The 54,852-nt window shown below is 68.2% G+C and carries 55 protein-coding genes and 14 pseudogenes (1 of these 69 only partly in view); 35 read left to right on the top strand and 34 right to left on the bottom strand.

What is annotated here, in order from left to right; genetic code table 11:
* Positions 1–399: 399 nt before the first annotated feature.
* A complete protein-coding gene (locus ACIPSA_RS46725; protein WP_402647218.1) occupies positions 400–1,068 on the top strand; it encodes a hypothetical protein in 669 nt (222 codons plus the stop codon).
* A 390-nt stretch (positions 1,069–1,458) separates the two neighbouring features.
* Here ACIPSA_RS46725 and ACIPSA_RS46730 read toward each other — a convergent pair whose 3' ends face one another.
* Positions 1,459–1,962 (bottom strand): sensor histidine kinase, encoded by a 504-nt coding sequence (locus ACIPSA_RS46730; RefSeq protein WP_402647220.1) that lies wholly within the window; start codon positions 1,960–1,962, stop codon positions 1,459–1,461.
* 64 nt (positions 1,963–2,026) lie between these two features.
* Here ACIPSA_RS46730 and ACIPSA_RS46735 point away from each other — a divergent pair.
* Positions 2,027–2,299, top strand: a pseudogene (locus ACIPSA_RS46735) (DUF6233 domain-containing protein); the annotation flags it as partial.
* Between the two features lie 119 nt (positions 2,300–2,418).
* Entirely contained in the window at positions 2,419–2,619 is a 201-nt protein-coding gene (locus ACIPSA_RS46740; protein WP_402647428.1) for a hypothetical protein, read from the top strand.
* Between the two features lie 333 nt (positions 2,620–2,952).
* Here the strand turns inward: ACIPSA_RS46740 and ACIPSA_RS46745 are convergent, their stop codons facing one another.
* From ACIPSA_RS46745 to ACIPSA_RS46770, 6 genes and pseudogenes are all read right to left on the bottom strand, one after another.
* Positions 2,953–3,687, bottom strand: coding sequence for a calcium-binding protein (locus ACIPSA_RS46745; RefSeq protein ID WP_402647222.1), 735 nt, complete (start codon positions 3,685–3,687; stop codon positions 2,953–2,955).
* Positions 3,688–3,958: 271 nt separating this feature from the next.
* A complete protein-coding gene (locus tag ACIPSA_RS46750; RefSeq protein WP_402647225.1) occupies positions 3,959–4,156 on the bottom strand; it encodes a hypothetical protein in 198 nt (65 codons plus the stop codon).
* Positions 4,157–4,464: 308 nt separating this feature from the next.
* Positions 4,465–4,704 (bottom strand): annotated as a pseudogene (locus ACIPSA_RS46755) (recombinase family protein); the annotation flags it as partial.
* A 258-nt stretch (positions 4,705–4,962) separates the two neighbouring features.
* Positions 4,963–5,325 carry a hypothetical protein gene (locus tag ACIPSA_RS46760; RefSeq protein WP_402647430.1) on the bottom strand — a complete coding sequence of 121 codons (363 nt, stop codon included), beginning with the start codon at positions 5,323–5,325 and terminating at the stop codon, positions 4,963–4,965.
* Positions 5,326–5,453: 128 nt separating this feature from the next.
* Positions 5,454–5,639: pseudogene (locus ACIPSA_RS46765) on the bottom strand (SDR family NAD(P)-dependent oxidoreductase); the annotation flags it as partial.
* Positions 5,640–5,672: 33 nt separating this feature from the next.
* Positions 5,673–5,825, bottom strand: a complete 153-nt coding sequence (locus ACIPSA_RS46770) for a hypothetical protein (protein WP_402647433.1) — start codon at positions 5,823–5,825, stop codon at positions 5,673–5,675.
* Here ACIPSA_RS46770 and ACIPSA_RS46775 point away from each other — a divergent pair.
* The 3 genes and pseudogenes from ACIPSA_RS46775 to ACIPSA_RS46785 all read left to right on the top strand — a co-directional run.
* Positions 5,764–6,132, top strand: a pseudogene (locus ACIPSA_RS46775) (TetR/AcrR family transcriptional regulator); the annotation flags it as partial. The gene ACIPSA_RS46770 and the pseudogene ACIPSA_RS46775 sit on opposite strands and share 62 nt — an antisense overlap.
* 106 nt (positions 6,133–6,238) lie before the next feature.
* Complete coding sequence (locus ACIPSA_RS46780; protein ID WP_402647408.1) at positions 6,239–6,730, top strand: ABC transporter ATP-binding protein; 492 nt, start codon at positions 6,239–6,241, stop codon at positions 6,728–6,730.
* Positions 6,717–7,691, top strand: a complete 975-nt coding sequence (locus ACIPSA_RS46785; RefSeq protein ID WP_402647228.1) for an FtsX-like permease family protein — start codon at positions 6,717–6,719, stop codon at positions 7,689–7,691. Before ACIPSA_RS46780 ends, ACIPSA_RS46785 begins: the two co-directional genes overlap by 14 nt.
* Here ACIPSA_RS46785 and ACIPSA_RS46790 read toward each other — a convergent pair.
* Positions 7,598–8,470 (bottom strand): annotated as a pseudogene (locus ACIPSA_RS46790) (hypothetical protein); the annotation flags it as partial. The gene ACIPSA_RS46785 and the pseudogene ACIPSA_RS46790 overlap by 94 nt on opposite strands.
* 101 nt (positions 8,471–8,571) lie before the next feature.
* Between ACIPSA_RS46790 and ACIPSA_RS46795 the strand changes: the two are divergent.
* Positions 8,572–8,763, top strand: a pseudogene (locus tag ACIPSA_RS46795) (ATP-binding protein); the annotation flags it as partial.
* 4 nt (positions 8,764–8,767) lie between these two features.
* On the opposite strand, the gene ACIPSA_RS46800 reads toward ACIPSA_RS46795, so the two are convergent.
* Both ACIPSA_RS46800 and ACIPSA_RS46805 read right to left on the bottom strand, forming a co-directional pair.
* On the bottom strand, positions 8,768–9,583 hold the full coding sequence (locus tag ACIPSA_RS46800) for a hypothetical protein (RefSeq protein ID WP_402647410.1): 816 nt from the start codon (positions 9,581–9,583) through the stop codon (positions 8,768–8,770).
* Between the two features lie 199 nt (positions 9,584–9,782).
* The gene (locus tag ACIPSA_RS46805) at positions 9,783–10,619 is read right to left on the bottom strand and encodes a hypothetical protein (protein WP_402647230.1); all 837 of its coding nucleotides are present in this window, start codon (positions 10,617–10,619) and stop codon (positions 9,783–9,785) included.
* A gap of 370 nt (positions 10,620–10,989) precedes the next feature.
* On the opposite strand from ACIPSA_RS46805, the gene ACIPSA_RS46810 reads away from it, so the two are divergent.
* Positions 10,990–11,166 carry a hypothetical protein gene (locus ACIPSA_RS46810; protein ID WP_402647233.1) on the top strand — a complete coding sequence of 59 codons (177 nt, stop codon included), beginning with the start codon at positions 10,990–10,992 and terminating at the stop codon, positions 11,164–11,166.
* A pseudogene (locus ACIPSA_RS46815) lies at positions 11,166–12,174 on the top strand (beta-propeller fold lactonase family protein). Before ACIPSA_RS46810 ends, ACIPSA_RS46815 begins: the two are co-directional and overlap by 1 nt.
* 310 nt (positions 12,175–12,484) lie before the next feature.
* On the opposite strand, the gene ACIPSA_RS46820 reads toward ACIPSA_RS46815, so the two are convergent.
* The 4 genes from ACIPSA_RS46820 to ACIPSA_RS46835 form a co-directional block, all read right to left on the bottom strand.
* Positions 12,485–13,759, bottom strand: coding sequence for a hypothetical protein (locus tag ACIPSA_RS46820; protein ID WP_402647235.1), 1,275 nt, complete (start codon positions 13,757–13,759; stop codon positions 12,485–12,487).
* A 38-nt stretch (positions 13,760–13,797) separates the two neighbouring features.
* A complete protein-coding gene (locus ACIPSA_RS46825; protein WP_402647238.1) occupies positions 13,798–15,066 on the bottom strand; it encodes a sensor histidine kinase in 1,269 nt (422 codons plus the stop codon).
* A complete protein-coding gene (locus ACIPSA_RS46830; RefSeq protein WP_402647241.1) occupies positions 15,057–15,710 on the bottom strand; it encodes a response regulator transcription factor in 654 nt (217 codons plus the stop codon). The genes ACIPSA_RS46825 and ACIPSA_RS46830 overlap by 10 nt, the downstream gene beginning before the upstream one ends.
* A gap of 223 nt (positions 15,711–15,933) precedes the next feature.
* Positions 15,934–16,602, bottom strand: a complete 669-nt coding sequence (locus tag ACIPSA_RS46835) for a DedA family protein (protein ID WP_402647244.1) — start codon at positions 16,600–16,602, stop codon at positions 15,934–15,936.
* A 509-nt stretch (positions 16,603–17,111) separates the two neighbouring features.
* On the opposite strand from ACIPSA_RS46835, the gene ACIPSA_RS46840 reads away from it, so the two are divergent.
* From ACIPSA_RS46840 to ACIPSA_RS46860, 5 genes are all read left to right on the top strand, one after another.
* Entirely contained in the window at positions 17,112–17,897 is a 786-nt protein-coding gene (locus ACIPSA_RS46840) for a hypothetical protein (protein ID WP_402647247.1), read from the top strand.
* A gap of 53 nt (positions 17,898–17,950) precedes the next feature.
* Complete coding sequence (locus tag ACIPSA_RS46845; RefSeq protein ID WP_402647250.1) at positions 17,951–18,379, top strand: BlaI/MecI/CopY family transcriptional regulator; 429 nt, start codon at positions 17,951–17,953, stop codon at positions 18,377–18,379.
* A 4-nt stretch (positions 18,380–18,383) separates the two neighbouring features.
* On the top strand, positions 18,384–19,406 hold the full coding sequence (locus ACIPSA_RS46850; protein ID WP_402647252.1) for a M56 family metallopeptidase: 1,023 nt from the start codon (positions 18,384–18,386) through the stop codon (positions 19,404–19,406).
* A gap of 447 nt (positions 19,407–19,853) precedes the next feature.
* Positions 19,854–19,985, top strand: coding sequence for a hypothetical protein (locus tag ACIPSA_RS46855; protein ID WP_402647254.1), 132 nt, complete (start codon positions 19,854–19,856; stop codon positions 19,983–19,985).
* A gap of 26 nt (positions 19,986–20,011) precedes the next feature.
* Positions 20,012–20,593 (top strand): hypothetical protein, encoded by a 582-nt coding sequence (locus ACIPSA_RS46860; RefSeq protein ID WP_402647257.1) that lies wholly within the window; start codon positions 20,012–20,014, stop codon positions 20,591–20,593.
* A gap of 22 nt (positions 20,594–20,615) precedes the next feature.
* Here the strand turns inward: ACIPSA_RS46860 and ACIPSA_RS46865 are convergent, their stop codons facing one another.
* A complete protein-coding gene (locus tag ACIPSA_RS46865) occupies positions 20,616–21,293 on the bottom strand; it encodes a phosphatase PAP2 family protein (protein ID WP_402647260.1) in 678 nt (225 codons plus the stop codon).
* 974 nt (positions 21,294–22,267) lie between these two features.
* Positions 22,268–22,810, bottom strand: coding sequence for a hypothetical protein (locus tag ACIPSA_RS46870; RefSeq protein ID WP_402647413.1), 543 nt, complete (start codon positions 22,808–22,810; stop codon positions 22,268–22,270).
* 498 nt (positions 22,811–23,308) lie between these two features.
* Here ACIPSA_RS46870 and ACIPSA_RS46875 point away from each other — a divergent pair, with 498 nt between their 5' ends.
* The 3 genes and pseudogenes from ACIPSA_RS46875 to ACIPSA_RS46885 all read left to right on the top strand — a co-directional run.
* Positions 23,309–23,674 carry a hypothetical protein gene (locus ACIPSA_RS46875; RefSeq protein WP_402647262.1) on the top strand — a complete coding sequence of 122 codons (366 nt, stop codon included), beginning with the start codon at positions 23,309–23,311 and terminating at the stop codon, positions 23,672–23,674.
* A gap of 278 nt (positions 23,675–23,952) precedes the next feature.
* On the top strand, positions 23,953–25,419 hold the full coding sequence (locus ACIPSA_RS46880; protein ID WP_402647264.1) for a hypothetical protein: 1,467 nt from the start codon (positions 23,953–23,955) through the stop codon (positions 25,417–25,419).
* 334 nt (positions 25,420–25,753) lie between these two features.
* Positions 25,754–25,843: pseudogene (locus tag ACIPSA_RS46885) on the top strand (hypothetical protein); the annotation flags it as partial.
* A gap of 413 nt (positions 25,844–26,256) precedes the next feature.
* Here the strand turns inward: ACIPSA_RS46885 and ACIPSA_RS46890 are convergent.
* Positions 26,257–26,789, bottom strand: a pseudogene (locus ACIPSA_RS46890) (arsenic resistance protein); the annotation flags it as partial.
* A 159-nt stretch (positions 26,790–26,948) separates the two neighbouring features.
* On the opposite strand from ACIPSA_RS46890, the gene ACIPSA_RS46895 reads away from it, so the two are divergent.
* Genes ACIPSA_RS46895 through ACIPSA_RS46905 form a run of 3 tightly spaced genes read left to right on the top strand, consistent with a single transcriptional unit; the run spans position 26,949 to position 28,465 of the window.
* Complete coding sequence (locus ACIPSA_RS46895) at positions 26,949–27,290, top strand: ArsR/SmtB family transcription factor (protein WP_402647266.1); 342 nt, start codon at positions 26,949–26,951, stop codon at positions 27,288–27,290.
* A 3-nt stretch (positions 27,291–27,293) separates the two neighbouring features.
* Complete coding sequence (locus tag ACIPSA_RS46900; RefSeq protein ID WP_402647269.1) at positions 27,294–27,800, top strand: SRPBCC family protein; 507 nt, start codon at positions 27,294–27,296, stop codon at positions 27,798–27,800.
* Complete coding sequence (locus tag ACIPSA_RS46905) at positions 27,800–28,465, top strand: dihydrofolate reductase family protein (protein WP_402647271.1); 666 nt, start codon at positions 27,800–27,802, stop codon at positions 28,463–28,465. The genes ACIPSA_RS46900 and ACIPSA_RS46905 overlap by 1 nt, the downstream gene beginning before the upstream one ends.
* A gap of 157 nt (positions 28,466–28,622) precedes the next feature.
* Here the strand turns inward: ACIPSA_RS46905 and ACIPSA_RS46910 are convergent, their stop codons facing one another.
* From ACIPSA_RS46910 to ACIPSA_RS46935, 6 genes are all read right to left on the bottom strand, one after another.
* Entirely contained in the window at positions 28,623–28,937 is a 315-nt protein-coding gene (locus ACIPSA_RS46910) for a hypothetical protein (RefSeq protein ID WP_402647273.1), read from the bottom strand.
* The gene (locus ACIPSA_RS46915) at positions 28,934–29,710 is read right to left on the bottom strand and encodes a heavy metal-responsive transcriptional regulator (RefSeq protein WP_402647274.1); all 777 of its coding nucleotides are present in this window, start codon (positions 29,708–29,710) and stop codon (positions 28,934–28,936) included. The genes ACIPSA_RS46910 and ACIPSA_RS46915 overlap by 4 nt, the downstream gene beginning before the upstream one ends.
* A 198-nt stretch (positions 29,711–29,908) precedes the next feature.
* The gene (locus ACIPSA_RS46920; protein WP_402647277.1) at positions 29,909–30,394 is read right to left on the bottom strand and encodes a hypothetical protein; all 486 of its coding nucleotides are present in this window, start codon (positions 30,392–30,394) and stop codon (positions 29,909–29,911) included.
* A gap of 680 nt (positions 30,395–31,074) precedes the next feature.
* Positions 31,075–31,215, bottom strand: a complete 141-nt coding sequence (locus ACIPSA_RS46925) for a hypothetical protein (protein WP_402647280.1) — start codon at positions 31,213–31,215, stop codon at positions 31,075–31,077.
* 20 nt (positions 31,216–31,235) lie between these two features.
* Positions 31,236–31,412 carry a hypothetical protein gene (locus ACIPSA_RS46930; protein WP_402647282.1) on the bottom strand — a complete coding sequence of 59 codons (177 nt, stop codon included), beginning with the start codon at positions 31,410–31,412 and terminating at the stop codon, positions 31,236–31,238.
* A 40-nt stretch (positions 31,413–31,452) separates the two neighbouring features.
* Positions 31,453–31,635: a hypothetical protein gene (locus ACIPSA_RS46935; protein ID WP_402647284.1), complete on the bottom strand. Its 183-nt coding sequence runs from the start codon at positions 31,633–31,635 to the stop codon at positions 31,453–31,455.
* Positions 31,636–32,203: 568 nt separating this feature from the next.
* On the opposite strand from ACIPSA_RS46935, the gene ACIPSA_RS46940 reads away from it, so the two are divergent.
* On the top strand, positions 32,204–32,689 hold the full coding sequence (locus ACIPSA_RS46940; protein WP_402647285.1) for a DUF2975 domain-containing protein: 486 nt from the start codon (positions 32,204–32,206) through the stop codon (positions 32,687–32,689).
* Positions 32,689–32,910 carry a helix-turn-helix domain-containing protein gene (locus ACIPSA_RS46945; protein WP_402647288.1) on the top strand — a complete coding sequence of 74 codons (222 nt, stop codon included), beginning with the start codon at positions 32,689–32,691 and terminating at the stop codon, positions 32,908–32,910. The genes ACIPSA_RS46940 and ACIPSA_RS46945 overlap by 1 nt, the downstream gene beginning before the upstream one ends.
* Before the next feature lie 348 nt (positions 32,911–33,258).
* Here the strand turns inward: ACIPSA_RS46945 and ACIPSA_RS46950 are convergent, their stop codons facing one another.
* Positions 33,259–33,921, bottom strand: coding sequence for a hypothetical protein (locus ACIPSA_RS46950; RefSeq protein ID WP_402647290.1), 663 nt, complete (start codon positions 33,919–33,921; stop codon positions 33,259–33,261).
* A gap of 56 nt (positions 33,922–33,977) precedes the next feature.
* A pseudogene (locus tag ACIPSA_RS46955) lies at positions 33,978–34,157 on the bottom strand (fic family toxin-antitoxin system, toxin component); the annotation flags it as partial.
* 802 nt (positions 34,158–34,959) lie between these two features.
* Here ACIPSA_RS46955 and ACIPSA_RS46960 point away from each other — a divergent pair.
* Complete coding sequence (locus tag ACIPSA_RS46960; RefSeq protein ID WP_402647293.1) at positions 34,960–36,504, top strand: amino acid permease; 1,545 nt, start codon at positions 34,960–34,962, stop codon at positions 36,502–36,504.
* Between the two features lie 435 nt (positions 36,505–36,939).
* Here ACIPSA_RS46960 and ACIPSA_RS46965 read toward each other — a convergent pair whose 3' ends face one another.
* Positions 36,940–37,455 (bottom strand): DUF6624 domain-containing protein, encoded by a 516-nt coding sequence (locus tag ACIPSA_RS46965; protein ID WP_402647295.1) that lies wholly within the window; start codon positions 37,453–37,455, stop codon positions 36,940–36,942.
* Between the two features lie 286 nt (positions 37,456–37,741).
* Here ACIPSA_RS46965 and ACIPSA_RS46970 point away from each other — a divergent pair.
* Positions 37,742–37,887: pseudogene (locus tag ACIPSA_RS46970) on the top strand (hydrolase); the annotation flags it as partial.
* 189 nt (positions 37,888–38,076) lie between these two features.
* Here ACIPSA_RS46970 and ACIPSA_RS46975 read toward each other — a convergent pair.
* Positions 38,077–38,967, bottom strand: coding sequence for a helix-turn-helix transcriptional regulator (locus tag ACIPSA_RS46975; protein ID WP_402647296.1), 891 nt, complete (start codon positions 38,965–38,967; stop codon positions 38,077–38,079).
* A 630-nt stretch (positions 38,968–39,597) separates the two neighbouring features.
* Here ACIPSA_RS46975 and ACIPSA_RS46980 point away from each other — a divergent pair.
* The 5 genes from ACIPSA_RS46980 to ACIPSA_RS47000 all read left to right on the top strand — a co-directional run bounded on the left by ACIPSA_RS46980 (position 39,598) and on the right by ACIPSA_RS47000 (position 44,383).
* Complete coding sequence (locus tag ACIPSA_RS46980; protein ID WP_402647299.1) at positions 39,598–39,753, top strand: hypothetical protein; 156 nt, start codon at positions 39,598–39,600, stop codon at positions 39,751–39,753.
* Positions 39,754–39,785: 32 nt separating this feature from the next.
* Entirely contained in the window at positions 39,786–40,256 is a 471-nt protein-coding gene (locus tag ACIPSA_RS46985) for a VOC family protein (RefSeq protein WP_402647301.1), read from the top strand.
* A gap of 368 nt (positions 40,257–40,624) precedes the next feature.
* The gene (locus tag ACIPSA_RS46990; RefSeq protein WP_402647303.1) at positions 40,625–42,121 is read left to right on the top strand and encodes a dihydrolipoyl dehydrogenase family protein; all 1,497 of its coding nucleotides are present in this window, start codon (positions 40,625–40,627) and stop codon (positions 42,119–42,121) included.
* A 381-nt stretch (positions 42,122–42,502) separates the two neighbouring features.
* The gene (locus tag ACIPSA_RS46995; protein WP_402647306.1) at positions 42,503–43,048 is read left to right on the top strand and encodes a hypothetical protein; all 546 of its coding nucleotides are present in this window, start codon (positions 42,503–42,505) and stop codon (positions 43,046–43,048) included.
* Between the two features lie 894 nt (positions 43,049–43,942).
* The gene (locus ACIPSA_RS47000) at positions 43,943–44,383 is read left to right on the top strand and encodes a hypothetical protein (RefSeq protein WP_402647307.1); all 441 of its coding nucleotides are present in this window, start codon (positions 43,943–43,945) and stop codon (positions 44,381–44,383) included.
* Between the two features lie 37 nt (positions 44,384–44,420).
* On the opposite strand, the gene ACIPSA_RS47005 is transcribed toward ACIPSA_RS47000, so the two are convergent.
* The 3 genes from ACIPSA_RS47005 to ACIPSA_RS47015 all read right to left on the bottom strand — a co-directional run bounded on the left by ACIPSA_RS47005 (position 44,421) and on the right by ACIPSA_RS47015 (position 46,880).
* Positions 44,421–45,338 (bottom strand): hypothetical protein, encoded by a 918-nt coding sequence (locus ACIPSA_RS47005; RefSeq protein WP_402647309.1) that lies wholly within the window; start codon positions 45,336–45,338, stop codon positions 44,421–44,423.
* A 463-nt stretch (positions 45,339–45,801) separates the two neighbouring features.
* Positions 45,802–46,368, bottom strand: a complete 567-nt coding sequence (locus ACIPSA_RS47010) for a transposase (protein WP_402647416.1) — start codon at positions 46,366–46,368, stop codon at positions 45,802–45,804.
* Positions 46,284–46,880 carry a winged helix-turn-helix domain-containing protein gene (locus ACIPSA_RS47015; RefSeq protein WP_402647312.1) on the bottom strand — a complete coding sequence of 199 codons (597 nt, stop codon included), beginning with the start codon at positions 46,878–46,880 and terminating at the stop codon, positions 46,284–46,286. Before ACIPSA_RS47015 ends, ACIPSA_RS47010 begins: the two co-directional genes overlap by 85 nt.
* 1,083 nt (positions 46,881–47,963) lie before the next feature.
* On the opposite strand from ACIPSA_RS47015, the pseudogene ACIPSA_RS47020 reads away from it, so the two are divergent.
* The 4 genes and pseudogenes from ACIPSA_RS47020 to ACIPSA_RS47035 form a co-directional block, all read left to right on the top strand.
* Positions 47,964–48,149: pseudogene (locus ACIPSA_RS47020) on the top strand (ATP-binding protein); the annotation flags it as partial.
* A gap of 38 nt (positions 48,150–48,187) precedes the next feature.
* Positions 48,188–48,396 (top strand): annotated as a pseudogene (locus ACIPSA_RS47025) (transposase); the annotation flags it as partial.
* Positions 48,397–48,489: 93 nt separating this feature from the next.
* Entirely contained in the window at positions 48,490–48,945 is a 456-nt protein-coding gene (locus tag ACIPSA_RS47030) for a VOC family protein (RefSeq protein WP_402647314.1), read from the top strand.
* Between the two features lie 181 nt (positions 48,946–49,126).
* Positions 49,127–49,495 carry a transposase gene (locus ACIPSA_RS47035; protein ID WP_402647419.1) on the top strand — a complete coding sequence of 123 codons (369 nt, stop codon included), beginning with the start codon at positions 49,127–49,129 and terminating at the stop codon, positions 49,493–49,495.
* 275 nt (positions 49,496–49,770) lie between these two features.
* Here the strand turns inward: ACIPSA_RS47035 and ACIPSA_RS47040 are convergent.
* Positions 49,771–49,947: pseudogene (locus tag ACIPSA_RS47040) on the bottom strand (transposase); the annotation flags it as partial.
* Positions 49,880–50,209: a hypothetical protein gene (locus tag ACIPSA_RS47045; protein WP_402647316.1), complete on the bottom strand. Its 330-nt coding sequence runs from the start codon at positions 50,207–50,209 to the stop codon at positions 49,880–49,882. The gene ACIPSA_RS47045 and the pseudogene ACIPSA_RS47040, both read right to left, overlap by 68 nt.
* 502 nt (positions 50,210–50,711) lie before the next feature.
* On the opposite strand from ACIPSA_RS47045, the gene ACIPSA_RS47050 reads away from it, so the two are divergent.
* Positions 50,712–52,205, top strand: coding sequence for an ISL3 family transposase (locus ACIPSA_RS47050; RefSeq protein WP_402647421.1), 1,494 nt, complete (start codon positions 50,712–50,714; stop codon positions 52,203–52,205).
* An 11-nt stretch (positions 52,206–52,216) separates the two neighbouring features.
* Here the strand turns inward: ACIPSA_RS47050 and ACIPSA_RS47055 are convergent, their stop codons facing one another.
* Positions 52,217–52,963 (bottom strand): hypothetical protein, encoded by a 747-nt coding sequence (locus ACIPSA_RS47055; protein WP_402647318.1) that lies wholly within the window; start codon positions 52,961–52,963, stop codon positions 52,217–52,219.
* A gap of 389 nt (positions 52,964–53,352) precedes the next feature.
* Here ACIPSA_RS47055 and ACIPSA_RS47060 point away from each other — a divergent pair, with 389 nt between their 5' ends.
* Complete coding sequence (locus tag ACIPSA_RS47060; protein ID WP_402647321.1) at positions 53,353–54,258, top strand: oxidoreductase; 906 nt, start codon at positions 53,353–53,355, stop codon at positions 54,256–54,258.
* Between the two features lie 538 nt (positions 54,259–54,796).
* On the opposite strand, the gene ACIPSA_RS47065 is transcribed toward ACIPSA_RS47060, so the two are convergent.
* Positions 54,797–54,852, bottom strand: the 3' end of a protein-coding gene (locus ACIPSA_RS47065) for a hypothetical protein (protein WP_402647324.1). The gene runs 400 nt beyond the window's last position; 56 of the gene's 456 nt are visible here — the last part of the coding sequence; its start codon lies off the right edge, out of view; it ends in the stop codon at positions 54,797–54,799.

The following is a 54,852-nucleotide window of genomic DNA, read 5'->3' on the forward strand; positions in this document are numbered from 1 at the left end:
GAGGCCCTACTTGTATGCGCCGAACACTCCGCGATCACCTAATCGGGACTCCCGTTCGATCGACAAGCCTCAAGATCGGTACGACAACAGCCACTCATGGTCGCCGGCCTGCTGGAGAATGGACAGCGCGATGGCGGTGACGACGGTCCAGTCGGCGAAGCTCGTGCGCGCCCTCAACTCCAGGCAGGCATACAAGGCATCGATGCCGAACTTCCGTGGGTTCAGGAAATCTGAAGGCTCAGTAGCGCGAACTCAAGGATTCGAAGGCGACCCTGCCGCGTGAGAGGCCGGTTGCCGCAGCGGAGCCGATAGTGGGCGACGAACCTGGATCCTCAGGTGGAGAGTGGCTGGGTGTCAGCCCATGACCACGATCCGGCGACATCTGCGGGAGACTGTGGGGTGCCTACTTCCACATCGCTTGCAGCCTCCGACGAGATACGTGCGTATCTCATTGATCAGTTGAATCTCGCCCTGCGACGTCCCGGAATGTTTGGGAGGGAGTCGGAGCTGGCCTTGCGCATGCTGATGGATCACTTGCTGTTCGTGGAGTGCCAGCCCGAGGCATTGGCCGAGCAGCAGGGGGTCTGGGAGGAGCGTGGCGCCTGGTCCAGCACCGGCGTCGCGGGTGTGTTCCGCGATCTGATCCCGGAGCGCTACTACGAGTACGGCATTGCCTCGGTGTATGCCGAGTTCGCGCACCGCCACGGCTGGCTCAAGCCGAACCGCGTACTGGGCCGTGACGAATACGCAGTGCTGCAGGGTGCGGTCCGCCAGTGGGCGGGAGAGGACCGCGTGTGGAGTGACGTCGTCGACGAGTTCGGTACCCCGTCCATGTTGTTCGGCAGCAACAACCCCTACTACGGCAAGACCCTGGGCTACCTGACTGGCAACTCGGAGGAACCGATGGTGTCCTTCCATCTCTGGAACGGCAGTGCTCCGGGAGCCGAGCAATCATGGCCACCTGAGCACGAAGAGGCCCTCCTGCTTGCAGTGCGCTTCGGAATGGGGCCCTTCCGTCAAACCTTCACCTTCACCCCTGAGGGCCGACGACGGCTCCCTATGGAGTAGAACTCAAGATCAGCGGGTGTTCGGCGCCTGCTCTGCTTCCGATTCGGTCACTGCGCTGGTGTAGCGGAGGCTCGCCTCGGCACCGAGGGAGAAGACGTGCGCGACGCCGACGATCGGTGACACGGCCGTGCCGCTGGCAGAAGCCGACGCTTTCAAGGCGGAGATTTCACGGCGGAGCGTCAGGGCTGGGGCCCGGCGGAGAACGTCCGCGTCCTCCTGGCCGGGCAGTTGACAATTCACCTTCGCATGCTCCCGTCATGGCGCCCTTTCACAGGATGGCGGGAATCCCCGGCGGATGCCGCAAACATCCCATCCATCAGGCTGCCTTCGACGGCGAGGTTGTCATTGCCGACGTCCTGCTCCGCGCGGCGCCTTGGCCGTTCACGGGTCCTACGGCGGCGGAGTTCCTGTAGGCAGGTACAGGAGGAAGTGGGCGCCCTGGGGGCTTGGGACGACGGCGAGTGTGCCGTGATGCGTGGTGGCGATGCGTTCTGCGATGGCGAGCCCCAGCCCCGCACCCCCGTCGTCGCGGGTGCGGGCGTCGTCGAGCCGGCTGAAGCGTTCGAAGATCCTCTGGTGATGTTCTAGGCGTATGCCTGGGCCGTCGTCGAGGATCTCAAGGACAGCTTGCCGGTGTTCGGCGTCGCACGTAAGACGGACTGTGATGGTGCTGGCGGCGTGGCGTTCGGCGTTGTCGAGGAGGTTGCCGAGGATGCTGGCCAGGAGAGCGTGGTGGCCGTGGACGGGGATCGGTGCGGGGTGAGCCTCCTCCGGCTGGCGGCCGCTCAGTCTGGTCTGGGCCAGCTTCCACGGCGGCGCGCTGATTAACTGGTTCCCGGTCGAGGCCGAGGGCGCTGATCGTCCAGCTGCCGGTGGATGGCGGGCGCTGTCCAAGGAGCTGACGGCTCATCTGGCGCTGCAGCAGCCACTCTGCTGTTGACAACGTTGATTCCACAGAATGCGGGTCTGGCACGCCCCGTGGGTGGAGCGCATCGACCGCAAGATCGCAGCTCTTCAGCGGCGGCAGGCCGAAGAGGATCGCGGCCGGCGCAACCGTCCACGGCCTGCGGACTGGATCGTGGAACTCGGCATCGGCACGGGTCGGCCGCCCGTCCAGGTTCACGTCGGCGACTGCCGCATGGCGGGCAAGCGACGCCCTACGGTCAGCCGCGACGAAGCCCGCCGGCTGCTCGCCACAGGACTGCGGGCGTGCAGCCACTGCCAGCCCGACGCTCAGCTGCACATCCTCGACTCAGCAGCCCGGGCACGGTCCGGCGCGGCGCCGACGCGCGACATTGACGCACCTGCCGAACCAGCGCCGGGCCCACGGCCCCCGATCAGGCGCGAGTGTTGCTCCTGGTCGACCGCGCCACCGCGACCGACCATCCGCCCCTGTCCACGCTGCTGGCGGCCGGCGACCCTGACGCCGTGGCGGCGTACCGGCAGTCCGCCGCCAGCCTCGGTCTGATCGTCCCCGACGACCCCGATGTCCTGCGCGACGTCCTCCATGCCGACACCGCGCACCTCCACCGCCTGTGGCGCGGCCGGTAACAGCCACAACGCCGTGGACGGTCGGTGGAGCCAGGCGGCCCGCTTACTGAGGCATCCATGCAGCCGGTGGGCGGCCCTCGCCACCAGCGAACCTGGCCAGCGGCGACATACTGCATCCTGCGCACCCTCGGTGACCCGGCCGGCGCCGCTGCAACTTCCATGACCGGACGGCGCCCGGCGGTGACGGTGCGCGGATCAGAGGCCAGCCAAAGACGCGCTACCAGCTCACCATCGGCCCCGCAGAACAGACCACCCTCGCCGCCCGCCCTGACAGCGGGCCGGGGTATGGTGCCGCGCAGCAGGGTCTGGTGGTCGCGCCCAGGCGCGCGGCATTTACCGCACGTCGACGTAGTCGCCGGTGGAGGTCTTGGCGCCAGTGGTCGTGGTGCCGGCGAAGTTCCACCGCCAGTACCCGTCGGTGGAGGCGGTGACCGTGGCCTTCAAGGCGCCGGCGCTGCCGGTGTTCACCGTCTTCACGGTGGTGTAGGTGCTGGTGCCCTTCTTGCGGAACTGGAGCTTGACCGGCTGGCTGGTGTAGCCGTGGTACTGGTAGTCGTCCCAGCTCGCGCGCTTGAGCGTACCCGTGACGGTGAGGGTCTTGCCCTTGGTCACCGGCTCCGGGGACGCGTTCGTCGTCAGCGTGCTCGCACGCTTGACACGGAAGCTGTCGATACGCTCGTCCCACCGGTAGTCGTCATCGAGAGCGTCCACCCAGGAGCCGACATACCAGGTTCCCGCCTGACTGTTGTCCAGGTCGACCCGGGGGTCGAAGGTGAACGAGTGCGTGCACTCACTGTCGGACTCACAGATGGTCTCGTCGTCGGCGAACCCGGCCCCGGGGCCCTCCAGAGTGGTGTCCGCCGACAGCAGGCCCGAGTCGTCGTAGGCATAGATCGTCACGTCGAAGGTCTTCGCATTCGTGGTGCCGATGACGACAGACGAACCGTCGTTGACGCTCGCACCCAGGATCTCGGTGTCGCCCGAGCCGCCGTCGGCATAAGCAGCCGGAGCCACGAAGCCGATGACTCCGAGCGCAGCGGCGATAGACAGCGCTACGCGCTTGCCCATGTGATGTCTCTCTTTCTTTCAGGTCACCGACGCGCACGAGGCGCGTCGGTGATCTTGCAAGCAACCTTGTCGGCGCGGTCCTTCCTCGGTTGCCGGATGTGCGGTTGAGGCAGAGTTCCGCGCCGCGGGTCAGGTGGTGAGCAGCGAGTTTCGCACAAGGCCGCACATCGTGCAGCACTCGTGACGATCATGTGATGAATATGAAAACATGCAGCCCGGAGGTCTTGTTCGCCCCGCTGCACCCGCCATCAGTGATTCAGGAACAGGCTCTTTACATCTCCCGCTTCAGCTGCGTGGCGGAGACAATATGGCCGCGCTGGGCGAGCGCGTTCCGTCCGCGTTCACCCGCGGGCCGCGAGAGCGGCATCGCCGCACCGTCCGCGACGGCCAGGCCCCAGCCGTGCAGGGACACCTCAGGCTCCGGCACCCGGTTCGTGCCGTACGGGCCCATCCAAGCGCCGGGGCCCACGAGCACAGCAGGCGGCCGGTGACCTTGGACCGCCTCTCCAGCGCACTGGCCTCTGTTGTCGCTCCGAACAACGCCCAACTCTGCGACGAAACACGGAACTCCGGAAAAACTTGGCCACGGCTGACCCCGCCCACCGCCGGGACATCCACACCACACGCGCCGGATGTCCCGGCAACGCACGCCGAGTTCGCATGGTCCGCCCCGCCATGGACGTAGGGCGAGCGCGGCAGTCCCTCGGGCGCCGGCGCGAACTCCGCGAGTACGGCGAAGACATGGAGGACGAGCCGCCCGCCGGGAGTGGTGGTGTCGAGGTTCTCGTGCAGCGAGGTGAAGCCGATGCCTCGCTCGCGGAGCTCGGCGACCATGTTGATGAGGTCCTGGAGGCTGCGGCCGTAGCGGTCGAGCCAGGGGACGACGAGCGTGTCGCCCACGTCGAGGAAGGTGTGGCTCGCCTTCAGTTCGGGGTGGAGCGCGTCCTTGCCGGACTTCTTGTCCGCGAAGATCTTCCGGCAACCAGCGGCGGTGAGCGCGTCGAGCTGCCGCTCCAGTTTCTACCCGCCGGTCGACACCCGCGCGTACCCGACTTTTGTTCTCGGTCCGGACGAGCGGCTCGGCGACGAGCAAGTCCGTGCCGTCCGTCGCCTCCTGAGAGGCCGTCATGGCTTCGGAGCATGTCAGCGGCGAAGCCCGGGCTGGGTTCACGGGGCTTCGCGGACACATTGGCGGGGCCTTGGGGCTGCTGCCCTCGTTGATCGTGCCGCGGTCATCTCCGCCGCGGCACGATCAAGGGTTGGCGGGGCGTGGTGTCAGCGACTGAAGACGCGTTCGGCCTTGTCGCGGTGGGCGGTGTGCAGTTCCCAGTAGACCGGGGAGATCTCCTCGGGCTGGGCCGTCGGGAAGCCGGGGACGACCGACATGCCGATGGACACGTCGATGCCGACGTGGGCGGCCTGGACCCCGCTGCCGGCCAGCTCCTTGTGCAGGTTGATCGCCCAGTTGCGCAGGGCCGCCGCGGCGGCGTTGACGTTGCCGACCTGCGGTACCGGGTCGATGGATCCGGCGCCGGTGGTGCACAGCAGGGTGCCGGCGCCGGCCTTCCGCATCGCGGGCAGCACCGCCTGGGTGGCGGCGATGGCCCCGTAGAGCTGGAAGTCCATCTCGTGCTGCACGTGCGCCGGTTCGGTCGCGCTCGGGTGGTGAGGGTGGTGGAGTCGATGCCGCCGACCGGGGAGTACTCCAGGACGTCGATGCCGCCGAAGTGCGTGGCGGCGTGCTGCAATGCCCCGGTGAGGACGTCGCGGTCGAGGACGTCGGCGGGGAAGGCGGCGGCGGTGATGCCGTCGGCGGCCAGCTTGGCGACGAGGTCGTCGAGCTTGGCGCGGTTGCGGGAGATCAGGGCGACGCTGTGGCCGTGGGAGCCGAAGGTTCGGGCGATGGCGAGGCCCAGCTGCGGGCCGGCTCCGACGATGGCGATAGTGGGCATGGGAAGCCTTCCGCGAAGTAGAGATGGATAGGGCTATCCGCTGTGCAGCGATGCGGAGCGCAATCGGGCGCGGATCATCGCCGCCGCGCGCACGGTGTTCGGCCGCGACGGGCTGAACGCGTCGATGGCCTCGGTCGCGCGGGAGGCCGGGGTGGGGATCGCCACGATGTTCCGCCGCTTTCCCACCAAGGAAGAACTGGTCGCGGCCGTCTTCGCGGACCGGATGGACGCCTACGTGCAAGCCACCGCCGAAGCATTGGCCGGCCCCGACCCGTGGCGCGGCTTCAGCGGCTACATCGAGACGGTCTGCGCGATGCAGGCCGCCGACCGCGGCTTCGCCGACATCCTGACGATGAGCCTGCCTGGGGCCGAGGCCCTGGAGGCGTGTCGCGCCGAGGCGTATCAGGGCTTCCTGGAGCTCATCGCCCGCGCCCAGGACAGCGGAGACCTGCGCGAGGACTTCACCAGCCGGGACCTGGTCCTGCTGCTCATGGCCAATGCCGGCGTCCTGAGCGCCACCGGCGACGCTGCCCCCGACGCCTGGCGCCGCCGGACTCGACGAGCCCTCCGGCGGCGAGGTCCACGTCGACGGCGTACGGATCAGCCATCGGCCCGAGACCGAGCGAGCCCGGTTGCGGGCCCGGCACATCGGCGTGCTGCTGCAGACCCGCAACCTGCTGCCGCACCTCAGCGTGCGGGACAACGTCCGCCTGCCGCAGCGGGCGCAGGGCCGCAGGGCCCCCGTCCCGGCCGAGGAACTGCTGGCTCGGGTAGGGCTCGCCGACCGAGCGCACGCCCTGCCGCGCCAGTTGTCCGGCGGAGAGCTGGCGCGGGCCGGGCTCGCCGTCGCGCTGGCCAACTCGCCCGCCGTCCTGCTCGCCGACGAACCGACCGGTGAACTCGACGGCGAGACAGAGCAGTTGGTCCTGGCAATGCTGCGGGAGCGGGCCGCGGAGGGGTGCGCGGTGCTGATCGTCACGCACAGCCGAGAAGCGGTCCGCATCGCGGACCGGGTGATCACCCTGACAAACGGGAAGGCCACCGATACCCGGCGGCAGGACCACGAGGAGGCACACGATGCCGTCGGATGAGGTACTTGTCAGCTGCGCGGACGCGGCCCTGACCTTCGGCCGGGGGCCTCAGGCGGTCGTGCCGGTGCACGGGGCCGACCTGGAGATCCGTGCCGGGGACCGGCTCGCGGTCGTCGGCCCGGCCTCCGCGTACTCCGCCGTCACCGGCGCCGCCCACAACCTCGAAGCCCGCTCCGCCGGCACGGCCCTGGTCGGCAACAACGTCGGCGCAGCGCTCGACTCGGCCCGCCAGGACGCCCTGTACGCCCAGATCCTCTTCCTCTTCCTCGGTGTGCCGGGCGCGGTGCTGGCCGCCACGCTGACGGCGGCGGTCGCCTCGGCCGGCGGCGAACGGCGCCGTCAGGAACAGGGGCTGCTGCGGCTGCGCGGTCTGCGGCCCCGTCAGATCACCGCACTCGCCGGTCTGGAAGCCGCCCTGATCGGCCTCGCTGGAGGTCTGGCCGGGCTGGGCATCGGCGCCCTCACCGGCCGGCTCGCCTTCGGCACGGCCTCCTTCGGCGCGAGCGCGGGAACCTGGTCCGTCTGGTACGCCGTCGCCTTCGTGCTCGGGGTCGCGGTGGCCGCCGGTGCGGTCCTCGTCCCCGCCCTGCGGGACCTGCGCACGGTCACCGTCGCCGACACCCGCAAGCAGGAGGACGTACGACGCACCCGATCACCCTGGTGGATGCGCTACGGCCTGGACTTCGCCCTCCTGATCGGCTCGTGGCTCGTCTTCCGCGCCTCCTCCGGCAACCAGTACGCACTCGTCCTCGCCCCCGAGGGCGTCCCCAGCATCTCCGTGTCGTACTGGGCCTTCCTCGGCCCCGCCCTGCTGTGGATCGGCGCGGCCCTGCTGCTGTGGCGCCTGACCCTGCTCGCCCTCGCCCACGGCCGCCCCGCCCACCACAGGGTCACCACCGGGCTGGGGGCCGACCCGGTGCAGGGCCGGCACAGAGTACGTCCGCCGAGACTGCGCAGCTGATCGACCACCGCGAGGTGCCAGCCGATACCGCCCTGGATGGCGGAGGCAGCAGACAGGCGCTGCGCGAGGCCGCCGTAGCTCGCATACGCCTCGATCACCCACTCGCCGGCACCCGCCACCAGCCCCACGACCAGCACGACGAGAAGACGCGGGCGACGCACGGAGAGAGCGAGCAGGGGCAGCACGACGTAGACCGCGTCCATGGGGCGCATCCCTGCCATCAGCGCCGCGCCCGCGAAGAGACCCCACCAGGCCGCCCGGTCCCGTGCGTTCACGCAAGCGCGCAGGAAGCAGCCGACACAGGCCAGGGCGCCGATGGCAACCCAGTAGTTGGGCATGGCCTGGGGGCCGTAGAACAGCGTCACCCACAACGAGGCGAACAGGGCACCGGCCAAGGCCAGGACGCCGGGTCCGAGGTGACCTCGCCATACCCGCATGGCGAAGTAGAGGGCCAGGGCGGAGAGGACGGCCAGGTAGATCCGGAGCAGGGCGGTGGAGTCGGACCACGATGCGATCGGCGCGACGAGGAGTGAGATACCGCGGGAGCGGGGCGCGCTGAAGTAGGCGGCGGGAACGTGACCGCTGACCTGGCTGACGTAGACGGTCTCGTCCCAGCCGAGACCGAGATCCGGCCGTGCGAGGACGAGCTGGGCGAGCGTGAAGGCGGCTGCGACCGCCCCGAGCCGGGGCTCGCCCCGCGCACGCCGGGTCCGGATGGTCTGCGAGGGGCGGCCGGTGCGAGGGACACCGGTCCTCGTGGCGTTCGAGCCGTCGGTCATCTTGCACCTCTCGTCGTCGCACGCCACGGAATCGGACCCTCTACAGCTCGTAGGAGGACACCAACACTACTGCTTGTAGGGTTAGAGGCGGGCAAGAAGACGGGGTACCGGAGGAGTTCCTGGGCGATCTCTTCCAGCCCGGCCGCCGCGCCGATCGCGAGGACGGGCACGACGGCGCGGGCCTCGGACTGCCGCCCGCTCGGCGCCTTGCCCGTGCCGTCGGCGGCAAGGTGTCCCACGACCCCGGTCAAAGTCCTGGGGCGCGCTTCCTGGCCGATCTGCCCATGGGCTGAGCGGCTACGCCCGCTCGCTGCGGGTCCTGCCTTCCTGGACGTGCGCGTAGGCCATGAGGCCGAGCAGGACGGCCAGCAGGACCGCTGAGGAACCGGGGGTACCGAGGTTGAGACCACCCTTGGCGACCGGCTTGGTCAGGAAGTCACCCGCGGTGGCACCGAGCGGGCGCGTGAGGACGAACGCGATCCAGAACAGCAGGACGTTCGGCACCACCGGCACCCCCATCAGGGCCACCAGGACGGCGAGCAGCCCAGTCACCAGCAGCGCGCCGCCGGCGTAGCCGAGCCCGGAACTGTCGGACAGGAAGTCGCCCATGGAGGTGCCGAGGGTGTTGGAAACGAGGATCGCCGACCAGAACAGGGCCTCGCCGCGGAAGGTGACGATGTCACGGATCTGGAAGGTCATCCCGCTCAGCCACCAGACCGCGAAGATGACCATCAGGATCGAGACGAGGATCGCCGCGCCGGCCGGGTAGCCGAGGCCGAGGCCCTGTGGTCCCCAGCCGAGTGAAGTGGCGCCGTTGGAGAGGTACTTGGTGCTGGCATCGCGGTTCATGAAGTCGGACATGGTGGTGCCGGCCATGCTGGTCGACAGGATGACCGTCCAGTAGAAGAACGGGTTGTAGCGGCGGGAGCAGAGCTGGACGACGAGCGTCACCACGAAGATCAGGAACAGGACGATCGTGGTGAAGAAGTAGCCCAGTTTCAGGGTCTGGGAGAAGAGGTCTCCGGCGGTCTCACCCAGTGTCGTCGCCGCGATCTTCATGATCCAGAAGGCGAGGGTGACTTCGGGCAGTTTCTTCATCACCGACGTCGGCATGCTCACGACGTGTCCATTGGAGCGGGGTTTCGGCTGCTGCAAGGTGGGGGGCTCCTCGTGTGGTCGCATAACAGGGCGACCATCCCGCAATAGAGGCCACCGCCCTGCTGGCGGGGTGATCGCGGTAAAAAAACGATCACACCTCACGACCTTGACAGCGTCAGCCTGAACACATCCTGCACGCCTGCCCCGTCCCTGTTCAGACAGCGTGGCGCGCGGTCTGCTGCGGCTGCGCGATGTCCGTCCGGGTCACCGCCAGATACACCACCAGACCGAGGATGACACTGAGGAACAGCGCGCTCGTGACGACGGTGCCCAGACCCACTCCGCCGTCACCGGTCGGCTGTGAGAGGTAATCGCCGACGGACGCGCCGAGGGGGCGGGTGAGGACGTAGACGATCCAGAAGCTCCACACCGCGTCCAGGTCAAGCGCGAAGTGCGCGAGGGCGACCGCGGCGATGACCAGGCCGAAGAGGACCGCGGACAGCCAGTAGCCGAAGTCCATCCGTTCGGAGACCAGGTCGCCGGCGGCCGTGCCGAGGGCGAACGTGAACAGAACGGCGAGCCAGTAGAAGGACTCACGGCCTGTGGTGTCGATGCTGTGGATGGACAACGTCCGCTCGCGGCGGTACCAGACCACGAAGACGACCGCGAGGATGATCGCGAAGGCGGTGGTGCTGGTCGCCAGCGGCACGCCTATGTTGTCGGTGAGGTTGTCGCTGATCAGCGTGCCGACGACGCTGATCAGCGCGACAACCGGCCAGTACACGCCGGCACGGTAGGCAGTGGTGCGGAGCTGCACGACCAGAACGACCGCCAGCAGGGCGCTCATCAGCACCGACACACCGGTCAGGCTGAGCCCGGCCTTCTCGTTGAGCAGGTCGACAGCGGTCTCGCCGACTGTCGTACAGAGCACTTTGATGATCCAGAAGTAGACGGTGACCTCGGGCACCTTGTTCCAGCGCAACCGGCGGCCCGAGGACGCCACGGCGTCGACCGATGAGGCCGCCGTGGTTTCTGATGTCTCGTATGCCATGAGACCCGACCGTGCCACGGACTACCTGAACTCATCCTGACTGCCGTGCGGCATCCGCCGCCCCGCCGTCCTGACGGCGACGGCGACCACGGCGGGCCTTCGTCAGCCCGTCACCCGTCCTCGCGACCCGGCACATTCCCCAAACGGTCAAATGACCGATGTTCTGATCGATCCGCCCTTAAATGGTCGAGGTGAGCACTCCCGTCCCACATCCGTCCCACCTCGTCGTATCGCGCAACGGACAGCGCGCGTACGGTGCCCGACCGTCGCTCGGCATTGCACGCTGGACCGGCCGCGGCTGGTGCGTTCGCCGCCCGCTTGCCCTCCAGGCGGTCCAACGTCCACCCGGCGCTCCCGACCGGCATCGCGGGTGGCCTTCCACGTCGCCCCTGCCGCCAAGTGCAAGGCCATCGGCGAGATCCGCAACGAATCCGTGGTGAACATGCACTTCGGGCACGCGGATACGGCCGATGGCCTACCCGGCTTCCTCCACCGACTCGACCGACGCGGTTTGCGCGCGGTGACCACCAGGGAGTTGCTGAGCTGATGCATCCCACGGCCACCGCCCTCCTACTGATCACCGGTGTCGCCCTCGCCGCGCTCGCCGACTGCAGCAGCGCAATCCCCCACAAGGACGAGGCCCTCGCCTCCAAGCCCCCCCCCGCCCCCGCTAAGCAACAGAGGATCCGGGGCCTGAGAGGCATGCCGCCCGTGCTCGACCCGAACGACCTCTAAGCGGCCGACCGCCCGAACCAGCTCTCGCCGGCGGTCAAGGACTTCCCGTCCCGCGTGTACATCCCCAACACCAACTCCGACACCGTGTCTCTGATCGACCCGAAGACGTACAAGGTCATCGAGACGATCCCGGCCGGCAGGCAGCCGCAGCACGTCGTGCCGTCCTGGGACCTAAAGACGGCGCACTCCAGCCACCATAGCGACAGCAGACTCCCCTCGTCCGGTTCCAGCCAGCGCGTCGCACGCGCGGTCTCCAGGCGTTGCCCGGACAGCTGCAGCCGCATCATGGTCAGGTCCACGAAGTCGGCGCCGGGGTCCGCGAACTCGCCGGCGTCCTCCACGGCACCCGGAGCGGACTGCCGGTCCTGCCGCAGGACGTGAAGATCTCTCCGGACGGCAAGAAGTTCTACATCGCCGACATGATGGCCCACGGCCTTTGGGTCCTGGACGGCGACACCTTCTCCAAGCCGTCCTCATGCCCACCGGAAAGGGCGCGCACGGCCTCTACATCAGCCGTGACTCCCGCGAGATGTACATCTCCAACCGGGGCGAGGGCACCATCTCCGTGTTCGACTTCAAGGAGGGCCGGCTGACCAAGAAGTGGCGCCTGCCGTACGGCGGCAGCCCCGACATGGGTGGCGTCTCCACGGACGGCAAGGTCCTGTGGCTGTCCGGCCGCTACAGCTCCGAGGTGTACGCCATCGACACCACGACCGGTGAACAGCTCGCCCGCATCAGGGTGGGCAGTGGCCCGCACGGCCTCGCGGTCTATCCGCAGCCGGGCCGCTACTCGCTGGGGCACACCGGCATCTTCCGCTGATGCAAGGGCGCTGATCCGGGACTGCCAGATGCACCACGGGCTGCGGCCGTGCCCGGCGGGGACAGGTGACGGGCTGCCCGCGCGGCGGGGCGGTGCACTACCACGGGTACGCGCCAAGACTCGGCGTGCCGCAGGAGGCGGTGCTGGTGGAGCAGACGGCGAACAGCGGGCAGAACGTCGGGGACGCGCAGCAGCTCGGGCAGTACCTGGGCGAAGGTGGGTGCGTCGGCGACCATGGCGTCACGGATCCCGTGCCCCGAGAAAGCGTGATCGGCGGCGACTCCAGCGGAGTCGCCGCCGATCAGGTCCGTCAGCCCATATCTGTGAGGAGGGTGTTGAGTTCAGTCTCCTGCTGTGCCGGCGACATCGGCGGGTTCGAGTGGTCGATGCCGAAGGTCTTCAGGACCTGGTCCATCTGGGCGTCGAGGAACGTCCAGCCGGTGTTGTCCAGCGGCTGCAACGAGGCTTGGTCGGCATCCCAGAGGTCGCGCAGCGACTGGGCGGCTGCGTGGGCCCCGGTCGCGTTCCCCGACCGTGCGTCCTTGAGCGAGGTCGTTGCGAGTGCCTTCAGTGCGTCGACCTTCGTGGTCGGGAACTTCTTCACGGCCTGGCCAGGGGCGAGCTGAACGGTGGAGGTGGCGTCGTCCTCCGGCGCCGGGCCGACGTGCGGCTGGCTGTGCGCCCAGACCAGCAGACCCCCGGTGGCGACGGCGAGGAGGGCGAAGCACGCCAGCGCGATGCGCTCCCTGTGCGGGTTGGCGGTGATCTGCGGGGTGTGCGTGGCGTCGTAGGTCTCGGTCACGTCGGAGCGCGTCACCGTCAGGTAGATGACGGTCGCCAGGATCAGGCCGAGGAAGATCAGGCTGGTGGTGAAGGTGCCCAGCGCGAGGCCGGTCGGCTCGCCCGGCTGAGCGACCTTGGGGGAGGCGAGCCAGTCGCCGATGTTGGCGCCCAGCGGGCGGGTCAGGATGTAGGCGAGCCAGAAGGACAGCACCGGGTTCGCGCCGAACCTCCACAGAGCCGTGATCGCCGCGATGAGGCCGAACGGCAACAGGACCGAGGCTCCCGGGCTCCAGCCGGTGAGCTCCAGGGTCCAGTCGCCGGTTCCGGTGCCGAGCGCGAAGGTGACGAGAACGGTGAGCCAGTAGAACGACTCTCGCGACAGCGTCGTGACCGAGTGGATCGAGAGGGTGCGCTCGCGCAGCCACCACACGCCGAAGACCACGGCGAGCAGGACCGAGAACACTGCGGAGCTGATCCACAGCGGCACGTTGAGCTGGTCGGTCAGGATGTCGGTGTACAGCGTGCCCGTGACACTGACAACGACCACGGTCAGCCAGTACGGGAACGGGACGTACCGCTTGAGCCGCAGCTGGACGGCCAGGACCACCACGAACACCGCGGTGAAGATCCAGGCCGTGTTCACCAGGCCGACGCCCAGCTTCATGTTGATCCAGTCGGCGAAGCTCTCACCGACGGTCGTGCACAGGATCTTGATCACCCAGAACCAGATGGTGACCTCGGGAACCTTGTTCAGCATCAGCCGCCCGCTGCGGTGCGTGCGGGCTTCGCTCGTCGTTGTCATGCGGCGAGGCTGGCTCGGCCAACCTGCACACAACCTGACTACGCGATCGCCTCTGGCGTGGGGAAGGTCACCTCGACGCGACCGTGACCATCCGCGATCGCGCGGACTGCCACTCCCGCGGACGCGGCGAGACGCTTTACCACGGCCAGCCCCAACCCGTGCCCGTTGCCGCTGGTCACGCCCGCTTCGAAGACCCGATCAACCTCCGCCGGGTCGAACCCCGGGCCATCGTCGAGGACATCGATCACGACCCCCTGGGGCTGAATGCGCGCCGTGACCCAGACGCGCGAACTCGCATGCCGCAGTCCGTTATCCAGCAGCGGTGACAACACAGCCACGACGAGTTCGGTTGCCACGGCGACGTCGACGTTGGTCGGGATGGCGAGTTCGATGGAGCGACCAGCGATCGCCTGTCGCGCCGCAGCCCTGAGATCGCAACGGGTACCGCCATCGATCCGTGTCCGGGCGGCACCCAGAATCGTCGTGATCGCCGTGTTCAGGCGGTCGACCTCGGTCAGAACAGACTCTGGTGCCACCTGGTGACCGGAGAGTTGCGCCAACTGTGCCTCGCCCCGCAGGGCCGTCAAGGGCGTCCGCAACTCGTGGGCGATCTCATCGGTCAGCCGGCGCTCGTCCGCGAGCGCGTTGTCCACGCGGTCAAGCAGGCGATCGAGAGTTCGCCCGAGCTCCCCGAACTCATCGCGAGGAACGCCGAGGTCGAATCGGCGCCCGGGTTCGTGATCGCCCCAGTCGTCGGCGAGAGCGGCCATTTCGTGGACCACCCGCAACGCACGACCCACCACGAGGTGTGCGACGACGCCTGCGAGCAGGATCGCGATGCCACCCAACATGAGCGACATCGTCAGGCTGCGCTGCTCCGACGTCTCGTACGGCGTCAGATCCACCCTCACGACCGCCATGACGTGGTGGCCTTCGAGCCGGATCGGCTGGGCATACAGAAGGTGACTGCCGACCGTGGTGGTTTGGGACCGCCCGGAGCCGACAAGCGCCTCGACGCGGTCATGGACGCTGCCCGGCACGATCCCGTCGACGAGGTGCCCATCGGCATACACCCACGAGACCGTGTCCAGCGCTTCGTTGCCGCTCTCGATCAGCACGACGTGGCCACCGCGTACGGTCACGTTCGCCGCCACCGACTCTGCACGCGAATGCGCCAGAGCATTCGCGTCGGCGTCGGTCACCTGGCTCAGCAACACGTGTGAGACCACCACCAGCACTGCGACCACAGCTGTCGCGATCAGAACCGCGAGCGCGACAACCCTCCCGCGGAAGCCCGTCACTCCCATCGATAGCCCACCCCGCGGACCGTCGCCAGGCGATCGGCCACGCCCAGCGCACCGAGTTTGGTCCGTAGTCGGCGAACGTAGGAGTCAAGGGTGTTGTCGCTGACCTGCGCGCCATGCGGCCAACCGGCAGCAACGAGGGCGTGGCGGCGTACGGCGTCGCCCTGCGAAGCGATAAGCCTGCCCAACAACCGAAACTCGGTCGGCGTCAGGCTCTCGCTTGTCGAACCGTGGATCACGACATGTTTCGCCGGATCGAGAACGACGCCCCTTGGTGGGGTCGTCGCGGTTGTTCTGCGTAGCAGGGCACGGACCCTCACCAGCAACTCCGGGATGTCGAACGGTTTCGTCATGTAGTCGTCGGCTCCCGCCTCGAAGCCGCCCACCTTGTGATGCATGCCGTCCAGAGCGGTGAGCATCAGCACCGGGGCATCAACACCACGTGCCCGCAGCGCCAAGCAGACATCACGGCCATCAGCGTCCGGGAGCCCTAGATCCAGGACGACCAGGTGAGGGGCTGGCTCAAGTTGCCGCAGCAGGCTGTCCGCCGTGGAAGCGACTGCGATCGTATGGCCGTCGTGCTCAAGTGCACGCTTGAGGACGTCACGGACCGCTGCGTCATCCTCACACACCACAATAAAAGCCACACGCTGACCCTAGGTACTCCAGCGAGAGTTCTCCATTCTCCCTGGTCAGCGCACTGGTGGTCCGCGAGATCCGTAACGGCTTCCACTTCCGGTGCGGCTGGACGACCCTCGCCCGCGGCGAGTGTTTCGCGCTCGCCCGCATCGTCCTGCCCTTCAGGCTCAGCATCGGCGACGAGCAGCGCAGTGCACCCGCCGGCGCCCCAGCCACTGACCCAGGCGTTGATCACCCGCGGCTCTCCTCGGACCTGGCGGCCCGGCGCCCGCGGTACACCTCGGCGACGAGGGGGACCAGTGACACGACGACGATCAGCGCCACCATCGGAAGCAGATACCGATCGACGTTCGGGATCGACGAACCGAGCGCGTACCCCGCGAGGCTGAGGCCGACGCTCCACACGAGCCCACCGACGACCTGCCACAGGGTGAACGTCCGTACCGGCACCTCCAGCGCCCCCGCCACCGGGTTGAGGACCGTGCGCACCACGGGCACGAAGCGGGCCAGCACGATGGCCTTGGCATACCCGTAGCGCTCCAGGAGTTCCTCGGCGCGTTTCGCTCCTTCGTGCAGTCGCGGGGAGTGACTGCGAGCCAGCAGTGCTCCGCCGGCCTTCCGCCCAAGCAGATATCCGCACTGAGCCCCGGCCAGCGCGCCTACCGCCGCCGCCACGAGCAAGGGGCCGATTGACAGGTGCAGGCTCCCCTGCGCCGACCCCGTGCAAAGCAGGCCGGCGGTGAACAGCAGGGAGTCGCCCGGCAGGAAGAATCCGACCAGCAGTCCTGTCTCGGCGAACATCACCACCGCGACGCCCAGCACCCCGAAGGCCGCCAGCAGTGAGTGGGCGTCGAGCACGTTCACAGCCAGCTGGGACGCCGCCGGGATGGGTGCCGTCATAGGGCAGGGTCCTTTCGGATGGATGAGTTCAGACAAACAACTACATGACCGGAGCCTTGTAGACCGGAAGGCTGCCCGGCTCCTGTGGCACTCTCACGGTACGCCCTACCTCTACATGATGTAGTTGCCGTTTGGGAATCGTCCGGGATCTCACATGTCGGCGGGCAGTCGGGCGAGACGAGGGAGGCGGGCGTCATAGCCGACGCCCACGCTGCCGCAACCGGCACAAGGACACGATGGCGGAGCGTGAAGGACCAGGCGACGCCCCCCGGCTCCTGGCGTCACCGGTGTCGACCCCCAGCAGACACACCGCGAGATGACCCTGCTGGCGACGATCAGCCGCGCACCGGCCATATCATCCTCGCAACCACGCTGACCAGGCACTTTGGCGAGGCATTCAGGCTGCGGTCAGGTTGAACGCACGGTCATGAAATTCATGCACCAGAAGTCCCCAAGCGACGGTAAAGGGGCCTGGGGTGGCGGGAGAAGGCCATGTCATCGTGCAGACCATGACCACAGACCGTCTCCTCGACGACCGCCCCCTCACCCCCCTGCGCACCATGGTGAACAAGGTGCCGGAAGTGACCATCTACTTCTGGATCATCAAGATTCTCACCACCGGAATGGGCGAGACCGCGTCGGACCTGCTGGCCAAACTCCTCGGCCCGGTACCGGCGGTCGGCCTCGGAGGTCTCGCCCTGACACTCTCCCTGGCCGTGCAGTTCGCCGTGCGCGGGTACATCGCCTGGGTCTACTGGACGGCCGTCGTCATGGTCAGCGTCTTCGGCACGATGGCCGCCGACGTGCTGCACGTCGGTCTCGGCGTGCCATACATCGTGTCCACCCCGCTCTTCCTCGTCACGCTGGCCACGGTTTTCGCCCTCTGGTACGCCGTCGAGCGCACCCTGTCCATCCACAGCATCACCACCCGCAGCCGCGAGCTCTTCTACTGGGCTGCTGTCCTGGCCACCTTCGCCCTCGGCACCGCCGCCGGCGACCTCACCGCGACCGCCGGATTCGGCTACCTCGGCTCGGTCGTCCTCTTCGCCGTGGCGATCTGCGTTCCCGCACTCGCCCACCGTTTCGGCGCCTTGGCCGCCGTGCCCGCCTTCTGGACGGCGTACGTCATCACCCGCCCCCTCGGCGCATCCCTCGCCGACTGGATGGCACTCGGACACGCCCGTGGCGGCCTCGGGTTCGGCCTCGGTCCGGTCACCCTCGCTTGGACGGTCGCCATCGCCTGTTTCGTCGGCTACCTGGCGGTCTCGCACAAGGACATGTCCTACGACAAGTAGGAGGTGGGTGGGTAGTCTGTCCGCAACGACGGCGAGGGAAGGCGGATGGTGAGGTGGCGGGCCAAGGAGACGAGGAAGCCCACGAGGCATCCGGCAGGCGGGCGCGCGGCGAACTGGAGAGCGATGTACTCGCCGCGCTCTGGGCGGCCGACGGTCCGCTGACCGCGCGGGAGGTCCGGGGACGACTGGCGGGCGACCTCGCCTACACGACCGTACTGACCATCCTGTCCCGGCTACATGACAAGGGCATGCTGGTACGGCACCGCGAGGGCCGTGGCTATGGCTACGAACCGGCCCGCGACGAGGCGTCGCACACCGCCCAGCGCATGCACTCCCTGTTGAAGGGCGGCTCCGACCGTCAGGCGGTACTGGCCCGCTTCGTCTCGGAACTGTCCGAACAGGACGAGCAGCTGCTGCACCAGCTGCTGTCTGGGCACGACGACACACTCCCCGAGAGCCGGCGCTCACCTGGGGAGCGGTGAGCCGGTGCTGATCAGCGTCTACATCCCGTTCCTCGTCACGGCGGCACTCGCCGTGCTCGCGCCCCCCGTGGCGCACCGGCTGCCTCCGCGCCCAGCGGCCCTGGCGCTGGCCTGTGCCGCGCTGGTGACGGCGGCCGGATGGGCGGGATCGCTCGCCCTGCTGGCTTTCACCGGAGTGGCGCAGATCCCGCAGATCGCCGAGGAGGGCCGCTGGTCCGTGTCCGCGCTGCGCTCCCAGGACCCCGTCTATGCCGTGGTCGCGGCCGCCAGCGCCCTGGTGCTCGCGGTGTGCGTCGTCTCCCTCGGCGTGGCCACCGTCCGGCAGGGCCACCACCTGCTCCGGGCCCGGCGGGAGTGCGCCAAGCTGCCCGGGCACACGGAGCTGGCCGTGCTCGATGACGACGTCCCGCTGGCCTTCGCACTGCCTGGGGCACCGGGCCGGATCGTGGTCTCCCGGGGGATGCTGCGCCGCCTCGGTGACGCCGAGCGCGAGGCGCTGCTCGCCCACGAGCGGGCGCATCTGCGCGGGCGTCACCACGTCTTCCAGAGCGTGTGGCGGCTCACGGCCGCCCTGAACCCATTGCTGCGGCCGGTGGCCGCCGCGGGCAACTTCGTCCTGGAGCGCTGGGCCGACGAGGAGGCCGCCGAGCGGGTCGGTGACCGTACGGTCGTCGCCCACGCCGTGGGCCGCGCCGCCCTGGCATCCGCCGGTGCGTCCCGTCCCGCCGCGCTGGCCGCGACCGGCGGGGTGGTGCCCCAGCGGGTACGGGCCCTGCTGGCCCCGCCGCCCGCCCGCCGGAGCCTGCCCTTGCTGGCGGGCGGTCTGCTGCTGGCGGTCTGCTGCGCGAGCCTGGCCAACGCCGCCTCGGACAGCGACCGGATGCTGGACAGCGCGCAGTGGGCGCTGTGCACGGCACATGCCGACACCACCACCGCGCCAACGAACCACGGCGATGACCCTGGGCACGGACCGGACGGCTGCTGTGCCGACCCCGATCGTCCGGAGCACGGAGAGCGGCACTTCTGACCTGCCCGGCGTCGGTGCTCACCCCGTCGCGCGGTCGCCCGGGCGGACCGGCAGGATCACGGTGAACGCGCAACTACTCGGCGGCGCCCGCGATCCCGATCGACTTCTACACCGAGTACGCGTGTCCGCCGACACCGGCGGCCACAACGAGAACACCACGGCCGCCGCCCTCGTACGCACCGCCCGACGGATAAATACCGGTCGCCGTCATCACCGCCGACGGCGGCAAGCCGCCGCGCTACGCCCGGGGCTGGCGGCGGGTTCGTCTGGACGCCCAGGTGTACGCGTACCTTGCCCCAGGTCCCCGTAAGGGGCAGCGCGCAAGAGGGCAACGTCCCTGGCGCCCGGACCGGCGGGCCGACGCATCCACTGGCACACGGCCGTCTCGCTGCTGGTGCTGTTCAGCGGCGGTGCTCCCCCGTCCGCCAACGGCACGTGTGTACGGCGGTGACCCAACAGGGCGTGGTCGCGGCACCGCTTGCCAAGGCCCGCCTGCTGGCGGCGCAGTTCTCGGCTTCCGCGGCGAACCACGTCCTGCCGGCCAGGCTCGGTGTGAGTACGGTCGACTGGCGTTCCTGACCCGCTGTGGCCTCACCCCGACGGCGATGGCCATCGCGCTCACCGTCAAAACAACCGCGAGCGCCGCCGCACGGGTCGCACCGGTCGTCAGATTGGCGATGGCCTGCCCCCGCGTCCTCCGCGTTCCGCACGTTCCGCACGTTCCATCGGCAGCTTCGCTGCTGGTGCTGTTCCCCTGTGTCCTGTTCGCCCTGTTCGCCCCGTTCATTCGGCTCGTTCGGCGGCTGGGACCGCTGCTCCGCGCGCTGCTGCGAAAGTCCGGACTGGCCACACCCACCCCGCACGGGCATCTGCGCTCTGGGGCGGTTGCATGGCGTTCGCCGCGTCATACGTACTCACCCTCCATCGCCGTTGACCACGCTCTGGAGCTGCCGCTGTCCCCGGCAGTCGCACTGGCCTACCTGGCGGCGAACAGCGTCGTCGTGCTGCTGCCCACACCCGAGGGCTTAGGCGCTGGACGCCGCACTGACCTTCGCTCTGGTCCCCGCCGGGGCACCGAGGGTACGGCCGTCGCAGTGGTACTCGGCTACCGGCTCCTGACCGGCTGGCTGCCCCTGGTGCCGGAACTCCTGGTCCTGGCCGTTCGGGCACGCCGCAAGATGTTGTGAGGCTGCGCTGTCGGACGGGCAGTCATAGTGGATCCCCGGTCGAAGCCGCTTGCCGGGCCGACGTTGTGGTGGCGATGAGCTCGGTCGTCAGCAACGGGCGCAGCGGCCCATGACTCAGGGAGCCGACCAGCGGGGTGGCCCAGCGGCGCAGTGCCGAGCTGACGAGGAAGGCGACGGGGAGGGCGAGGGCAGCGGAGCCGAGGACGTCGTGGGGGTAGTGGGCGCCGACGTAGACCCGGCTGAAGCCCTCCAGCACGGCGAACACGGCGGCGACGGCGCTCAGCCGGCGGTCGAGCAGGAAGAGCGCTGCCACGGTCGCGGCGGCGACGGCGGCGTGCCCGCTGGGGAAGGCGTAGTCCGAAGGTGCCGGGCAGGTGTCGACGAGGTAGGCGTGGGGCATCGACCGGCAGGGCCGCACCTCCGCGACGAGCTTCTTGACGACCTCGACAGCGGCGAAGGCCGTCAGGACGGCGACCGGCGCGGCCAGCGCGAGGGTCATCGCCTGCGGGCCACGGCGCCGTGCGGTCCACCAGCCCGCGATCATGAGGATCGCGAAGACCCCGAGACCAAGGTTGGTCCACACCTCCATGGGGGTGTTGAGCCACTTGGTGTCACGGGCGAAGTCGGTGACCGAGGTGAACAACGAGCCGTCGATGCCGGATCCGTCGAGGGCCAGTTGCGCGGTGGCGGCCGCGGCCATAGGGAGACGTCCTTCCGTCTTTATGAGCGGGTTGAGTGCCCACGGGATGAGCGGGCGGCAATTGGGTTCGGGCTGTGTCACCGGTCGGGTCGCGCCTGTGAGGTGACGCTTGAATGACACGGCGACGACGCCAGAGTGATCGCCCGGCAAATCTACTACATCTTGTAGATTCGAGGAGGACGGGCCATCGCCGCACAGTCGACTTCCTCGACCTGCTGCCCACCGGTACGGGCCAGCTGCTGTGCGGTACCTACCACCGCATGCTGACCTGGATGCCGGACGGCTACCAACGCCTGTACGCGGCCACCGACCGGGCCGCACACCCCGGCGCGGTGTGGCGGGCACTGTTCCGCGCGGCCGAGCAGCGCACACTGCGGGCGCTCGCGCCGGACACCCGCGCGGTCGTCTCGACCTACCCCGGCGCCAGCCAGGTCCTCGGCGCGCTGCGCCGGCGCGGCAAGCTGGCAGTGCCGGCCTTGGCCTACCTCACCGCTTCTCCGTCCACACTCTCTGGGTTGCGCCCGGCATCGACGCCCACCTGGCCGTGCGCCCGGCGCCGGCGGCCCGGGCCCACGTACAGGGCGCGGCCGCCGCCACCGTCGTCGGTCCGATCACCGATGCACGCTTCGCCACCGCCACCGCCACCGCCACCGCCACGGCCAGGCAACGGACCGCCGCTCGCGAGCGGTTCGCCCTGCCCACAGACGCACCCCTGGCCCTGCTGGTCGCCGGGTCATGGGGGGCGGGCCGGTGCAACGGGCTGCCGCCGAGATACAGGAGACCGGGGTCATCGAGCGAGAGAACGAAGTGGCCTAACCACTGGGGACGTTCAAACGTACCAACCCGACCAGAACAGAGAGTACGCGGACAGCCCCGGCGCCAAGGTCCCCTGTCGACGGGAACGTGGCCGTGGCGCTCGGCCTCCTGGCCGCAGGCGTGCTGACGGCCTCGCCTCCGATCGCTCCGGCTTCAGGTCAGCCTGGGGCTTCCATGCTGCTCTTGTTGTGGGCGAGGCCGTCGCAGAGGGCGGCGAGGAGGCGGGTGAGGGTAGGTTCGAAGTCGATGCCGATGTGCGCGACGTCGGGTTCTTCCCGGTACAGCCGGGCGAGGGATTCCCCAGGATGGCCGGCCTGCCACAGCGGCGCAGTCAGGGCGATGATGGCGATGACGAGTTCCTGGGCCTGGCCGCGGTCGAGAGCGCTTGCCGTGCTGATGGCTCCGGTGAGGACCGCCACGGCGTTGCCGGCGGCGTGTTTGAAGGTGCGGACGCGTTCGTAGGTGACCTCGCGTTCGAGGCTCAGGGTGACATGGGTGAGCAGGTCGCAGAACAGGGGACGCTCCGCGAGAGTCGCCACCAGCGTGCCTGCCAGCTCCCCGCAGGTCAGGTTGCTGCGGCGGGAGAGCGTCGTGCTGCGACAGGGGACCCGGGAGACGGAGACCCGAGTGGATCTGTGATGCGGTACGGCAACGGAGTACCGCAACCCCAGCAACCGCCGGCACCCAACACCGGCCGCCACGAACCGCCCCGCAGCCTGTACGACCTCCAATGACCGATCTCTCCAGAGCTACGGATCAGAAGGTTGCACCAGGTAGAGACGGTCTGGCTCTGTGCCAGGCCGTCTCATCCAGCTGCGTTCACCGCCGTACAGGCCGGTCCAACGGGCAGCGACCACCCCGGCACTCGTCCGCCCATGAACGCAAGTGAACGGCCGTGACCGCACCCCCGCGTTCAAGAAGGGCCACGTCTACGGGACAATCCTGATGGACGTGGAGACCGGCGGGCGCGTGGACGTGTTGCCCGACCGCAGCGACGTTCGCCAACACGCTTCTCGACTGCCTCGCACAGGTTCTCCCGCAAATGAGAGCTGTCTGCGACCTGCGTGGCGTCGGGACAGACGGTGCGGACGGCCTCGGCGTAGGCGCTGGCCCGGTATCACCTCGCCTCCCGCGTCAACTACCCCCATTGCCGGCCTGCGCCATGTACGCGATCGAACCCGCCCCGCCGACCTTCGCCCATGTCCGACACCACCGTCGAACACCACCTTCGGGGCCGTGACTGCACCCGCGCCGACCTGCCCGGCGGCTACCGGCTGACCCTGCGCACCCGCGAGCTGCGCGGCCAGCCCCGGCCGGCTCTGGCCGCGCCGTCGCCCATCAGCACCGCCCGGATCTGCGCCGCCCGCATCAGCGCCCACGCTCCGACGCCGGTCACGTTGTGCATCCTCGACGCGGTCACCCGCTGTGCCACAGCCCTGCCAGGCACCCGCGACGCCCGCCCGCCCCAGAAGGCCACCTCCCGCCTGCTCACCGCCGACGCGGCGTTCGAACGGCCCCGCGAGCCGGGGCTGTTCGTCCAGTTCGGGTCTCTCGGGCGCGGCTAGCTCAAAAGCTCCCCCGAGCATGCGGGGTAGCTCCGAAGACGCGCGTTCTACGGCGCGCGCAGAATCCAGAGCACCGACCAAGTGCAAAGTTCATGCGACTGGTGACGATCAAGACACCGTGACCGTAGCGAGGCGTGGTCGTGATCTCGTTTTGGCAGGGTGGCCACATGAACACTCTGCTGCGGGACCCACGCCCCCGCAGGAGCTCGAGTCGGGAAACGAGCCCGGTCATCCGTGCGTGCAAGGCTGCCGTCGGCCTTCTGCTCACGCTGGCCGCCATGACGTCCGTCCTCTCCGGATGTTCCTCGAGCGGGGCAGCCGACGTGAAGCTGGTCGTTCCCTCGGTCTTCTACGTTTCCCGCGATCCACAACAGGCCGTATCTGATCTGCGGGTCGAAGAGAGAGCCGGCGGAGCGACGGTCAGACTGAGGGTGACCTTCGATGCCGGTGATCTGAAGGGCATCGTCACCGTCAAGCGGGCGCTCGATGCATGTGTCGTCCACTTGCCCGTCTACCACTGCGACACGCAGTCGGGTCCGACAGGTGGAGGGGGCATCCAGGCCTTCCACCTGAGTCCCGCGCAAGGCGCGAAGGCGGGCGACTCCGCGGTGCTGCGCTACCGCGTGACCGCGCCCGGCCTGCCGCCCGTCAGCGGTCACTCCCTCATCGTGGTCGGCAGACCGAGGCTCCAGGTCACGCTTCACCCCGATCCGGGCCCGGTGAAACCGGGCGGCAGCCTGGCGGTCCGACTGACCGTACGCAACGTCGGCGACGTGCCCGCCCGCGGAGTGGCCCTGCGCATGGAAGCACGCGACGGCATCACCCTGACCGACCGGCACCGCAACTGCCGCTATCGAGGCGGCACTTCGGCGTGGTGTCGGCTCCTCGCGGACGACGTCGTCATTCCGCCCGGCCGGTCGTACGGCCTGGGTGCCCGCGAGCACTTGCGGGCCGCACGGGATGCCACCTATCCGACCGTCAACTTCAGTGCTGATGCCATCGGCACCGACTACGTGCCCCCGGCCGAGATCGCATCGAGGTACCGGCCCGGCAACGGGCCTCGACTGCATTTCGTTCCGGCCTCCAAGGCCGACGCCGGTGTGACGAGCACAGTCGGCGACGATCCACAGGTGCTCCACGTGACCGTCCACAACCAGAGCGAGCTGGCCGCGGTCGCCGGCACGGCGCGCGGTCCCATCGGCAGTCTCGCCACCGTGCGGATCGGCGTGCGGAACAACGGTCCCGGTTCGCTGACGGCAGCGGTGAAGGTCGTCTTCACGGTGCCCGAGGGCACCACTGTCACGGCGTCGCCGTACAGCTTCGAACGCGACGAGGAGGTGATCGACCAGGACTGCCGGGCCGTCACCGCCGACGGCACGCCACTTGCGGAAGCCTCCGCGAGGCAGCCGAGTGCCAGACGGTACGTGTGCACGGCGCGCGTCGGAGCGGTGGGGGCCACGACGACGTTCCCGTTCACTCTGCGCATCGACAAGGACAGCGCCGACGGCAGCGGCCAGGTCACGGTCTCGGACAGCGACCCGAAACGCCCCAGCGGCGACACCGAGCCGGCTGACGACGCGGCGGACGTCGCTGTGTCCGTGTGGCCGGGCCCGGCCTGGGCCACCCCCGGCTTCTACATCGCCGCTGCCGTCGTCATCCCGCTGCTCAGCCTCGCCGCCGCCCTGTACATGCGGCGCCGAAGGCTCTTCCGCCGCCGCGAAGAAATGACACCCGCCGGAAGGTGAGGCCGACGCGGAGCCAGGAACACCCCAAAGACAGGACGAGACGAGGCGAGGCCGGGACAATCAATGGCCCTCGAGGTCAACGCCAAGACCACCAGCCCGGGTGTGACGAAGACTCTCAACAGGGCCAGCGACGCACTAACGACCAGCATGGCCAGGTGTCGAGCGACCTGAAGATCAACTCGGCCAAGGGCGACGCCTCCGACCGCCTGATCACCACTCGGATGACGGCCCAAATCCGCACAGACGATGGCGATCGAGAACGCGAACGACAGCATCAGCATCGCCCAGACCGCCGAAGGCACGCTGCAGAAACAGACTCAACATCCTGCAGCGGATGCGTGAACTGACCGTCCAGAGCCGCAACAACAGCAACAGCGCCGAAGACCGCGAAGCCCTGGACAAAGAGTTCCAGCAGATGTCGGCCAAGCTCACCCGGATCGTGAACAGCACGCGGCTAAACGGCAAGAACCTCCTCGACGGCAACGCCGGAACGATGACCTTCCAGGTCGGCTCCGGCTCCGGGGCGGACCACCAGATCTCCATCGACCTCCGAGAGAAGTTCGGCACCAAGACTCTGCTCCAGATCGGTTGGGAGATCCCCAACCGGTGCGAGGCACTGGAACTGGCCTTGACCGAGGCGGTCGAGGGAAAGCGCGCGGCTGCCGGGCTGCCCACCACGTCGCCTGCGTCGACGACACCCTCCCCGCCGTCCTCGCCAGACGCACCCCCTCTCCGGCCCAACGTGCAGCGGCCTCGCCCGCTCCCCCGCCCGCTCACCGCACCGGACCGGACCGGACCGGTCCGACCCGCCAGCCCGGCCGGTCGGCGCGCGGCCTACGCCTGCAGGGCCCAGGCGAGGGCGAGCGGGATGACGATCAGGACGACGAACGCCTCGACGAACGGGGCGACCTCGACGATGTCAGCCAGCTCCGAGCCCATGAACAGGTGGAGGAACCCCGGAAGCAGCAGCATCTGCGCCACCAGCAGCACCGGGGTGGCGGCCAGGAGACGGTGGCTGGAGCCGCCGGCCAGGCCGGAGAAGACGATCACGTAGTCCACGCACGGGCACAACAGCACGGGCAGGACGCCGAGGCGCACCGCCTGGTCGGCGGGCAGGAACGCGAACATCGCGGCGACCACCGGCGGCACCACCACAAAGTTCACCACCACCGCGGCGGACAGGAACCGGCCGTCGCGCAGCGACCGCAGCAGCTCGGCTGCCGGGACCTGGAGGAGGGTGACGAACAGCAGCGCGCCGAGGACCGGGTTGATCGCGTGTTCCAGCCACGGCCCGAAGCCGGGCGCCGTCCAGCCGAGCAATCCGCCGACGGCCACGCCGCCAGGTAGATCGCGACCTGGTGGTGTTCCATCCGCTCGACCAGGCCCTGCGGTCCCTGCCGAGACACCCGAACTGCCCCTTCGTGCTCTGCCGGCCGCCTCGTGGCGGCCGCGCGCTTTCGACATCCGACAAGACTCGCCCGATTCCCAACCGGCTTTACGTATTCCCATATAGGAATATGATGGCTGCCATGGCACGAGCAGCGACGACATCGGACGCGTTCAACGCGATCGCCGAGCCGCAGCGCCGGGACATCCTGGCGCTGCTGCGCGCGGGTGAGCGGCCGGTGACCGACCTGGCCCAGGAGCTGGGGATGAGCCAGCCGCGGGCGTCCAAGCACCTGCGGGTACTCCGGGAGGTGGGGCTGGTGCGGGTCCGCGGGGCGGGCAAGCAGCGCCTCTACGGCCTGGACGCCCGCGGGCTGCGGCCAATCCACGAGTGGGTCGGCGGATTCGAGCGGTTCTGGAACGAGAGTTTCGACCGGCTGGACACCTACGTGCAGGAGCTCAAGCAGACACGGCAGGAGGAATGACCGATGGCAGGGGCAAGGCAAGAAACGCGGGCGGTGCCGACGACGGCCGACCGGGAGATCGTGATCTCCCGGGTCATCGACGCCCCGCGGGAGCTGGTGTTCGAGGCGTTCACCGAGGTCCGGCACCTCTCGCGGTGGTGGGGTCCGGAGGGGTTCACCACCACCACGCGGTCCTTCGAGTTCCGCGAGGGCGGGGAGTGGGACTTCATACTGCACGGGCCGGACGGGACCGACTACTCCGAGTGGATCCGCTGGCTGCGGATCGCCCCGCCGGAGCGGATCGAGTTGCTGCACGGTGAGTCCCGCGACGACCCGAACGCCTTCGAATCGGTCCTGACCTTCGAGCCGGACGGCGCGGCGACCCGGATCGAGATGCGCACGGTGTTCCCCACCAAGGAACTGCGCGACGAGGCGGTCGAGAAGTACCACGCGATCGAGGGCGGCCGGCAGACCCTGAGCAACCTGGCGGCTTACGTCACCGACCTCGCGCGGAAGGAGGCCGAGGGCTGATGGCCGGGAAGGTGTTCTTCAGCGTGACGATGTCGCTGGACGGCTTCATCGCGCCCGAGTCCGTGCCCGTTGACGACTTCTTCGCGCCCGATAAGCAGAACGACCCGGACGTTCAGCGCTGGATGGCGCAGTGGACGGAGCTGCAGCAGTGGGTCTTCCCGCTGCGGTTCTTCCGGGAGAACCTGAAGCTCGGCGAGGGCGGCGAGGAGGGCCGCGACAACGACGTCGCGCGGGAGACGTTCGAGCGCACCGGCGCGAGCGTCATGGGCAAGCGCATGTTCGACCTCGGCGAGCAGGCATGGCCGGAGGAGGCGCCCTTCCACACGCCGGTCTTCATCGTGACGCACACCAAGCGTGACCCGTGGGAGCGGCCCGGCGGCACCACGTTCCACTTCGTCAACGACGGCATCGAGCACGCCCTCGACCAGGCCCGCGAGGCGGCCGGCGACCGCGACGTCCGCATCGCCGGCGGCGGCGCGACGATCGTGGAGCACCTGAACGCCGGCCTGGTCGACGAGTTCTCGATCACGCTGTCACCGGTGCTTTTCGGCGCCGGCACCCGCCTGTTCGACGGCGTGGACGCGTCCAAGGTCGCGCTGGAGCCAGTCCGTTCGGAGCCGTCGTCGCGGGTGACCCACCTGACCTACGCCGTGCACCCACGGTAGCCGCGCCACCACTCCACCCCAGCGACCCGAGCACCCACGGCGCACACGCTTGAATCAGCAGCCCACCACGGCTGAATCAGCAGGCCACCACGGCCAACTGCGAAGAGCCGCTTTCATCCTCACAGGCCGCCATGCCCGGCCCGGCTGCGGCTCCCGCTCAGTGAGTGGCTTGACCTCCGCTCGTCTCCGGGGGCGGTCCCAGGGTGGGCATCCCGAGGTCGGCCGACGCTGGTGTCGTGCGGCAGGACGTCGTACGGCGACGGCGCCGTACGACGAGGGCGCCGAGCCCGGCGGCCATGGCCAGGACCACCAGGGCAGGCATCCCGAGCGATCCGATCGCGGAGGTCACGCCGATGCCACCGAGGACGGCCAGGAGCGGGCCCGCGCAGCACATCGCGCAGGCGGCGGCCGCGGCCGCGCCGGCACCGAGCGTGCCCCAGGGCCGGGTCGGACGGGGAGAGGAGGAGGTCATGCGAGTGCTCCGAAGAGGTCGGCCAGCATCCCGGCGGCGGACTCTGGCGCCCGCACGTCCAGGTGCAGCGCGGTTGGGGTCAGGTGCAGGGTGAAGTCGAAGAACGCGCAGCAGCCCTGCTCCGCCGCGGCGAGGGCCGCGAGCTCGCCGGCCAGCTCGGCGCCTGCGGGGAAGATCAGGCGTACGCCGTCGGGGATGTCCTCGCGGCCCTCGGCCTTACCGACCAACTGCTGCCACTGCTCGGTGCGCTCGCCCAGCTCGGCGCCGCCGAGGGTGCAGGTCACTTGGGCGTCCCGCCATGGCTCGGCGTCCGGGGAGAGGCGAGTCACCGACAACGTGATCGGCACAGGCCCGGCCGCTGACGTCGGGGTGCTCGTGGTGCAGCCGCAGCCAGGCCCACACGCCCCAGCGGGCGCCGGCCCGGACAGGTCGGCGTGGACGCCGGCCAGGTGGGCCAAGAACGCACGCAGCTCAGCGATCCGGCCGTCAGTCTCGGCGATCCGGCCCGCGACCAGCGGCAGCATCCGCGCCCGGACCGAGGCGCACACCCCTTCCTCACGGACGTCGAGGAGCTCGCGGATCTCCTCCAGGGCCAGGCCCAGGAGCTTGGCCGAAGAGATGAAGGCCAGGCGCTCCACCGCGTCCTCGCCGTACACGCGGTACCCGGACGGCGTGCGGTCGGCGGGCAGCAGACCGGCGTCCTCGTAGAAGCGCAGCGTCGTAGCCGGAACGCCAGAGCGTTCGGCCAGCTGCGAGATGCGGTAGGTCATCACACCGCTGACGGTAAACCTTCGACCCGACTCGAAGGTCAAGCCGGAACCCCCACCAGATCGGCAGTTGAAACCCTCACCCGGGTACGTGTTCGCCGGAGAGCCCCTCCACGGCCGCCGCACATGGTGAGATCCTGCGCTTGCAACGCGTGATCCAGTCACACGGCCCAAGGCTGTGACAGCACCCCCGGGCTGCAGAACTTACGATCCAGAGCGCAATCCCAGAGCACTGTGCTCCACCACACCCGAGGGAAGATCGCTCTTTCCCGAAGCCCTGGCAGTCAACTCAACGAGGCCAGCCCGGAGTTCGGCGGCGGGCTCACCAAGGACGATCGCACTGACGATCAGCTCCATCATCAGACAGTCGTAATCGCCGCCCATGCTCCGATAGCGCTCGCCATCGGCCTCGGCCACAGCAGAGACAATCCTCATCCCACGACCACCCATGGGGGCAAAGGACACCTCATAGACGCCGTGACCGGTCCAACTCCGGTGCATGAAAAGGACATCGCCTTCAGCGAAGACGTTCCACTTCTCATCCATGTCCCGAGCTCGATATCCGAGCTGGATCCGGTCCCAGTCCTCGTCAGTCCAGACACGATCCGGCAGCTGAGACAGCGGCCGGGGCGTGCTGATCGGGTGGAGGCGCCGGAACGACTCTCGGGTGAGCGGGGCATCGGCAGTCATGACGTGATCCTATGGAAGCACCGCTCCAACAGCACAGCGGATTACCTCCAAAAGCAGGCGACCTGGGCGGAGGGCGCCCTCAGTCGCCTTCCCGACACGTCCGCAGCGTCCCGAACAGCAGCTTCGCAGGAATCCTTCGCCACTACCCCAGATAAGCGCAACGTCTTGTGGTGCGGCAGCCGGGACAGTCGCAGGCCGGTGTGGAAGCGGCGGTCGTCGCGGAGGGTCGAGGCAGAAGGCCCGCACCGTCATCAGGGTGCCGGAGTCGGCGGCCCGCACCACCGTGGTCTCCACGACCTGGACATGCTCGGTGGTGGTGCGGACCGTCCGGGTCTGCAAGCGTCTCTTCCGGGCTGCGGCGATGCCGTGGGCCAGCCGGAGCGAGTCGATGCCGAGGTGGACCTCGGCCGCCCATCGCGCGGATCTCCCCCGGCGCACCGCGACGTAATCGCGGACCATGCCGTAGGAGGCGCCATGGGCATGATGTGTCTGTGCGCAGGATGTTCGCCAGGACCAGGGCGTTGCCGGGGTCAGACTTCTTGCGGCTGACGCCCTGTCAGTCACGGTAGCGGGCGTCAGCTAGCGGACTCCGCGTCGTCGGCACGGTCGCCGAACGTCAGTGCGTTCACCCATTGCTGTGCCGTCGCGAGGTCGGGCGCGGTCCCTGCGGGACGCACCGGCTACCGGGCCGCGTAGGCGGCCTGGACCTGGTCGGCGCGGTCGGTCCACCGGTTCAGCAGTGCCTCGTCCGTCAGGAACATCTCGCCAAAGGTGCGATCCTGGCGGTCGAGGTAGAACTCCAGCTGCCAGAAGTCGGTCATCCGCTTCCACCACAGCCGCTTCACGGCATCCGCGAGGCCCCCTCCGACAGATCGATCACGGACCGGTAGCCGGCACAGAAGGCGGCGATACGGTCGAGGTCGAAGACGCCGCCGAGCCTGAACTGCACCTGCGCGGTCCACGCGGCCTCCTCCCCGTACGGACGGACCCCGAGCCGGTCCCAGTCCAGGACCGCCACCACCCGGCCACCCCGCCGCAGCAGGTTGCGGTACTGGAAGTCAACGTGCCGTCCATCCGTAGGGCCCGGTCGGCACCTCACCCTCCGGCTGGGCATCGGAGTAGCGCGCGATGAGACCGCGCCGGTGGTGCAGAGCCTCTATGACGGCCTTGTCGAAGTCGGTCACAGGATCGTCAGGGAAACGGCTCAGGAGAGTGGCAACCGCCCGGTCGGCCTCGTCCACGCCACGGACCTTCACAACTGGCGCCCGCTCCGGAACCGAACCGGGGCCGTGCCGGCGCAAACCCTCGTGCAGACGGGCCAGGAGAACGCCAAGATCGCGAACCTGCCCGAGCGGGAGGTCGGTCCCCTGCTCATGCTCGCCGTCCGCCCAGGGCAAAACGCAGTAGCCGTGGCCCCCGACCTCGACCACAAGATCACCGCGATCGGCCGACAGCGGCGCCGGAACCGGAACCCCTCGCGAGCCAGATCCACCAAGACCGCCACGTTCCTGCGGACCTTAGGCAAGGGAACGTCAGTAATCTCCTTCACCGCGTACGTCCCGACAGCAGTCTCCAGACGCCAGTTCCGGTTCACCAGTCCACGAGCAAGGAACTCCCGAACACGCACATCGCCCAGCCCGCACGCGCGGCACAGGACAGCGAGAGCCACCAAAAGATCGTCGCCATGCCATGAAAGGGGACGACGGCGTCCCGCCACAGTGCGAAACCACCCCCACCCTCCGTCCCGACTCTTGCCCAGGCTATCGAAATTCGATAGCTTTCCATCGCAACTCGATGGAAGGGTGGGTCATGGGAAAGCTGACAGTGGGTGCGTTGCGCGCCGTGCTCGTGGTGGTGCTCGCCGGCACTGTGTTCGTACAGGCCGGGATGGTTTGGGCACTGGCCACCAAGCCGGACGACGGGACGCTCCCGCTAACCCCGTTGCGCGTGATCACGATCCTGGGCATGGTGTCGGCCCAGGTCGCCCTGGTCTGCGTCTGGCGGCTGGTGACGATGGTCCGACGCGGAACCGTGTTCTCCCATGCCGCCTTCCGGTACGTGGACGGGATCATCGGCGCGATCGTGACGGCTTCCCTCGTGTGGTTCGCGGTCACGGCCATCAATGCCCCGGGCCAGCGGGACGACCCGGGCGTCACCGTCATCATGGGCGGGGTCGGCGTGGCCATCCTGGGAGTCGCACTCATCGTGCTCGTGCTACGGATGCTGCTCGCTCAGGCTGTCGCACGCGACGTCGAAGCGGCGCAGATGCAGGCCGAGTTGGACGAGGTGATCTGATGCCGATCGCCGTCGACATCGACGTGATGCTGGCCAGACGCAAGATGTCCGTGGGCGAGCTCGCGAACCGCGTAGGGATCACGCCCGCCAACCTGGCGGTACTCAAGAACGGCCGCGCCAAGGCCGTGCGCTTCGCGACGCTCGCCGCGCTCTGCGAGGTGCTCGAGTGCCAGCCCGGCGACCTGCTGCGCTGGGAGGCCGAGGACACCGCGGGCGCATGAACCGTGCCTGCCGACGCGCCATCGCCGCCCCGCCCGCCTTTGGCCAACTCCGCGAACATCCCGGAACCGTACCCGAGGCGATCCCAGGTCTACTGGGGCGGCTGGCCCAAATGCCCGACCCACGAGATCCGCGCGGCGTGCGGCACGCTCTGGTCACCGTGCTCGTGCTGACCGCGTGCGCGACTCCGGCCGCAGCGACCTCCGGTTTCGGCCGGCCTTGCTCCGGTCCCCGGCCAGGTCGACCAGCACGGCAGCCCGGAGCAGGCCACCCGTGATGCTGCCGGGACCATCCCCGCGGGCGCGGGGAGCAGTCCGCTTTGACCGCCGGTACGGAGCGGCATTGCCGCTCTACCGCTCGGCGGTGCCGTCCTCACCGTCAATCTCATAGATCCGCCCTTGAAGCCGTTCAGCGGCCCAGTCCAGCCCGACGCCCAGGTCGAACCAGTGCCGATCCTTGCGGACTTCGGGCGGTGAGAGGTTCACCGCCGCCCAGGAGAACACCCCCAGGAGGATGGAACGCCCGTGCTGCGTTGTACGCACGGACAGCGCGAACGGCGCGGCGAGTGCCGCGCGGGTGACCAACATGACCTGTTCGTCCTCAGAATGTCGACGCCCACCGGTCAGAAATCGGGGCGCTTCCAGGATCTTGACCCACTCGACCACTGTGTCTGTCACCTGGGCGCGCAAGGACTCTTCGATGCCCTTCCGGACGGCGGTCGCGGGATCATCGCCGAGCCAGCCAAGCCAGTGATCAGGATCAGTGAGCTTGCTGAAGTCGTCCTGTGGCACCCCATGACGGAGATTCTCCTGGTACTCACCTGTCAGTTTGCCGCTGCTGTCCACCAACCACGCGCCGCGGATCGCCTCGGGAGGTACGTAGCCGTTCGGGTCGTCGATATACGTCGGATCGATCTCGGCGACGCTGCCACCGGGATTCTCAGCAGCCGCAGCCAGTAGCGCCAGCTCGTTCGGTATGCCCTTACGTCGGCTTCGCGAGCCAAAACGCCCCACGTTCCCACCCCACCGTTGCCCTCCAGTTGACCGCGATTGTGCCGCACCGGTCAGGACCGCATGAGGGGGTGCGTGACGGCGGCGGAGGCGCCGTCGCAGACGGGCTGCTCCAGCAGTACGGCCCGGTGGCAGGCGACCGTGGCCACCAGCACCCCGTAAGCGTCGGGAGCAGGATCACCTGCACCCGCAAGCTCCCCGACCTGCAGGATCCAGGGAACGTCGATGTACAAGTCCATTACGCCGCGTACGCCCCCGGCGCCGGGCGATCCGCATCTTCAGCCCCGTCGAAGACCACCTGGTGCTCGTCGAGAAAGTGCCGTACTGCGTCCAGCGCGGTGGTGCGGGCGCGGACCTTTATCCAGGCCCGTTCGCCGGGCAGGTAGGGCTGCCCTTGATGACGGCGCCCTAGATGACGACGCCCTCGATGCCCGCGGTTCCCCAGGCCGGGTCCAGCCAGTCCAACGCGACACCGGCCCCGCGAAGAAGGTCCAAGTGACTACGAAGGAGCAACTGCTGGAGGGCCGACGCTGTCCTCTCCCCTGCACTCCTGGCTGGCCCCGCACGAACTGCGCACGGCGTTGCGTGACCGGGACATCAGCCTGTGGCGGAGTGACGACGAGGACGACTGGCAGCTTTGGGAGGATTGACGAGCCGTCACATCCCCGCGGAACCGCTTGTCCTGCCTCCTGTCGATCCTGCCGGGATACCGCAAGCCCTTAAGGTAATCAGGAAGGCCATTGATCGACAAGTGGTTTCGGTGGGCGGCGACCAGGAGACGTACATGGGTATCGGCCGACCGCAACTGGCTTTACGTGGCCCACGGCATCACGGACGGCGTCCGCCTCTCCGTGTTGCTCCGGGGCTTCCCGGCAACCCGGGTCGCGACGACGGCGTCGAAGCCTTTTCGTAACCGATGTTTCACGCCGGACTCTTGCGTTCGGCGACGCCGACGGCAAAGGTATCGCACCAAACCTTTGATTCAAGCGAGGAGCGGTGCGTCGGATCCACCGGCGGCCATCAGAGCCCGAGGAGGCCCGTATGCCCACCGACGAGTCAGTGACGGAGCCGGAGCGCGAGCGCGCTCTGTCTGGAGACGCTCAACGCCTTCACGAACTCGGCTATGCCCAGGAACTTGCCCGTTCGATGTCGGCGTTCTCGAACTTCGCCATTTCGTTCACCATCATCTCCGTCCTCTCCGGATGTCTGACGCTGTACGGCTTCGGCATGGTCACCGGCGGGCCGGCGATGATCACTTGGGGCTGGCCGCTGGTCGGCGTCATGACGCTCTTCGTGGGCCTGGCCATGGCCGAGGTCTGCTCCAGTTACCCGACGGCGGGCGGCCTGTACTACTGGGCGGCCAAGCTCGCTCCGTCCCACGGCGCGGCCTGGTCCTGGTTCACCGGCTGGTTCAACTTCCTCGGCCAGGTGGCGGTGACCGCAGGTATCGACTTCGGCGCGGCATTCTTCCTCAACGCGCTGCTCGACCTGCAGTTCGGCTTCTCCGCCACGCCCGGGCACACCATCCTGCTCTTCGGGATTGTGCTGGCCGTCCACGGCGCGTTGAACACCTTCGGCGTCAAGCTTGTCTCCTTCCTCGGCAACGTCAGTGTGTGGTGGCACATCCTCGGCGTGCTGATCATCGTCGGCGCGCTCGTGATCTTCCCCTCGAAGCACCAGTCGGCGAGCTTCGTCTTCACTCATTTCGTCAACGGCACCGGCTGGGGTTCCAGCCTCTACGTCGGACTCCTCGGCCTGCTGCTCGCCCAGTACACCTTCACCGGCTACGACGCCTCGGCGCATATGACCGAGGAGACCCACAACGCGGCCGAGGCCGGACCGCGCGGCATCGTGATGTCGATCCTGGTCTCCCTCGTCGCCGGCTGGGTCCTCCTGCTCGGCATCACCTTCGCCATCCAGAACTACGACGGCGCCCTCACCAGCACGACCGGCGTCCCCCCGGCGCAGATCTTCATCGACGCCCTCGGCGAGACCGGTGGCAAGCTCCTGCTGCTCATCGCGATCGGCGCCCAGTTCTTCTGCGGCATGTCCTCGGTCACCGCGAACTCCAGGATGATCTACGCCTTCTCCCGGGACGGCGCCTTGCCCGGCTCGCAGGTGTGGCACCGCATCAACAAACGGACCAAGACACCCACCAACGCGGTCTGGCTGGCGGCCGGCGGCGCCTTCGTCCTCGGCCTGCCCTATCTGTGGAACGCCACCGCGTACGCGGCCGTCACCTCGATCGCCGTCATCGGCCTGTACATCGCCTATGTCATGCCCGTCTTCCTGCGGCTGCTCCAAGGCGACCGCTTCGAGCGCGGGCCCTGGCACCTCGGCCGCTGGAGCCGACCGGTCGGCATCATCGCCGTCGCCTGGACACTGATCATCACCGTCCTGTTCATGCTGCCCACAGCCAGCCCTGTCACCGGCAAGAACTTCAACTACACCCCGATCGCCGTCCTCATAGTCCTCGGTTTCGCCGGAGTGTGGTGGCTGGTCTCGGCACGCAACTGGTTCAAGGGCCCGAAGGTCCAGGGCACCGCCGAAGAGCTGGCGGCGATCGAGCATGACCTCGAGTTCTGAATCGATGCGCCGGGGCACTGAGACCTGCCTTCGGCAGGGCTGACGGACAGCTGCACCGACTGTCGCAGTGCCCGGGTGGCATGGGCGCTCCTGCCTCCGGCGACCGGGGGCAGGCCGCGTCCGTGATGGCGAGGGCGGCCCCAGGACCAGCCCGGTCGACGAACCGTCCCCGGGTGAACGCATCGTCAGCGTCTTCCTTTGTGACTTCCCCGGGACGCCGACGGCTGACGGGGCCCAACTGCAACACCCCGGGATCACCGTGGTTCACGATGCCAGCAGTCACGATGGGCACTGTTCACCGTGATGGAGCTACTGCAGGGCTGCGAGCTTGCGTAGTTGACAGCCCATCGCCCGTCGAGGCTGCTGGTGGGCAGCGCCGGACCTGTCGCGCCAGACCCTCGACGCGCTGCGCGGCGCACATTCGCGCTATACGGATCAGCTGACCATCCCGCGCATGACGGCGTCGTACTCGGCATGCGGTTCCATGCCGGCGCGCGCCCGCCGCTCGTCCAGGTGGGTGATGTCGGCGATCGGATGCGGAGTGAGCTGCCCGTCGGGGCCGGTGATGTACTGGGTGCCGTACGTCTGCGGCTGATTCCGGTTCACCTGGCAGCGGTCCGTCAGATAGGCCAGCTGACGGGGCGTGGCGTCGCCCGATGCGACAGCCCGGGTCAGGAGTTCAAGGGCACGCTGCTGCAGGACCGAGCTGGCGTCGGCATGCTGGGCCAGCAGCCAGGCAGCATCGGCCGCGTCCTCACCAACCAGACGGTGCCCGGGCCATCCGTACTGGTCCAGGACCGACGCCAGCCAGGCGGTGTTGTCGGCGTCCACATTCAGCATCGCCGCGCCGTCCGGCGGTACCCTTCCGTCCTCGCGCACACCTCGCGCGTGCTGGTCGACAGCCATACGGCGCAACAGCTCGGCTGCAAGGCCCGGATGTTCGTACATCATATGGACGCCACTTCCTTAGATTCTCGGACACGCGCGGGCGCGCCGCCCCGTCCTCCACATACCCGCGTTCGGGTTCCTTGTTGCCCCTCTGCTCCACCCCGGCATCGCGGACGATGCTGTTCGCCCCGGCGATACACCCATCACCGCGTGAGCGGGGAGCAGTTCCAGACGGACTACTTCGCGCACACCCCTCTTTATGATCCGAAACCACATCGGAACAACGGGCGCCGTTGATCAGGGCGTCTACCGCCCCCGCGCTCTGCTGCACCTGCACAGCCCGACACGGGTGATCGGGCTCGCCCTGTTCGGCGCGGGCAGCTGCCCCTGGCCCAAGCCCGTGCCGCCCACCCCGAGTCCGCCACCTTCTGCTACGAATTCGCCTGGCGCTCCCACGCCCTGGACGGAGAACTCGGCGCCACCCACACGATGGAGCGGAGGCGTCGGCCAGGGTCGGCACCTCATCCGCCGCGACGGACGAGACGATGACACGGAGCAAGTGCTGCATTGCGACCGGTCCATGTGAATCCTGCGTGGCGGCCTACGAGGGGGCGGCGGTAGACCGTCTGGCATCAACCCTTTTCCCGGTGGACTTGGAGCTGGCGGTCAGACAGTCGCTCGGGGCTATTCCACGGAACCTGCATGTACCGAGGGGCCCAGGTCACCGATCCGACCGGCGAGTGTCCGCAAGGCTTCGGAAGACGGGGAGCCGGGTTGAGCTGTACTCACGAACAACCACTGGTCCGGGTCACCGGGAAAGACAAGGGACTCATAGTTCAAGGTGACTTCGCCGAGCAAGGGGTGCCGGTAGTGCCTGGTGCCGTGGGAGAACTCCTCCACATCGTGTGCGGCCCACCATCGGCGAAAATCTTCGTCTACGGCCGACAGCTGATCAACTAGCTCGGTCAGTTGCGGATCGTTCGGATGCCGACCCGCATACAGGTGCAAACCTGTGACGACCATGCGGGCGGCCATGTCCCAGTCAATAAATAGTTCACGCGCCGCAGGGTCGAGAAATATAAATCGCGCCAAATTGCGCTCGCGGACCGGTACGGCATCGAAATCGACATATATCGCGCAGGCCATTCGATTAAGGGCAAGGACGTCCATGCGGCCGTCCAGAATCATGGCAGGGGTATCCCGAAGAACCTCAAGCAGCGCGTACGCACCCGGACGCACTCGCCATGGAACGGCGGGCCGGCTCACTCTGGTCACGGACTGCGGTCTGGCCAGGTTGAACAGATGCGCACGCTCGACATCATCCAGCCGCAGAGCGCGGGCTACGGCCCCCAACACAGCTTCCGAGGCGTTGGCCACCCGTCCGCGTTCCAGACGGATGTAGTAGTCCGCGCTCAATCCGGCCAAGAGCGCAACCTCCTCACGGCGGAGTCCCGGAACACGGCGACTCGCCCCCGGCGTGACCCCGACCTGCTCAGGAGTCACCCGGGCGCGCCGCGAGCGCAGAAAATCACTCAGCTCTTTGTTGTCACCTGAACCGGACGACGTCGTGCCCATATATTGAGGCTAGTCCTCGACATGCAATCCCGGCAAACGCACAGTGGAATAATGCGGCCACATAAGTCACTGCCTGTCAGTAAAAAGGGAACTTCCTGAAACGGTCGCCCCACAAAAGCGAAATGGAGCCGTTCCTCTTACCTCCAGGGCGACGTCGACTAAACAGGCGCTTTCCGAATATAGTCTTGGCGATTAAAAAGCGGATTTGGGATCACCTCAATGCCCTGATGCGTTGTTGCGAAAGTGGGCCGTCGAGGAAGTTCTGGGGGAGCAGGTGCCCATGCTCCCGGCACCGACTCGCCTTCCACGTCAATCCGGCTGCGGTACCTGGCAGTCGCTGCCGAGGGCTGCCCACACCGGCCACGCCCGTTTGCCCCACAGACCATCTCCGGTCGGGGCCCAAGTGGCAGGCGTGCATGACCTCGCCGCCGGCGGGGCCGCCGGTGGAGCTGAATGCCTTGCTGTCGTCCGAGCGTCGGCCCATGGCCGCGTCGACGACCTTTTCGCCGTTTACGCCTCGACGAGGATAAAGCTGCGCTATCCCGAAGCCTGCATTAGCGGTTACTCAGCGATAGGGAAAGGGGGCCTGCCAGTACCTGGACCAGTAGGCCATGGTCGAGGTAGGCCTGCTTGACCGCCCGCAGGTGCCTTTCCGGCTGGTTCTCTGGATTGCAGGTCAGCACGAGGCCCGCAGGCCTCGCCGACCTCGCCGACCTCGCCGACCTCGCCGACCTCGCCGATCAAGGCGAAAACTCGTTCGACGGTCTGGTGACGCATTGGGCGTAATCCACCGACGTCAAGAAACCAAGGACATCCCCATGAAGCTGAAGCTCGAAATGATCGTGCTGCCCGTCTCCGACATCGACCGGGCCAAGGCCTTCTACGAGAAGGTCGGATTCCGCCTGGACGTCGACTACACGGCCAACGAGGACATCCGGGTCGTGCACTTCACGCCGCCCGGCTCCGAGTGCTCGATCCTCTTCGGCGAGGGGATGACGCCCATCGCACCCGGCTCGTTCCAGGGCCTGTATCTCATCGTCTCCGACATCGAGGAGGCCCGCGCGCAGCTCGTCAGCCGTGGCATCGAGGTCAGCGAGATCTTCCACGACGCCAACAACCACTTCCACGGCCACGGGGGCGGGGACGTCACCCACCGCAGCCCCGGCCAGGACCGGCTGGCCGGCCTGCACCCCGAGCGCGCCTCCTACGGCTCCTACCTCACCTTCAGCGACCCGGACGGCAACGGCTGGGTGCTCCAGGAGGTCTCGCAGCGCCTCCCCGGCCGCTGACAGCCCCACAAGCCACCGTCCATGGGCTGCAACGGGCCGTGTCCGGCCCGGATGGCAGCCGGTCCGGCCCAGCGGTTCTCGCGGTGCGGGCCGAAGGCCGGCACCGGACCGCCGGGCGAGCGCAAGGATGCTCTCCGCCGCCCGGCGGTCGGGCTGCAACGGGGCCGCGCCGGCCGATCGGGCGCCGTGGGCGCCGAGGGCGCCGAGAGACGGCTTTGCCGCCGGGGCCGTCCCATCCCGTGACCGGCCACCGGCTCCCTCGACCCCTCGCGGTGCGGCGGCCCTGGTGCCGTCCGGCGGCGGAGAACGGCAAACGCGTCCGACAACGGGCCGCGGCCGCCGGAGTGCCCGACCAAGTCACGAAAGCAATGAGGAACGAAACAGTGAGGAACGCATCAGTGAGGAACGCATCCGTGAGGAACGAGACAACCCGCACCTACGACGTGATCGTCATCGGCGCAGGTCCGGTCGGCGAGAACGTGGCCGAACGCGCCCGCGCCGCAGGGCTCGATACCGTGATCGTGGAGCGCGAACTCCTCGGCGGCGAGTGCTCGTTCTGGGCCTGCGACCCAAGCAAGGCGCTGCTGCGGCCGGTGGTGGCTCGTGCCGACGCGAGCCGCGTACCCGGACTCAACCCAGCGGTGGCCAGCCCGCTGGACGTCGAGGCGGTCCTCGCACACCGCGACAAGATGTCCTCGTACTGGAAGGACGAGGACCAAGTCGACTGGCTGAACTCGGTCTCCGTCGACCTCATACGCGGCCACGGCCGACTCACCGGCCCCAAGCAGGTGGCCGTGCAGACCCCTGAGGGCGACAACATCGCCCTGACCGCCCGGCACGCCGTCGCCGTCTCAACCGGCACCCGCGCCGCCCTGCCCCCCATCCCCGGACTCGACACCGTCCGCCCCTGGACCAGCCGCGAGGCCACCACCGCCGACAAGGTGCCCGGCCGCCTCGCCGTCGTCGGAGGCGGTGTGGTCGCCGTCGAGATGGCTACCGCCTGGCAGGCCCTCGGGTCCCAGGTCACCATGCTCGTCCTCGAGAACGGACTCCTCGAGCGGATGGAGCCGTTCGCCAGCGAACTCGTCACGGACGGACTGCGCGAAGCAGGCGTCGACATCCGCTTCAACACCACCGTCACCTCCCTGACTCGCGAGGACGGCGAAGACGGCGCATTCGGCGAGGTTCGGATCACGCTCTCCGACGGCACGGAACTGGCCTCGGACGAGATCCTGCTGGCCACCGGCCGCGCCCCGCAGACCCGCGACGTCGGCCTGGAGACCGTCGGCCTCACCCCCGGCGACTGGCTGACCGTCGACGACACCTTCCGTGTCACCGGCGTCGACGGCGGCTGGCTCTACGCCGTCGGCGACGTCAACCGCCGCGCCCTGATGACGCATCAGGGCAAGTACCAGGCCCGGATAGCCGGCGCCGTCATTGGTGCCCGCGCCAAGGGAGAGCCCATCGACGACGCCCCCTGGGGTGCGCACGTGGCCACCGCCGACCACACGGCCGTCCCCCAGGTGGTCTTCACGCACCCCGAGATCGCCTCCGTCGGCCTCACCAGCCGCGAGGCCGAGCAGAGCGGGCGCAGCATCGAGATCGTCGACTACGACCTCGCCCGCGTCGCCGGCGCCCACCAGTACGGCGAGGACTACCGCGGCCACGCACGCATGCTCATCGACACCGACCACAACACCGTGGTGGGCGTCACCTTCGCCGGTCCCGGCGTCGGGGAACTGGTGCACTCAGCCACCATCGCGGTCGCCGGCGAGGTGCCCCTCGACCGACTCTGGCACGCCGTCCCCGCCTTCCCCACGCTCGGCGAAGTCTGGCTGCGGCTGCTGGAGACCTACCGCGGTTGAGCATGCTCCGGCCGGCATGCGGGGCGGTCCTGGCCTCCGCCGGGTGAACCGGTCGTCTGCGGGTCAGGAGCGATCCTCCTATTCCGGCGGCCGGCAGTGGCGGCCCGCAAACGCGGATCGAACCGAGGGCTCCGGATGACCGCAAGGTGCCGTACGGAATCCTCTTCCCCGGCGTCCGGTGCAACAGTTGCCCGCGGAACGGGGCTCCGGCATGGCCTGCTGGTGGCGCTGCGGGGCTGCGAAGCCCCGCAGCGCCCACGTCCGGGCCTGAGAGGCTGTGTCATTCCGGGCTTGAGGACTGCGTTCTCGCTGGTCAGGCGTAGGGTCGGCGGTCTCGGGAAATGGTGACCTGTTGTGTCATCACTCGGGTGGAGGCCGCACATGCCGTCGGTCGTGGGGCTGCTGGAACAGCGCGAACTCACTGCTCGCCGTCGTGTGGACGGGCTGCGGGTGGAGGCCGGCCGTATCCAGGCCGAGCCGGCCCTGGCTGAGCGGGAGTGGAACGAGTGGGTCATCGCGCGCTCGCGCGTCGGTGAGGTGCTGGCCCCGGGCAACGGCGACGCTGCTTGCCCCGATGCGTCCGAGGACTTGCCAGATCGCGGTGCACAGCCGGTGTCGGCCGGACCCGCGGAGGCTGCGAAGCCGAAATCGGTGATGGCGGTGTGGCGGGCGGGACTGAGCTGGTCAGCACTGTCGGTGGACTACCAGCGCATCCTGCAGGCTCTCGCGGACCGAAGCCGTCTCGGTCAAAGCCCGCTGACGTGCCAGGAGACGGCCGCCTGCTTCGGTCTGGCTCCGGTGCCCGGGAAGGTGGAAGCGCTGCGGTCGAAGGTGAAGCGGCTGACAGCGCGCGGCTGGCTGGCCGAACCGGCACCGGGCCGGTTCACGCTCGCGAAGGGCGTGGTCGGGCAGGGCAGCGGGTCATGAACATCGTTTGGGCGGTCTGCTGATCGTGCAACTCAGCCCCGCAAGGGTTCTCCCTGGGGGTCGTAGCAGACGAGCCCGTGCTCGCGAGCCAGGGCAGCGGCATACTCGGAGACTTCCTCCGCCCTGCTGTAGGACATGAGCAGATAGACAACCGGACCCGAGGCCTCATCTATGACAGGCGGTGACGCGCAGGGACTGCCGGGGACATCGCGGCCTCCTCCCGTAACCCGTCGACTCGACGCCGAGCAGCGAGCTCGTACTGTTCCAGCAGTCCCACAACCGACGGCATCCGCGACCTCCCCGGGAACGACGACCCGACAGGCCACCACTCCCACCGAACCACCACTCCTATCCCCGACCAGCGGAAACGCGTCGATCACGTCCTGAAAGACAACAGCTTCTAAGGCCGCCGACGAGATCCTCGACAAAGTCGCCGCCTACTGCCAGAGAATCGCCGACTCAGGCCACCAGCGGTAGTTCGTTGAATCCGGCAGTAGAGATCAAAACGACCTGACCGGCGACCGCCCGACCGTCCGCTACCGCACCGCTGACGGCGCCCTCCGCGCCATCGTCTGCGCCTTATGGTGTCATCGCTGGACCGGGCGAATGAGAGTCCAGCTGCTGCTGGGCGTGGGCGGTGCTGCTCGGGTATCAGATCGCGTTAGCCTTTTGAGGTCCCCCCTGGCGGTCGGGCGGCACCTCGCAGGCTCGTGCGGCGTCCAAAGCGCCGGGATGGCTGGGCCCTGGGAAGGGGATGTGACCATGTCAGATCGCCGACTACATGCTAGTAAGGCGATGCCTGTGCTCGCCGTGGTTCTCTCCGTCGCGGGGTGTGGTTTCGGTGACCGGGATGGAGCGGCGGAACCTCAGGTGCCACCCAAGGAGCAGGTGACCATGACCCATGGGCGCGACCCCGGCATTACCGTGCTCGAGTGCGGGCAGACGTTCACGCCGACGGCCTACGGCGTCCTGACGCTGACCGGGCGGTTCCCCACTACCGTGAGGATTGGTGAGCGGGTGGTCAGCGGCACGGTCGAGGCCACGAGCCGGGTGGCCGTCCGGGGCGTGGTCGCCCCGGACGCCGAGGTGTTCCTCATCCGGCACGGTCGGATCGCGACACTGCCGGTGCCGCAGGATTTGATGGGGGTCCGCTGGGATCTCGCTCCGGGGAAAGTCGAGCGCGTGCCCGGCAAGGCCGCACTCGTGTCCTGCGATCCGGGCAGCGGGCCCGTGGCGCCCGGGAGCTACGACCTATATACGAGGGTGGTGCTCACGCCGGACGACGGGGCGAGCACCGAGTCCTTCGGCGGGCCGTGGCCACTGGAGGTGCGGTGACGCGGATGACCGGGGATCGCGGGTGTGGGCAGGCGGGTCAGCCGGTCACGATGCTGACACCCAAGGTGGGGGCCACCACAGTCCACGGCTCGGCGTAGCTGGTGGTGTTGCTTCCCGCGATGACGTGCCCGCGGATGAAGGCACCCTGGCTGTCCTTGGCGTAGAAGGGGCTACCGGAGTCGCCTCCCTGTGTCAGGGTGCCGCCTTGGAAGACGATGACGGGTGACTTGCAGCCGGTCTGCGTGCATACCTGCCCGTTGATGCTGGTCGCCGTGTGCCCGCAGTTCTCGCCGGTGGTCCGGCCGCTGTGGCAGTAGTTGTTGTAGCCCTCGTAGGCGGTGCCGGCCGCAACCACTGGGATGCTGGTGGCGCTGTTGACGTCGCCGGTGAAGATGCGGCCTGTGTAGGGCTGGCCGCCGATGAGCTCCACGTCGATGGGCTCGTTGGTGACCGTGGGCAGGTGCCGGTTGGAGACGGTCCCGTACGTGTACCTGCCGGACTCAGTGGTGACGGTGGCGCCGTTGGCGAAGCAGTGGCCGGCAGTGACCATGAACCTGGTTCCGGCGGAGTTCTGCACGGTGTAGCCCGAAGAGCACAGAACGCTTCCGTTGCTGATGCCGCCTCCGCCGTAGAACGGCGGCGAGTCGTCCCGGCGGCTGAACACGTCGGTCGTGGTCGTTTTGCGCACCTGCATCTGGCTCACGGCCTGGTCTTGGTCTTTCGCCGCGCCAGGGAGGTCGGTCAGCGTGGACACCACGCCGTCCGGGGCGTCGGTTTCGAGGACGATCCTCCCGGTGGCCTGGTCCGCGTAGCTGGCGAACGTGTACTTGGTGTCGTTCGTGGCGACATAGTGGGCAATTTGCTTCTGGATCGCCGCCAACGCCAATTTCGTGGCGGGCGACACGGCGACCTTGGGCTGGGCACCCCGGTCAGGGGCGAGACTGTCGTCTGCCACCGCAGCCGCCGCGGTTGGCTTCTTGCCCTCCTCCCCACCCGACGCTCCTTGCGCCGGCCCGGTACTCAGACCTGTCAGCGCAGCGACGGCGGCGATGGCCATGCCAGCCAGGGTTGTTCTCGTTCTGAGCATCTGGATTCCTCCTGCTGCTTACCCACGACACATGCCGTGGCCTGTGACCTGACGAGCCGTCGGCGCAGAAATGCCGACGCTGATGCGCGCGCTCCGGACCGAGAGCCGGCTATAGCGGAGCGCGTGCAGGAACCCTGCGATCGAGCGTTGGACGGACCCAGCGGTTGGGGATACGGCTGATCCACCCCGTTCCGGGGGCGGAGGCGGGCGCCATCCACACCGGATTGTGCATCTGCTCGCCGCCGGTCGTGATCACCGCCAGGCCGGAGTCACCCATTCCGGCGAGTGGGCGGCGTAACGCACTTGAGAGAGCGTTACTGATTTCGGCTCGTCAAGGTGACGCTGGTTCATCGAGGGGCAGGCGGGTGCCGGCTATGAAGCCGTTGAGGGTGTCGGGCCGGTATTGAAGGCGCTTGAGGCGGTTGCGTACGAGGGCTTCGAGCCGGTCGAGGGCGACGACGGCGAGGTTGGCCAGGCTGCGCTTGATGTGTGCCCATACCCACTCGACGGGGTTCAGGTCCGGCGAGTACGCGGGCAGCAGGAACACCGTCAGCCACTCCCGCTCGGTGACGAGTTGCCGCATCTTATGGGAGACGTGGGTGTTGAGCCGGTCCCAGACCAACACGATCGGCGCCTTGACGAGCTGGTGGACGCCGTCGACCAGCGCGATGAAGTCGCGTTCGCCCATGCTGCGGCGCTTGCCCTTTCCCGCGGGGTGGGTGCGCAAGCGGTGACACAGACGGGTGCGGGAACCGGGCCGCATGGCGATCAGCCCGGGCACAGAGAGCCGTCCGGAACGCCGTCCGCTGACTGTCACGACCGGGGTGATACCGCGCCGGCCCCAGGTCCGTCCGCGGGGCGGCCGTCGCGTGAAGCCCGCCTCGTCCTCGAAGCAGATGTAGCCCCCGCACGCCGCCCGGACCCTTTTACCTCGACCCAGGTCGCCTCCTTCCACACGGTCACGGCCTGCTCGTCGCGCTCGGCGACCCGCCGCGCGGGAACCTGCGGGCTGAACCCGAGCCGGTGCATCAACCGCGTGGCACCCGAGACGCTGTAGGCGACGTGGAACTTCCTCCCGATCAGCGTGGCCACCCTCGCGGCGGTCCACACCTGGTCCTCCACCCAGCCATGCTTGGCAGGCCCCTCGTCAAGGTATGCGGCCAGCTTCTCCAGACAGCGCGGGGACAGACGACACCGCGATCCACTCGGGCCACGCGAGGCCAGAGCTTCGGCCCCGCCGTCCCGCCACAGCTGATGCCACTGGTAGACCGACTTCCGGCTCACCCGCAGCCGTCGCGCGACTTCCGGCGGCTTGATCTCCTGCTCGAACAGCTCAGCCGCCTGCATCCGTACCGTCTCCCGGCGCTGACGCCCCGCGGGGCTCAGCCCACCCCCATCCGCATACCTCATACACCAGGAGATACAGACAACAACCAGCCCCATCAGGCACTTCGAGAAAGATCACCCTAACGAGCCGAAGTCAGTAACGCCCTCTAATAGCTCATCGGTGAGCCCAAGCGCGGGAGTGCAAGGGTCCGCTGTGCGAGGTGGAAGCCTGCCCCCGTTCCGGGACTGGATCCCCGTGGTCAGACCGGCTACGCCTCGCCACTCGCTCTGTCGGGCGGAGACCTTCGGTAGTTCCGGGACCTCGATCTCTCGTCAAAGACCGGTCCCGCCCGGCAGGAGCGTGGGCATCACAGGTTTCATGTCGCCAGCCCGCCGGCAGGGGCCGACCTCTCAGCAGTTCGCGAGTCCGAGAGCTCTTCAGCAGACCGAGGTCCCTGCCGGTCGCTGGAGACACGAACGGCCCATGAGATGGCGTGCCTTGAGCGCTTCTATTAGAGCGCCGCGTGCTCCGCCTGGGTGCGAAACCGAGCGTTGGCACGGAGGTAGAGACATTGAGCGCGATCTTCTGCGACATCGGCTGGGCGGAAGGACACCACAACATAGCTCTAGTGGACAGGGATGGTGCCCAGCTGGCCAAGCTACGGATCAGCGATGACAGTGCAGGATTCACCTCTACTCAGTGCCCGTCCGCAAGGTCCGCCCACGCCAGCTGGTCAAGGTCAGGGCGGCAAGGCCCAGGTCGAGCTGCATTCGACCGTTCCCGATGCCGACGGTCAGGCCCTGCTAGCTGCCCATCCGCGGGCGGTCGGCCGGGGCGTCCGCGTCGTCGAGGAGACGCACTGGGACGGCCAGCCCACCGGCGACGTGACCCCGCCGCGTCGCGAACCCTTCACCGGCAGTGTCGAACTCGCTGCAGGCCCTGTAGAACCGGTCCGCGGTCACCCAGATCGAGGTCGGACGCCGTCCGGTGTTGGTCTATGACGAGCTGACCGGCACCCGGCCCTTCGCCACCAACTCCCCGACGAAGGAGTCCTCTTGAGCGAGCTGACCGGCAACCGCATCCGCACCACGGCCGACAAGCTCGGCCTGCCCCACCTCGCGGAAACCATCAACAAATACATCCGCCGCGCGGAGGAGGCCAAGATGGGCTACCTCATCCTGACCTCGGACAAGACCTTCAGCGAGTGGGGTCAGGTCTTTGGCGACGACGTCCTCGCCACCACCATCCTCAACCGGCTGCTTCACCACTGCGAAGTGATCTCCATCAACGGCCCCAGCTACCGGCTCAAGAACCGGCTCCAGGCCATCGAGCGAGAGAACGAAGTGGCCTGACCACTGGGGACGTTCAAACGCACCAACCCGACCAGCAGAGAGTACGCGGACACTGCCGGCACATCCAACCGCAGACCGTCTGTCCAGCCCAAGCACCAAACGTCTCCCGACCTGGCCCCGGACGGCCACCAGGCCGCAAAACAGCAGATCCACACCACGCCACGACGTGCACACACCGCGCAAAACACAGCCGGCCAAACGACAATCAAAGAAGTCAGCCACCCCGAAGCCCCGCCGCACAGGTTAAAGATCAAGCCTGGGGCCTGTTGCGAAAGTGCGCCTCTCCCGTTGGCCGGGTCGGTCCAGCATGAATGTCAGACGTGTCTGTCACGCTCTGGTCATGGAGATGACGCTGCAACTGACGATCGACTGTGCCGACCCGCAGAGGCTGGTGGCGTTCTGGAGCGAGGCTCTGGGATACATACCCGAACCTCCACCGGGCGGCCATGCCACGTGGCGGGAGTACTGGGCAGCCATGGGGGTGCCCGAGGAGGAGTTGCCTGTAGGTGCGGGCGACATCCCGGAGTCGATCGTCGATCCCGCAGGACAGGGGCCCCGGGTGTGGTTCCAGCAGGTTCCCGAACCCAAGGCCACCAAGAACCGAATACACCTCGACCTGAAGGTCGGCGGCGGGCGCGACGTCCCGTTAGCGGTTCGCACGCAGCGGGTCACCACTTCAGTGGAAAGACTGATCAAAGCTGGCGCCAGTGTGCTTCGGATCACGGATGAGCCGGACATGGGGCTGTACGCCGTCCTGCTGCAGGACCCGGAAGGCAACGAATTCGACGTTGTCTAGGAATCGTTTGGCCATGCTGCTCACAACCACTCGTCGATCGCCGCGACGAGGACGGTCGCTTCGTGACGGGTTGCGACGGCACGGTGCCTCTTGAGCCGGTTGATGCAGCACTCAACGGCTGGGCCCTCACCCCTGATCTTGGACACTCGAGACACTGGATCTTGAGGATCTGAGAACGGACATGTCGTGGTCATGGAGCACTCTCCGCCGGAGTTCAAGGCGGACACGGTCGCGCTACATCTCGCGGCCCGCGACGACGATCAAGCAGATCGCCGCCAACCTGGGGGTGAACCCGGAGACGCTGCGCAACTGGATACGGGACGCGGGCAGCAGGCATCCGCGCGGCCGTCGGACGGAGGCGCCGGTGCAGCCGCAGACGGCGGTGGAGGCCGAGCTCGCGGCCCTGCGCAGGAAGGTCCGCGAGCTGGAGGAGGAACGCGAGATCCCGCGGAAGGCCGCGAAGTATTTCGGGGCACCGCGTGGATTGGGCAGGACGTCGATCGACGCAGCGATCTCCTGTTCCAGGGCGGTGATCTGCTCGCTCAAGTGATCAACCGTGGCGAGCAGAAGTTTCAGCAGCCGGGCGTGGTGGTCCTCGAACTGCCCCGTCATCGCCTCGATGAGCGCATCGTGCTTGGCGGTCAACTCGCCCTGGGCGAGGCCGGCAAGGGACCGGGGGCTGCGCTCACCGGCGATCAGTGCCTCCATCATCGCTCGTCCGGAGACGCCGAGCGGATCGGTGGCCACGGACGAGAGCCGGATCTGAGTGTCCCTCAGGACCTTCTCGATGCGCTGCTTGTGACGGGTGCGTTCATGCACGAACACGGTGCGAGTACGGGTGAAGTCCCTCAGCTGCCGGACCGGCTTGGGCGGTACGAAAGAAGGGCGGACCATGTCGTGTTCGGCAAGCTTGGCCAGCCGGACTGCGTCCAGTTTATCGGTCTTGGGACGGCCCGGAACGTTCTTGACCTGGCGGGCGTTGACCCCAGCACCGAAGTCCACGGCCCTCCAGCAGGTAGAAGAACGGACGCCAGTAGTTGCCGGTGGCCTCCATCACCAGCGTGACGCCTTGGCAGACCAGGTGGTCGCCGAGTTCAACGATCGCGTTGGTGGTCGAGGCGACCGTCCAGACCCGCTGAGCGCGCTTACCCTCGCGTTGTTCGTGCGGGAGCCGGGTGCAGACGACCCCGCTGTTTTTGGCGATGTCGATCGCGGCAACCCGGGCTACCGCTTCCTCCTGTGGTTCTTCGTTCGACTCGTCCACCGTGCCTCCCGTGTCCTGGTACTGCGCGGAAGCTGTCCGGGGAACCGGAGGGGAACGGAAAGGCTGATCGGCGTGCACGAGGCAACAGTTGGCGACCCCTGGCTGGCTCCCGCGTCAGACTCTTTCTCGGGCGCACCGGCCCAAACCCCATCGACGTGCGCGGACAGCCCCGCGTCCATGGTCAAGGCGCACCCAACTCGATCGGCAGGGCGCCCGGAAGCACGCAACTCAAGGAGTCCGACGCACACAGATTTTCACGCCGCCAGGCGTGACGGGAGTTACAGGAGGACTATTTGAAAAATTCTCCACCCTGTACTCAGGCTCGGGTGGACCTGCTCGCCTCGTCTGGTTCTGACCGCAATTCCGTGAAAGCCCAGGTCAGAGTGTGAATGCAGGAACGTTCACTCAGGACAGTTATCGATCACGGGGGCTTCCTCGATCGAAGACGTGCTGTTTCCCAAGAATCGATGTCCGGCTGGAGAGTGTGAGCGTCACTGCCACCATGCTGTCCGTCGACGCCGCGGCATGCGGACGGCCACCGTCTTGCCCGAGCTGCCGATGGCGGGGACGCAGAGTGCACTCGACCTACCGCCGCAACTTGTCCGAGCCGCCCTTTGGCGGGCAGAAGTTGGTCGTGCGTCTGCGGGTGCGGCGCTTCTTCTGCGATCGGAAATCGTGCGCCCGTAAGACGTTCGTCGAGCAGGTCGACCAGCTGACGGAACGTTACCGACGCTTCAGCCTCGGGCTGAAGGAGTGGCTGACGACGGTGGCCATCGAGCTCGGCGGCCGGGCCGGCGAGCGGCTGTGCCGCAAGCTGAACCTGACGGCGGGCCGGACCTGCCTGGTGGGGCTGCTGGAGGAGCCACTTGCTCCGGAGCGGTCACGGCGGGTCCTTGGGGTGGACGAGTTCGCCTTCCGCCGCGGGTGCCGGTACGGCACCATCCTGGTCGACGTCGAAGCCGGGCGGGTGGTCGACGTCCTGCCCGACCGCACCTCGGAGACCATCGCCGCCTGGCTGACCGCCCACCCCGGCGCGAAGATCATCTGCCGGGACCGTGCCAGCGCCTACACGAAGGCGATCAAGGAAGCCGGGCCGGACGCCATGGAGATCGCGGACCTCTGGCACCTGCTCCAGAACCTCTCCTCCGCGGTCGAAAAGGCCTGCCACCAGCACCGGCCGTGCCTGAAGAAGCACGCAGAAAGGGGAGGTGACCACCCGATCCGGATGCCGCTGGTGGACGCCCTGCCGCCCACGCGGATCGTGCAGCGCGTGCTCCAGCACCACGCCGAGATCACGCGCATGGTCGCGGCCGGGCATCCGCTCAGTGACATCGCCCGCCGCCTCGGTCTCGACCGCAAGACGGTCCGCCGCTACCGCGACACCAGTCTCGACCACCTCCTCGACAGCGCCCGCGACCGCCGCCCCGAGAAGTTGGATGCCTTCAAGCCGTATCTGCAACGGCAGTACGCCGCAGGCATCACCAACGGCCGCACGCTGTTCCAGCAGATCCGCGAACGCGGATACCGCGGCGGCTACTCGACACTCACCCCCTACCTCCGAACGCTGAAAGCCGGAACGGCCCCGGCCGCACCAGCGGAAATCCCAAGCCCGCGCCGGATCACCTCCTGGAGCATGCGCAACCGCGAGCGTCTCAGCACCCAGGAGGTCGAGCACCTCGACCAGGCCCGCCTTGCCTGCCCGGACATCGCGCGAGCCTGCGACCTCACCCGGGCCTTCACGGACCTCGTCCGCAACCGCCGAGGTCAGCTGCTGCCTGCCTGGATCCGCCAGGCCGAACAGTCCGATGTTCTCCCGGTCGCCAAGTTCGCCGCGTTCCTCCGCCAGGACTTCGACGCTGTCACCGCCGGACTCACCCTCGAATGGAGTTCCGGCAAGGTCGAAGGCCATGTCAATCGCGTGAAAACGATCAAGAGAGCCATGTACGGCCGAGCCGGCTTCCGACTGCTACGGACCCGAATCCTCGCCCGCGCATAGCCTCGGGCCGGTCAGGGAATCCAGCCGGCCACTACCCGCTCGGCCACCGAGAAGTCGGTCCCGCAGTCCGGGCAGGCGGCCCGCCCGAACAGGTAACGGACGCCATGAGCCAGGCCCTCCTGACCGTCCGCCAGGGCCCGCGTGAACAACCTCCGCGGCAGCCCTTCCAGCTGCTGCCTTCGCGCCGGCTGGAGGGGTGACTTCTGCACTTCTTGCAGCGCATAGTCGTCGGTGCAGCAGAAGTAGTCGTCCTGTCCGATTACGACGAACATGTTGACGCCGCAATAGGGGCAGTCGACCTCATACTCCCCAGTCTGCAGGCCGTCCAAAGAGCGGTCCCAGATCTCGACGCCCTCGAAGGAGAGCAGGGCCTGCAGCAGGTTCACGTATTCCTCGGCCTCGTCCGTCTGGCTCAGGCGTCTATTGGTGAGGTCATGCAGAACCGCAATCGGAGCCGAGAAGACCGTCAGAGGGCTGTCGGGCTCGGACAACCCGGGCGAACAGGAAGCGATGGCTCCCGCCGCCGACAGCACCCCGCCCAGGGTCTCCGGGCTGGCCGCGGTCGCGATCTCGGCCAAGCGCGGAAGTGCTGCGAAGCTGGCAGTGAAGGCGGTGTCGAGCTGCGGACACAAGTGGTCCATCAGCTCGGACCACACACCGCTGGGGTCGGCCTCGAACCGGTTCAAGAGAGCAGGCACGTGCCCTGCTGAACCGCACGCGTCGATGAGTGTCGACCAATCCGTCATGCGTTCATCCAACCAGGCGACTCCGAACGGGCCGCACCTGGCCGAGAGACTCCAAGATCCTTCACGGAATCGCGGCCAGAACCCCTCGTCTCCCCACCCTCTGCTCGCGGGCAGGTCGCGTTCCAACTCGCTCGTCCGAGCCGCATGCGACCGGCGGGGTGGTGATCGCCTTGTCCGGCCGCGCCGAACGGAGCCCCGATCGTCCGCCACCTCGGCAGGACAGCAGCAGAAGGTCTGAAACTTCGTCCTGACCGGCGCTCTCTCGTCAGGTCCAACGGCTTTGCGACGATGGTTAGTTCCGGAAAGGGATGTGATGTTTCGCCCAGCCCGTTGACCTGTCGCAGCACACCGCGACGGCCCCATACTCCAGGACCTGACGAACCGACGGGCGAAGGAGCACGGTGAGCGCAGCGGCGGCAGCAGGGACCTGGAAGCTCGGGGACCTGGAGGTGAATCGCATCGGCTACGGCTCGATGCGGCTGACCGGCAACGGCATGATGGGGAACTCCGACGGCACGCCGATCGACCGCGATGTCGCTGTCGCCCTGCTGCACAGTGCGTTCGAGCAGGGCGTCAACCACATCGACACGGCCGCGTTCTACTTCTCGCCACTGCGATCCGCGAACGAGCTCATCAACCGTGCCCTGTCATCCTGGTACGGCGATGTGGTCGTGGTGACCAAGGTCGGCCCGGCACGCGATCCCTCCGGCGAGTGGCTCTACCTAGCCCGCCCCGACCAGCTGCGTGGCCAGGTCGAGGAGAACTTGCGACAGCTTGGCCGGGACTACCTGGACGTGGTGAACCTGCGCGCCGGCGGCCCCCGCACAGCCTCGATCGCCGAGCACTTCGGCGCCCTCTCCGAGCTGCGCGAGGCCGGCCTGGTCCGGCACCTCGGGCTCTCCGCTGTCCTGCCCGAGCACGTGGCCGAGGCCCAAACGATCGCGCCCGTGGTCTGTGTACAGAACTCCTACGGCCTGGACTGGCGCCGCGCCGACGAGAGTGGGCTGGTGGACCTGTGCGGGGAGCAGGGCATCGCCTTCGTCCCGTTCTTCGCGGTCTCCGGCCTGCGGCGCGAGGCAGCCGCAGGCCGGGAGCAGGACGCACGCGTCCAGTCTGTCGCCCGGGCCCACAATGCGACGCCGGCCCAGGTGCGGCTCGCCTGGACCCTCCACCGCGGTCCGCATGTGCTGGCCATTCCCGGCACCAGGAACCCGGCGCACCTGGCAGAGAACATCGCCGCCGGAGTCCTGCGCCTGACCGAGGAGGAGTTGGCCCTGCTCAACAAGCCGGACGAGAGCACTGCCTGAGACTCTGCGGCTCTATCCGCAGTTCCGTGAATCCCCAGGTCAACGATTCCTACCGGTAATTGGCAGCCGAATCGTCGTGGGGCGTCGGGCGGCCAATCGGCGGAAGCCACAAGCGGCAGAAGTTTGAAAGCCACACCCGACGCCCCTGGGTAGGCCAACCATACGAAGGGCTCGCCCAGTCCCGTGGAAGAACGTAGGGAAGTTTGACCGCTTGCTGGTTAGTCTCGCTGCAGGATGACCGCTCAGCTACGTCGAGGGTCGGGGGCACAGTGGACTGGGGAACGCTCGCAAGCCCGACGTACCACCACACCACGCGCCAGCCGAGCACCCTCGCTCGTGCCAGCCGGCACACCCCGACCCCGGCACCCCGCACACAGGAATGAGCGACCCCCTGACAGCCACCCACCACCGTGCCAACGGGCTCACGGCAGCAACCTGGTCACCCCATGGCAGCAACTACCAGCACAGACCACGCCCAGCACCGGCTACAACCCATCCACGACCACTGACACCCAACCAACCCACCCACTCACACGGCCTACTGCACGTTGACGGTGACGCTCCACAGGAGCAGAGGCAGAGTGCAGGGGTGGC

Source organism: Streptomyces sp. NPDC086549 (assembly GCF_044746205.1).
Taxonomy (GTDB): domain Bacteria; phylum Actinomycetota; class Actinomycetes; order Streptomycetales; family Streptomycetaceae; genus Streptomyces.

Coding starts and splice junctions, on each gene's coding strand:
- ACIPSA_RS46745 (WP_402647222.1), bottom strand. CDS start 3,687: ATGGGCAAGCGCGTAGCGCTGTCTATCGCCGCTGCGCTCGGAGTCATC.
- ACIPSA_RS46785 (WP_402647228.1), top strand. CDS start 6,717: ATGCCGTCGGATGAGGTACTTGTCAGCTGCGCGGACGCGGCCCTGACC.
- ACIPSA_RS46800 (WP_402647410.1), bottom strand. CDS start 9,583: ATGCCGACGTCGGTGATGAAGAAACTGCCCGAAGTCACCCTCGCCTTC.
- ACIPSA_RS46805 (WP_402647230.1), bottom strand. CDS start 10,619: ATGGCATACGAGACATCAGAAACCACGGCGGCCTCATCGGTCGACGCC.
- ACIPSA_RS46820 (WP_402647235.1), bottom strand. CDS start 13,759: ATGACAACGACGAGCGAAGCCCGCACGCACCGCAGCGGGCGGCTGATG.
- ACIPSA_RS46825 (WP_402647238.1), bottom strand. CDS start 15,066: ATGGGAGTGACGGGCTTCCGCGGGAGGGTTGTCGCGCTCGCGGTTCTG.
- ACIPSA_RS46835 (WP_402647244.1), bottom strand. CDS start 16,602: ATGACGGCACCCATCCCGGCGGCGTCCCAGCTGGCTGTGAACGTGCTC.
- ACIPSA_RS46840 (WP_402647247.1), top strand. CDS start 17,112: ATGACCACAGACCGTCTCCTCGACGACCGCCCCCTCACCCCCCTGCGC.
- ACIPSA_RS46860 (WP_402647257.1), top strand. CDS start 20,012: ATGGCCATCGCGCTCACCGTCAAAACAACCGCGAGCGCCGCCGCACGG.
- ACIPSA_RS46865 (WP_402647260.1), bottom strand. CDS start 21,293: ATGGCCGCGGCCGCCACCGCGCAACTGGCCCTCGACGGATCCGGCATC.
- ACIPSA_RS46875 (WP_402647262.1), top strand. CDS start 23,309: ATGTCCGACACCACCGTCGAACACCACCTTCGGGGCCGTGACTGCACC.
- ACIPSA_RS46880 (WP_402647264.1), top strand. CDS start 23,953: ATGACGTCCGTCCTCTCCGGATGTTCCTCGAGCGGGGCAGCCGACGTG.
- ACIPSA_RS46895 (WP_402647266.1), top strand. CDS start 26,949: ATGGCACGAGCAGCGACGACATCGGACGCGTTCAACGCGATCGCCGAG.
- ACIPSA_RS46900 (WP_402647269.1), top strand. CDS start 27,294: ATGGCAGGGGCAAGGCAAGAAACGCGGGCGGTGCCGACGACGGCCGAC.
- ACIPSA_RS46905 (WP_402647271.1), top strand. CDS start 27,800: ATGGCCGGGAAGGTGTTCTTCAGCGTGACGATGTCGCTGGACGGCTTC.
- ACIPSA_RS46910 (WP_402647273.1), bottom strand. CDS start 28,937: ATGACCTCCTCCTCTCCCCGTCCGACCCGGCCCTGGGGCACGCTCGGT.
- ACIPSA_RS46920 (WP_402647277.1), bottom strand. CDS start 30,394: ATGACTGCCGATGCCCCGCTCACCCGAGAGTCGTTCCGGCGCCTCCAC.
- ACIPSA_RS46925 (WP_402647280.1), bottom strand. CDS start 31,215: ATGACCGACTTCTGGCAGCTGGAGTTCTACCTCGACCGCCAGGATCGC.
- ACIPSA_RS46940 (WP_402647285.1), top strand. CDS start 32,204: ATGGGAAAGCTGACAGTGGGTGCGTTGCGCGCCGTGCTCGTGGTGGTG.
- ACIPSA_RS46945 (WP_402647288.1), top strand. CDS start 32,689: ATGCCGATCGCCGTCGACATCGACGTGATGCTGGCCAGACGCAAGATG.
- ACIPSA_RS46960 (WP_402647293.1), top strand. CDS start 34,960: ATGCCCACCGACGAGTCAGTGACGGAGCCGGAGCGCGAGCGCGCTCTG.
- ACIPSA_RS46965 (WP_402647295.1), bottom strand. CDS start 37,455: ATGATGTACGAACATCCGGGCCTTGCAGCCGAGCTGTTGCGCCGTATG.
- ACIPSA_RS46975 (WP_402647296.1), bottom strand. CDS start 38,967: ATGGGCACGACGTCGTCCGGTTCAGGTGACAACAAAGAGCTGAGTGAT.
- ACIPSA_RS46985 (WP_402647301.1), top strand. CDS start 39,786: ATGAAGCTGAAGCTCGAAATGATCGTGCTGCCCGTCTCCGACATCGAC.
- ACIPSA_RS46990 (WP_402647303.1), top strand. CDS start 40,625: ATGAGGAACGAAACAGTGAGGAACGCATCAGTGAGGAACGCATCCGTG.
- ACIPSA_RS46995 (WP_402647306.1), top strand. CDS start 42,503: ATGCCGTCGGTCGTGGGGCTGCTGGAACAGCGCGAACTCACTGCTCGC.
- ACIPSA_RS47000 (WP_402647307.1), top strand. CDS start 43,943: ATGACCCATGGGCGCGACCCCGGCATTACCGTGCTCGAGTGCGGGCAG.
- ACIPSA_RS47015 (WP_402647312.1), bottom strand. CDS start 46,880: ATGAGGTATGCGGATGGGGGTGGGCTGAGCCCCGCGGGGCGTCAGCGC.
- ACIPSA_RS47030 (WP_402647314.1), top strand. CDS start 48,490: ATGGAGATGACGCTGCAACTGACGATCGACTGTGCCGACCCGCAGAGG.
- ACIPSA_RS47035 (WP_402647419.1), top strand. CDS start 49,127: ATGTCGTGGTCATGGAGCACTCTCCGCCGGAGTTCAAGGCGGACACGG.
- ACIPSA_RS47050 (WP_402647421.1), top strand. CDS start 50,712: ATGCTGTCCGTCGACGCCGCGGCATGCGGACGGCCACCGTCTTGCCCG.